Origin of the sequence: Bacillus sp. JS (assembly GCF_000259365.1) — a bacterium.
Lineage (GTDB): Bacteria > Bacillota > Bacilli > Bacillales > Bacillaceae > Bacillus > Bacillus stercoris.
The window spans coordinates 2610079-2667749 of record NC_017743.1; the positions used below are offsets into that span (position 1 = coordinate 2610079).

At 42.6% G+C, this 57671-nt stretch carries 60 protein-coding genes and 2 pseudogenes (2 of these 62 only partly in view); 17 read left to right on the forward strand and 45 right to left on the reverse strand.

Going from position 1 to position 57671, the window contains the following annotated elements; translation table 11 throughout:
* The 8 genes and pseudogenes from MY9_RS13270 to csn form a co-directional block, all read right to left on the reverse strand.
* Positions 1 to 627: the 5' portion of an SDR family NAD(P)-dependent oxidoreductase gene (locus MY9_RS13270; RefSeq protein WP_014664743.1), read on the reverse strand. The gene continues 132 nt to the left of window position 1, outside the view; 627 of the gene's 759 nt are visible here — the first part of the coding sequence; it begins with the start codon at positions 625 to 627; the stop codon falls past the left edge of the window.
* Between the two features lie 22 nt (positions 628 to 649).
* Positions 650 to 1603: a transketolase family protein gene (locus MY9_RS13275; protein ID WP_014664744.1), complete on the reverse strand. Its 954-nt coding sequence runs from the start codon at positions 1601 to 1603 to the stop codon at positions 650 to 652.
* A complete protein-coding gene (locus MY9_RS13280) occupies positions 1600 to 2436 on the reverse strand; it encodes a transketolase (RefSeq protein ID WP_014664745.1) in 837 nt (278 codons plus the stop codon). The genes MY9_RS13275 and MY9_RS13280 overlap by 4 nt, the downstream gene beginning before the upstream one ends.
* Before the next feature lie 520 nt (positions 2437 to 2956).
* The gene (locus MY9_RS13285; protein ID WP_014664746.1) at positions 2957 to 4366 is read right to left on the reverse strand and encodes an MDR family MFS transporter; all 1410 of its coding nucleotides are present in this window, start codon (positions 4364 to 4366) and stop codon (positions 2957 to 2959) included.
* A 151-nt stretch (positions 4367 to 4517) separates the two neighbouring features.
* Positions 4518 to 4985, reverse strand: coding sequence for a MarR family winged helix-turn-helix transcriptional regulator (locus tag MY9_RS13290; protein ID WP_038829673.1), 468 nt, complete (start codon positions 4983 to 4985; stop codon positions 4518 to 4520).
* Between the two features lie 316 nt (positions 4986 to 5301).
* A complete protein-coding gene (locus MY9_RS13295; RefSeq protein ID WP_014664748.1) occupies positions 5302 to 6054 on the reverse strand; it encodes a metal-binding protein ZinT in 753 nt (250 codons plus the stop codon).
* A gap of 152 nt (positions 6055 to 6206) precedes the next feature.
* Positions 6207 to 6449, reverse strand: a pseudogene (locus MY9_RS13300) (sigma factor-like helix-turn-helix DNA-binding protein); the annotation flags it as partial.
* A gap of 195 nt (positions 6450 to 6644) precedes the next feature.
* Positions 6645 to 7481: a chitosanase gene (gene csn, locus MY9_RS13305; protein WP_014664750.1), complete on the reverse strand. Its 837-nt coding sequence runs from the start codon at positions 7479 to 7481 to the stop codon at positions 6645 to 6647.
* 445 nt (positions 7482 to 7926) lie between these two features.
* Between csn and MY9_RS13310 the strand changes: the two genes are divergently transcribed.
* Together MY9_RS13310 and MY9_RS13315 are read left to right on the forward strand one after the other, a co-directional pair.
* On the forward strand, positions 7927 to 8190 hold the full coding sequence (locus MY9_RS13310; RefSeq protein WP_014664752.1) for a CD3324 family protein: 264 nt from the start codon (positions 7927 to 7929) through the stop codon (positions 8188 to 8190).
* Between the two features lie 136 nt (positions 8191 to 8326).
* Positions 8327 to 9139: an alpha/beta hydrolase gene (locus MY9_RS13315; protein ID WP_014664753.1), complete on the forward strand. Its 813-nt coding sequence runs from the start codon at positions 8327 to 8329 to the stop codon at positions 9137 to 9139.
* Between the two features lie 287 nt (positions 9140 to 9426).
* On the opposite strand, the gene MY9_RS13320 is transcribed toward MY9_RS13315, so the two are convergent.
* From MY9_RS13320 to MY9_RS13330, 4 genes are all read right to left on the reverse strand, one after another.
* Positions 9427 to 9783, reverse strand: coding sequence for an SH3 domain-containing protein (locus MY9_RS13320; RefSeq protein ID WP_014664754.1), 357 nt, complete (start codon positions 9781 to 9783; stop codon positions 9427 to 9429).
* A 51-nt stretch (positions 9784 to 9834) separates the two neighbouring features.
* Positions 9835 to 10194 (reverse strand): SH3 domain-containing protein, encoded by a 360-nt coding sequence (locus MY9_RS13325; protein ID WP_040082353.1) that lies wholly within the window; start codon positions 10192 to 10194, stop codon positions 9835 to 9837.
* 187 nt (positions 10195 to 10381) lie between these two features.
* Positions 10382 to 10513: a hypothetical protein gene (locus MY9_RS21940; RefSeq protein ID WP_014664756.1), complete on the reverse strand. Its 132-nt coding sequence runs from the start codon at positions 10511 to 10513 to the stop codon at positions 10382 to 10384.
* A gap of 127 nt (positions 10514 to 10640) precedes the next feature.
* Positions 10641 to 11027: a VOC family protein gene (locus MY9_RS13330; RefSeq protein ID WP_014664757.1), complete on the reverse strand. Its 387-nt coding sequence runs from the start codon at positions 11025 to 11027 to the stop codon at positions 10641 to 10643.
* Between the two features lie 287 nt (positions 11028 to 11314).
* On the opposite strand from MY9_RS13330, the gene MY9_RS13335 reads away from it, so the two are divergent.
* From MY9_RS13335 to MY9_RS13355, 5 genes are read left to right on the forward strand one after another with little or no spacing between them, the layout of a single operon-like run.
* Entirely contained in the window at positions 11315 to 11560 is a 246-nt protein-coding gene (locus MY9_RS13335; protein WP_014664758.1) for a hypothetical protein, read from the forward strand.
* A 17-nt stretch (positions 11561 to 11577) separates the two neighbouring features.
* Entirely contained in the window at positions 11578 to 11946 is a 369-nt protein-coding gene (locus MY9_RS13340; protein WP_009967868.1) for a spore coat protein, read from the forward strand.
* 18 nt (positions 11947 to 11964) lie between these two features.
* Positions 11965 to 13101, forward strand: coding sequence for a zinc-dependent alcohol dehydrogenase (locus tag MY9_RS13345; protein ID WP_014664759.1), 1137 nt, complete (start codon positions 11965 to 11967; stop codon positions 13099 to 13101).
* A gap of 18 nt (positions 13102 to 13119) precedes the next feature.
* Positions 13120 to 13335, forward strand: coding sequence for a hypothetical protein (locus tag MY9_RS13350; RefSeq protein ID WP_014664760.1), 216 nt, complete (start codon positions 13120 to 13122; stop codon positions 13333 to 13335).
* Complete coding sequence (locus tag MY9_RS13355; protein WP_014664761.1) at positions 13332 to 13631, forward strand: spore coat protein; 300 nt, start codon at positions 13332 to 13334, stop codon at positions 13629 to 13631. Before MY9_RS13350 ends, MY9_RS13355 begins: the two co-directional genes overlap by 4 nt.
* A gap of 233 nt (positions 13632 to 13864) precedes the next feature.
* Here the strand turns inward: MY9_RS13355 and sacC are convergent, their stop codons facing one another.
* The 7 genes from sacC to levR all read right to left on the reverse strand — a co-directional run bounded on the left by sacC (position 13865) and on the right by levR (position 21655).
* Positions 13865 to 15868: a levanase gene (sacC, locus tag MY9_RS13360; RefSeq protein ID WP_237711723.1), complete on the reverse strand. Its 2004-nt coding sequence runs from the start codon at positions 15866 to 15868 to the stop codon at positions 13865 to 13867.
* On the reverse strand, positions 15807 to 15938 hold the full coding sequence (locus tag MY9_RS21945) for a hypothetical protein (RefSeq protein ID WP_231560761.1): 132 nt from the start codon (positions 15936 to 15938) through the stop codon (positions 15807 to 15809). The genes sacC and MY9_RS21945 overlap by 62 nt, the downstream gene beginning before the upstream one ends.
* A gap of 116 nt (positions 15939 to 16054) precedes the next feature.
* Positions 16055 to 16882 carry a PTS fructose transporter subunit IID gene (gene levG / locus MY9_RS13365; RefSeq protein ID WP_014664763.1) on the reverse strand — a complete coding sequence of 276 codons (828 nt, stop codon included), beginning with the start codon at positions 16880 to 16882 and terminating at the stop codon, positions 16055 to 16057.
* 21 nt (positions 16883 to 16903) lie between these two features.
* Positions 16904 to 17713, reverse strand: coding sequence for a PTS fructose transporter subunit IIC (gene levF, locus MY9_RS13370; protein WP_014664764.1), 810 nt, complete (start codon positions 17711 to 17713; stop codon positions 16904 to 16906).
* 16 nt (positions 17714 to 17729) lie between these two features.
* Complete coding sequence (gene levE / locus MY9_RS13375) at positions 17730 to 18218, reverse strand: PTS fructose transporter subunit IIB (RefSeq protein WP_040082340.1); 489 nt, start codon at positions 18216 to 18218, stop codon at positions 17730 to 17732.
* On the reverse strand, positions 18218 to 18658 hold the full coding sequence (gene levD / locus MY9_RS13380; protein WP_014664766.1) for a PTS fructose transporter subunit IIA: 441 nt from the start codon (positions 18656 to 18658) through the stop codon (positions 18218 to 18220). The genes levE and levD overlap by 1 nt, the downstream gene beginning before the upstream one ends.
* Before the next feature lie 189 nt (positions 18659 to 18847).
* Entirely contained in the window at positions 18848 to 21655 is a 2808-nt protein-coding gene (gene levR / locus MY9_RS13385; protein ID WP_014664767.1) for a transcriptional regulator LevR, read from the reverse strand.
* A gap of 624 nt (positions 21656 to 22279) precedes the next feature.
* On the opposite strand from levR, the pseudogene MY9_RS21950 reads away from it, so the two are divergent.
* Positions 22280 to 22348: pseudogene (locus MY9_RS21950) on the forward strand (hypothetical protein); the annotation flags it as partial.
* Positions 22349 to 22386: 38 nt separating this feature from the next.
* Complete coding sequence (locus MY9_RS13390; RefSeq protein WP_014664768.1) at positions 22387 to 23775, forward strand: amino acid permease; 1389 nt, start codon at positions 22387 to 22389, stop codon at positions 23773 to 23775.
* A gap of 81 nt (positions 23776 to 23856) precedes the next feature.
* On the opposite strand, the gene MY9_RS13395 is transcribed toward MY9_RS13390, so the two are convergent.
* On the reverse strand, positions 23857 to 24489 hold the full coding sequence (locus MY9_RS13395) for a LysE family transporter (RefSeq protein ID WP_014664769.1): 633 nt from the start codon (positions 24487 to 24489) through the stop codon (positions 23857 to 23859).
* Between the two features lie 153 nt (positions 24490 to 24642).
* On the opposite strand from MY9_RS13395, the gene MY9_RS13400 reads away from it, so the two are divergent.
* From MY9_RS13400 to MY9_RS13420, 5 genes are all read left to right on the forward strand, one after another.
* The gene (locus MY9_RS13400; protein WP_014664770.1) at positions 24643 to 25470 is read left to right on the forward strand and encodes a TrmB family transcriptional regulator; all 828 of its coding nucleotides are present in this window, start codon (positions 24643 to 24645) and stop codon (positions 25468 to 25470) included.
* A gap of 194 nt (positions 25471 to 25664) precedes the next feature.
* Positions 25665 to 26165 carry an RNA polymerase sigma factor SigV gene (gene sigV, locus MY9_RS13405; RefSeq protein WP_014664771.1) on the forward strand — a complete coding sequence of 167 codons (501 nt, stop codon included), beginning with the start codon at positions 25665 to 25667 and terminating at the stop codon, positions 26163 to 26165.
* Positions 26165 to 27022, forward strand: coding sequence for an anti-sigma-V factor RsiV (gene rsiV / locus MY9_RS13410; RefSeq protein ID WP_014664772.1), 858 nt, complete (start codon positions 26165 to 26167; stop codon positions 27020 to 27022). Before sigV ends, rsiV begins: the two co-directional genes overlap by 1 nt.
* Positions 27023 to 27135: 113 nt before the next feature.
* The gene (oatA, locus tag MY9_RS13415; RefSeq protein WP_014664773.1) at positions 27136 to 29040 is read left to right on the forward strand and encodes a peptidoglycan O-acetyltransferase OatA; all 1905 of its coding nucleotides are present in this window, start codon (positions 27136 to 27138) and stop codon (positions 29038 to 29040) included.
* Positions 29041 to 29173: 133 nt separating this feature from the next.
* Positions 29174 to 29470 (forward strand): YrhK family protein, encoded by a 297-nt coding sequence (locus MY9_RS13420; protein ID WP_014664774.1) that lies wholly within the window; start codon positions 29174 to 29176, stop codon positions 29468 to 29470.
* A 240-nt stretch (positions 29471 to 29710) separates the two neighbouring features.
* Here the strand turns inward: MY9_RS13420 and cypB are convergent, their stop codons facing one another.
* The 7 genes from cypB to MY9_RS13455 all read right to left on the reverse strand — a co-directional run bounded on the left by cypB (position 29711) and on the right by MY9_RS13455 (position 36710).
* On the reverse strand, positions 29711 to 32875 hold the full coding sequence (cypB, locus tag MY9_RS13425) for a bifunctional cytochrome P450/NADPH--P450 reductase CypB (RefSeq protein ID WP_014664775.1): 3165 nt from the start codon (positions 32873 to 32875) through the stop codon (positions 29711 to 29713).
* Positions 32876 to 32890: 15 nt separating this feature from the next.
* Complete coding sequence (fatR, locus tag MY9_RS13430) at positions 32891 to 33475, reverse strand: transcriptional regulator FatR (RefSeq protein WP_014664776.1); 585 nt, start codon at positions 33473 to 33475, stop codon at positions 32891 to 32893.
* A 219-nt stretch (positions 33476 to 33694) separates the two neighbouring features.
* Positions 33695 to 34237, reverse strand: a complete 543-nt coding sequence (locus tag MY9_RS13435; RefSeq protein ID WP_014664777.1) for a class I SAM-dependent methyltransferase — start codon at positions 34235 to 34237, stop codon at positions 33695 to 33697.
* 187 nt (positions 34238 to 34424) lie between these two features.
* Positions 34425 to 34583 (reverse strand): hypothetical protein, encoded by a 159-nt coding sequence (locus tag MY9_RS21620; RefSeq protein WP_134975278.1) that lies wholly within the window; start codon positions 34581 to 34583, stop codon positions 34425 to 34427.
* Positions 34584 to 34738: 155 nt separating this feature from the next.
* Complete coding sequence (locus tag MY9_RS13445; protein WP_004399102.1) at positions 34739 to 34888, reverse strand: YrzI family small protein; 150 nt, start codon at positions 34886 to 34888, stop codon at positions 34739 to 34741.
* A gap of 391 nt (positions 34889 to 35279) precedes the next feature.
* Positions 35280 to 36080, reverse strand: coding sequence for a formate/nitrite transporter family protein (locus MY9_RS13450; RefSeq protein ID WP_014664780.1), 801 nt, complete (start codon positions 36078 to 36080; stop codon positions 35280 to 35282).
* A gap of 261 nt (positions 36081 to 36341) precedes the next feature.
* Positions 36342 to 36710, reverse strand: coding sequence for a DUF2294 domain-containing protein (locus tag MY9_RS13455; RefSeq protein WP_014664781.1), 369 nt, complete (start codon positions 36708 to 36710; stop codon positions 36342 to 36344).
* Positions 36711 to 37025: 315 nt separating this feature from the next.
* Here MY9_RS13455 and fdhF point away from each other — a divergent pair, with 315 nt between their 5' ends.
* Complete coding sequence (fdhF, locus tag MY9_RS13460; protein ID WP_081483682.1) at positions 37026 to 39968, forward strand: formate dehydrogenase subunit alpha; 2943 nt, start codon at positions 37026 to 37028, stop codon at positions 39966 to 39968.
* A gap of 18 nt (positions 39969 to 39986) precedes the next feature.
* Entirely contained in the window at positions 39987 to 40469 is a 483-nt protein-coding gene (locus MY9_RS13465) for a DUF1641 domain-containing protein (protein WP_014664782.1), read from the forward strand.
* 33 nt (positions 40470 to 40502) lie between these two features.
* On the opposite strand, the gene MY9_RS13470 is transcribed toward MY9_RS13465, so the two are convergent.
* From MY9_RS13470 to MY9_RS13490, 5 genes are all read right to left on the reverse strand, one after another.
* Positions 40503 to 40733, reverse strand: a complete 231-nt coding sequence (locus MY9_RS13470) for a YrhC family protein (protein ID WP_003237358.1) — start codon at positions 40731 to 40733, stop codon at positions 40503 to 40505.
* 82 nt (positions 40734 to 40815) lie between these two features.
* Positions 40816 to 41955 carry a bifunctional cystathionine gamma-lyase/homocysteine desulfhydrase gene (locus MY9_RS13475; RefSeq protein WP_014664783.1) on the reverse strand — a complete coding sequence of 380 codons (1140 nt, stop codon included), beginning with the start codon at positions 41953 to 41955 and terminating at the stop codon, positions 40816 to 40818.
* A gap of 1 nt (position 41956) precedes the next feature.
* Complete coding sequence (locus tag MY9_RS13480; RefSeq protein WP_014664784.1) at positions 41957 to 42880, reverse strand: O-acetylserine dependent cystathionine beta-synthase; 924 nt, start codon at positions 42878 to 42880, stop codon at positions 41957 to 41959.
* Positions 42881 to 42941: 61 nt separating this feature from the next.
* The gene (gene mtnN / locus MY9_RS13485) at positions 42942 to 43637 is read right to left on the reverse strand and encodes a 5'-methylthioadenosine/S-adenosylhomocysteine nucleosidase (RefSeq protein WP_014664785.1); all 696 of its coding nucleotides are present in this window, start codon (positions 43635 to 43637) and stop codon (positions 42942 to 42944) included.
* A gap of 20 nt (positions 43638 to 43657) precedes the next feature.
* Positions 43658 to 44299: a class I SAM-dependent DNA methyltransferase gene (locus tag MY9_RS13490; protein ID WP_014664786.1), complete on the reverse strand. Its 642-nt coding sequence runs from the start codon at positions 44297 to 44299 to the stop codon at positions 43658 to 43660.
* Between the two features lie 192 nt (positions 44300 to 44491).
* Between MY9_RS13490 and MY9_RS13495 the strand changes: the two genes are divergently transcribed.
* Positions 44492 to 44695 carry a YrzA family protein gene (locus MY9_RS13495; RefSeq protein ID WP_014477495.1) on the forward strand — a complete coding sequence of 68 codons (204 nt, stop codon included), beginning with the start codon at positions 44492 to 44494 and terminating at the stop codon, positions 44693 to 44695.
* A 36-nt stretch (positions 44696 to 44731) separates the two neighbouring features.
* Here MY9_RS13495 and MY9_RS13500 read toward each other — a convergent pair whose 3' ends face one another.
* The 13 genes from MY9_RS13500 to MY9_RS13560 form a co-directional block, all read right to left on the reverse strand.
* Complete coding sequence (locus MY9_RS13500; RefSeq protein WP_014664787.1) at positions 44732 to 45427, reverse strand: YrrS family protein; 696 nt, start codon at positions 45425 to 45427, stop codon at positions 44732 to 44734.
* Between the two features lie 64 nt (positions 45428 to 45491).
* The gene (locus MY9_RS13505) at positions 45492 to 47246 is read right to left on the reverse strand and encodes a peptidoglycan D,D-transpeptidase FtsI family protein (RefSeq protein WP_014664788.1); all 1755 of its coding nucleotides are present in this window, start codon (positions 47244 to 47246) and stop codon (positions 45492 to 45494) included.
* 53 nt (positions 47247 to 47299) lie between these two features.
* Complete coding sequence (greA, locus tag MY9_RS13510) at positions 47300 to 47773, reverse strand: transcription elongation factor GreA (RefSeq protein ID WP_004399078.1); 474 nt, start codon at positions 47771 to 47773, stop codon at positions 47300 to 47302.
* Positions 47774 to 48023: 250 nt separating this feature from the next.
* A complete protein-coding gene (gene udk / locus MY9_RS13515; RefSeq protein ID WP_003225916.1) occupies positions 48024 to 48659 on the reverse strand; it encodes a uridine kinase in 636 nt (211 codons plus the stop codon).
* 6 nt (positions 48660 to 48665) lie between these two features.
* Positions 48666 to 49934, reverse strand: a complete 1269-nt coding sequence (locus MY9_RS13520; protein WP_003229802.1) for a peptidase U32 family protein — start codon at positions 49932 to 49934, stop codon at positions 48666 to 48668.
* A gap of 18 nt (positions 49935 to 49952) precedes the next feature.
* Complete coding sequence (locus tag MY9_RS13525; protein WP_014664789.1) at positions 49953 to 50882, reverse strand: peptidase U32 family protein; 930 nt, start codon at positions 50880 to 50882, stop codon at positions 49953 to 49955.
* Between the two features lie 5 nt (positions 50883 to 50887).
* Positions 50888 to 51541 (reverse strand): O-methyltransferase, encoded by a 654-nt coding sequence (locus MY9_RS13530; RefSeq protein WP_014664790.1) that lies wholly within the window; start codon positions 51539 to 51541, stop codon positions 50888 to 50890.
* A 151-nt stretch (positions 51542 to 51692) separates the two neighbouring features.
* Positions 51693 to 52775 (reverse strand): endolytic transglycosylase MltG, encoded by a 1083-nt coding sequence (mltG, locus tag MY9_RS13535; protein ID WP_014664791.1) that lies wholly within the window; start codon positions 52773 to 52775, stop codon positions 51693 to 51695.
* Between the two features lie 130 nt (positions 52776 to 52905).
* Positions 52906 to 53187 (reverse strand): DUF1292 domain-containing protein, encoded by a 282-nt coding sequence (locus MY9_RS13540; RefSeq protein WP_014664792.1) that lies wholly within the window; start codon positions 53185 to 53187, stop codon positions 52906 to 52908.
* Positions 53188 to 53204: 17 nt separating this feature from the next.
* Positions 53205 to 53621 carry a Holliday junction resolvase RuvX gene (gene ruvX, locus MY9_RS13545; RefSeq protein ID WP_003229795.1) on the reverse strand — a complete coding sequence of 139 codons (417 nt, stop codon included), beginning with the start codon at positions 53619 to 53621 and terminating at the stop codon, positions 53205 to 53207.
* Between the two features lie 7 nt (positions 53622 to 53628).
* Positions 53629 to 53895 (reverse strand): IreB family regulatory phosphoprotein, encoded by a 267-nt coding sequence (locus MY9_RS13550; protein ID WP_003225903.1) that lies wholly within the window; start codon positions 53893 to 53895, stop codon positions 53629 to 53631.
* 84 nt (positions 53896 to 53979) lie between these two features.
* Positions 53980 to 56616 carry an alanine--tRNA ligase gene (gene alaS, locus MY9_RS13555; RefSeq protein WP_014664794.1) on the reverse strand — a complete coding sequence of 879 codons (2637 nt, stop codon included), beginning with the start codon at positions 56614 to 56616 and terminating at the stop codon, positions 53980 to 53982.
* 329 nt (positions 56617 to 56945) lie between these two features.
* A protein-coding gene (locus tag MY9_RS13560) for an AI-2E family transporter (RefSeq protein WP_014664795.1) crosses the window boundary here: on the reverse strand, positions 56946 to 57671 show its 3' portion. It continues 336 nt past the right edge of the window; only the last 726 of its 1062 coding nucleotides appear in the window; its start codon lies beyond the right edge, outside the window — the gene reads right to left on this strand; it ends in the stop codon at positions 56946 to 56948.

Sequence of the window (57671 nt, forward strand, 5' to 3'; positions counted from 1 at the left end):
AATGACTTTTTTCGCATCTTCTTCAGAAAGTGATTTCCAAATGTCGGTATTGATAAGGCCAGGCGCTACGCAATTCACAGTTATACCATCCTTCCCTACTTCACGGGCAAGGTTTTTAGAAAAGCCTAATACGGCTGCTTTGGAAGCGGAGTAATGAGCACCGCCAAAAACGCCGCCGCCCCTTTTTGCAGATACAGAAGAAAGATTGATAATACGGCCATATTGCTGCTTTTTCATTGTTTCTAAAACGGCTTGTGTGCACAAGAACAGCCCAAACATATTGACGTTGAATACTCTTGTCATATCTTCCAATGTCATATCCTGTACCGTTACTTTTTGAGAAATTCCTGCGTTATTCACTAAAATATCAATGCGCCCGAACTCTTCAAGTGTTTTGGCTATCATATGGTCAACTGATTCTTTATTCGTTACATTAACTTCTACACCAACCGCTCTCCCTCCGCTTTCTGTGATAGCTTCTACTGTTTTTAGAATACCTGTCTGATTCATATCTGCTACTACAATTGAAGCTCCCTGTTTGGCAAGAGTTAATGCAATGGTTCTGCCGATTCCTTTTTCAGACCCACTTCCTGTCACGATAGCTACCTGATCATTTAATGTAAACATGGCGTTCTCCCACTTTCATATTTTATCTTCTAAGCATATCCTTGGCCGTTTTTATAATATTTTCAATGGTAATGCCGTTGATTTCCAGCAGCTTCTCATAAGGAGCTGATTCTCCAAACCGGTCCTGAACTCCGATTCGTTTGACTCGGCCCCTCCCTTCTTCCGCTGCTACTTCACATATAGCACTTCCCAGTCCATTCAGGATGTTGTGATCCTCTACAGTCACGATATTGCCGATATCCAGACACTCTACCACGGCTTCTCTATCCAAAGGCTTGATTGTATGCATGTCTAAAAGTGTTGCATAAATCCCTTGCTCTTCCAGCTGTTTGACCGCTTCTAAGGCAAGATATACTGTATCGCCATTCGCAATGATTGCGATATCTTTTCCGTGCTTTAATCGTTTGGCTTTTCCAATGATAAATTCTTCATTTTCGTCGTAAATAACCGGCACTGCGTCTCGAGTAAAACGCAGATACATTGGGCCGTACGTATTCGCTGCCCGCCTGATCAGTTTTCTAGTTGAGTGGTAGTCAGCACCCATGATCACAGTCATATTTGGGAATGATCTTAAGACGCCCATATCCTCAATCGCCTGGTGGCTCCCGCCATCGTTTCCCGGCGTTAGTCCGCCGTGTGAGCAGGCGATTTTCACATTCAAATTTGGATAGCAAACTTCTTGGCGAATTTGTTCCGCCATGCGCAGCGAACCGAAGACGGCATAAGTGCTTACAAATGGGATTTTACCTGTTGTCGCCAAACCTGCTGCCAGGCCGGCGCCGTTCTGTTCCGCAATCCCGACGTTCACATGCTGATGGGGGAGCTGTTTTATGAATTCTCCTGTTTTGCATGACTTGCCGATATCGATATCGATTACGTAAATATTTTTATTTTCTTTTCCCAATTGAACGATTTCATCACCGAAAGCTTCCCGCGTCGCTTTTTTCGTGATTAATGCTTTTTCGGTTTGGCTCATGATCTTAAACCTCCTGCCAGTTCCTCTAATGCTTGTTCGTATTCTTTCTCCTTTGGCGCTACTCCGTGCCATGAGCAGATATTTTCCATGTAAGACACGCCTTTGCCTTTAATCGTGTCTGCTACAATGCATTTCGGCTTTCCATTTTTCGTTTTTGTTACGATGTCTAATGTCTCTACAATCTCTTCCATCGAGTGTCCATCAATTCGCTTTGTTTCAAAACCAAATACTTCGAACTTTTTCTCGATATCTTGAAGTGGCATTACTTCATCACAGAATCCATCAATTTGCAGACGGTTATTGTCGACAAAAACAATTAAGTTATCAAGGCTGTATTTCACTGCTGTTTGAACCGCTTCCCAAATTTGTCCTTCTTGGCATTCTCCGTCACCTACCATAGCGAACACCCGGTAATCTTTGTCGTCCCGTTTTCCTGCAAGCGCCATACCGACACCGCAGGAAAGCCCTTGGCCTAGTGAACCAGTTGAAATATCGATCCCTGGACATTTCTTCATATCAGGATGCCCTTGAAAAGGCGAGCCGTACTGCCTTAATTTGTATACGCTTTCATAAGGGACAAAGCCTCGCAGCGCTAAAGCAGCGTATTGAATAGGCGCCACATGGCCTTTCGATAAGACAAAACGGTCCCGGTCTTCCCACTTGGGATTTTTGGGATCTATTTTCATTTCTTTAAAATAAAGGGCTGTGATGATATCAGCAGCAGATAATGAACCTCCTGGATGCCCGGACTGCGCTTCGTAAATCATTGTTACCGCTGTTTTCCTAAGCTCAATGGCTTTCTCTTGGAGTTCCGCAATACTTATTTCTTTCACTCCGATCACCTCAGTCATTATTAAGATAGAAACACGAATACTCAGTTACTTGTTCACTTGTATTACAAGTAACTTATGAGAACACTATACAACTCCTGAAAGCGTTTGTCTACCGTTTTTTGAAAATTTAAAATTGAATGGATTAAAGCTCAAATACTTAACATCTAGCTTGGTTCCATTTCAGATTGTCATAAGCACACTACGCCAGTGTCAACTGGTTATTACCCTTAAGATCTTTTTTGAGCAAATACACTCAATTATTAGAAAGGACGACACCTTCATATCAAAATAGCTAGATCAATGTACTAAATCGGAAAAGATGAGATGTTACATGTGAAGGGAGTAAAAGTATGAAGAGGCTTGGAATGTCTATAACCAGGCCTCTTTTTTCTTTGTATCTTGGGCTGGGTAACGGCGCTGCTTCTGCTAACCTCTTACCGCGAAAGATTATTCAGTCTCATAAACGCTTCCAGCACATTAAATATGATACAAACACACCAATCCAACAATTTCTATTTCTCTATTTAGCTTTTTTATGTGTGAGGAATAGACTTGGGATGAAGATTACAGCAAGGACAATGGTGGATACTAAGAACCCAGCATGGTAACCTTTTAAGCCATTCGCAATCGTTGGTTGTAATCCTTGCATGACAGTTGCGACCACAGTGGCGATAACAGCCGTACCAAAGCTCGAACCAAGATTTTCAATAATATGAATACCGACACCTGCTTCTGGAAGTTGTTTGCTGCCAAGTCCTGTATAAGCATCACTCGTCAATGGAAGCATAATTCCTCCAAAACTGGTCCCACGGATGAATAATATGATGGAAATCCAAATCATACTCGTTTTATCGGTGATAAAGATAAGTGGAATAGACCCGATAAGCGAAAGAACAAGACTGGCCATAACGACGTATTTCGCACCGATCCGATCAATCATTTTTCCAATCATTGGCCGAGTAACAAGCATCCCGACTCCTTGAGGGATTAATGCTAGCGCAGCTTCGATTGCCGTGAAATGACGGAAGTTTTGAAAGAACAATGGAAGTATTAACATGGGTCCCATGACGGCAATATTCGCTAATAATAACCCGACGCTGGATGCTAAGAAGTTTTTGTGCGCAAACAAATTTATGGGGAGTACGGTTTGATATTTTCTGATTCGGTTATATACGATGTAAATTACAGCTAATGCGAGGCCGATGCCCGTCCATAGGATTGTTTCGCTATTGTTAAATGATGCATGGTCCGCTGCTTTCGTAATTCCGTATATCATTGCTGCACTCATTAAGGATAAATTGATAATTCCAAAAATATCAAGTTTGCTATTTTTGTTGAATGGCTCAAAGTCTGGAAGAGTTTTCATCATCAGTGGTGCAGCAATCAAAACGATGAACACGTTGATGAAGAAAATCCAATGCCATGAAGTAGCTTGGACGATGAAGCCCCCGATTACAGGTCCTAAGATTGGGCCCAAAATCATTGGTGTGCTGACAATAGCCATCACTTTCCCTATATGCTCTCGGCCTGCTGTTTTAACCAATAGCGTTGACATAAGCGGGGTAATAATCCCAGCGCTAAACCCTTGAAGCAAACGGAATAAGATAAAGCTAGAAATATTCCAACTAACACCAGCGAAAACAGAAGTTACACCAAAGGCGATGACTGCACCGATTAAGATTTTCTTTCCGTTAAATTTGTTCATAAGCCATCCGGATACAGGAACTGCAATAGCAAGGGCTAAAACATAACCTGTAATGGACCATTGAATGGTATCCAACGTCGTGCTGAAATCTTTATTTAATTTGTCAATGGAAATGTTTACCATAGTTGAATCAAGCATTGGAGCAATTGCTCCAAGTGCAATTGCCCAGGCAGCCGAGAGAATTTCTTTCGATAAGCCTGATTTCTTTATTTGATCTTTTGACATATTATTCTCCTCTCAGAAACCATTTTGTTTCCCTGTCAACAAAAAGATATCACCATATTGTTTCCTTGTCAACAAAATTAAGAATAAAAAAAGACAGCCCATTCACAATAGAGTTGGGCTGACTTTGGTTTCTTTATTCTATTTATCCGATTTAATTAACAGCTATTCCCTGTTTCTTTATTTCAGTATCCAAATGCCTACTGTACTTTTCCACGAAGCTAAGCATACTGTCAAATTGTTCTTCGGTAACTTGTTCAAAAACGACTTTGTCCCGTTCTCGAAACTCTTTATGGAGTTCCTCATGGATGTTATAAATTACTTTGCCTTGCGCAGTAAGCCTAAAATAAATTTCTTTTTTATTATCCGGCTTCTGGTAGCTTTCAATAAGGTCTTTTTTTATCAGTTTCTTAGTTAATTTACTTATGGCACCTCTCGTCATATAAAGGGACTCCGCAAGTTTTCTCACATTGCTATCAGCATTTTTCCCAATGGATTCAATACAATGTACTTCAGAAGGCTTGTACCCCTTCAAACTGTCTTCCATCTTAGACTTATTAAGCAACACCATCTTGTTAAATAAGTCTCTGAAATTCAATATGAGCTGTTCTTCTTTATTCATGGCCTGCCCTCCCACCAGTTGGTGCACTAGCCATATTATATTCATTTATTGTTTCTATTTCAACAAAATTAGAAAATGATAACTAGTAAGATCAGGGCAGCACACTATTTTCCCTTGACTTTTAATTGGATGCTGTCAGGCTTATAGACCACCTTTATTTTGTTAGAACTCACCGTCAGCGGAGAGAAGAAACGCCAAAAACTAAAGAGGACAAAAAGCTGCTGGCGAAGGGTCAGCAGCTAATACAGGGGCGCATAAACATTTCATTCCATACTTTATGATAAAAAAGCACCATACTTCATAGAATAATCCTCATTTAATGAGCCATCATCTCATGGGCAATATCGTGCCCATCCATTTTTGATGGGTAGTAGGTAGGCCAGTTTTTGACTTCATCAAGTAAAGCTTCACGGTCGTCACCCCAATAGAGATGGTAATGACTAGCTTTAGTGGGATAAATACTATGATCGCTAAACTGGATATACTGAGGAAGCCCTTCCGCTTTTTTAGCTAGTTTGAATATGTATCTTACCCCCCTATTGCCCGCATCATATGTTAGAATTTCGTACCCGTCATACGTATACTTACCAGAATATTCTTTTCCATTTTTAAAGAAGGTTACAGTTTCTTTGTGGATTACAATACGGTCAACATCTGTTTGATAGCCTTTTTTATAATACTCTTTATATTCTTTAGCTGTCTTGTCGCCTTCGTGTTCTGATTTATAAGAAAACACTTCGTCAAGAGTACCATCTTGCAGGTATGGAAATACAGATTGCCAATCTCCTTCCCAATCAGAAAGTGGGCGATCCTTTACTTGGCTGTTTTTAAAATAGCCTTCATACATTTTTTCTGTTTCTTTATCATGCGCATGACTATGATCGTGAGAATGTTCATGTGTGTGACTTTCAGATGTGTGCTCTTGCGCTTTGGAAGAGTTTTCTTCAGCTGCTGAGGATGATGTTGTTTGATTAGACTCTTTAGATGAATCGGAAGTCTGACATCCTGCCAATACGAGTAATGAACCTATAGTTAATATACCTAGCCTCTTTGCAAATAAAATCTTCATTCCAACACTCCTTTTTATTAAATCGAAAACGTTACGATTTATATTATACATCTATCTCTTTCCTACATCAACGGGAACTTCATCTACCTATTTCAGAATCGTATCTGGCAGCGGATGGCCATTTAAATTAGAAAACTGACTTTGTTCATCAGTTATTCCTTTACAATACGAAAGTCTACGATATTTCCATATCGATCCGCTTCAATATGACAGCATCCCTCAAGCAGCTGTTTTCATTTTCCCCTTCCGCGTTGTACCCTTGATTTTGCTCCCGAGTAAGAAATGCCGAGCTTTTCACTCAGCTCTTTTTGTGATAACCCCTGATATTCAGTTAACTCGAGCGCCTCTCGATACTTTTCAGGCAACCGTTTGATGGTCGATCGAATACACACAGTATCTTTAACGGACCTGGAGGAGAGACACCTGAAGCATACGCCTGGTGATACATTCATTACTTGATACTGACATTTTTCTAAAATATTTATGCTGAACGATCATATATAGGAAAGACAAGAGCTTGTTTGTCTCTTGTCTTTTTCACATCATGGGGAGAATGCAGCGGCAAGAAACGATGCCGCTTTATTCAATGCTTATTTGATTACGAAATGACCGTACTCGTTTGAACGGACATGAATCGGCCCATTTAAATTGTAGTTGTTCTCCTTAGCGATAGAGCGAAGCACGTCCACACGGGCAACCGACTCTCTCCACTCGTCACGGGTTTCATGATTTGCCGGATTCATCAGATCGTCATAGCGTACGTCCAAGAATTTATTTAACCACTTCTTCTCGTCTATTCCGTCTTTTGGTGACCCGCCCGCTTTTTTGTTCGTACGTTTAATTAAGGCATAAAAGGAGTCAGGGTCATCACCATCGCCATGCTGAATAACCGTATCGTACATTACAGCTCTTGCCAATGCTGTTTTTAGTCCGGCATTATCCGATCGTTTCATGGCAGGCTGATAATACAAACGGTCATTTACTTTGTCTTGGGCAGCGCGAAATTCCTTATCATTTGCAAGCGACTTCCAGGCAGAAGCGAAGCCCTTAAGATTGCTTATGTCATCGCTTTCTTCCTTGGCCAGACGGCGCAATTCAGGCAGGTACTTTTTCAGTTTGTTATTCGGAACTGCCTTTGTGTATTCTTCCACTACTTCCAATGCATCCCCTGTAGCCGTTGTAAAACCTGCCCGTCCGCATGTATAGCCTCGCCCGTCACCCAATGGCTCGACATATCCATATTGGATCTCCGTCGTGCCGTTTTCGAAGATACTTGTCAGCTGTTCCGCCCGGCGTTTTTGATCTTTATTCAGTCCCGCCGCAAAAACCGTTTCGCTCATCATCAAGGTAAAAAACATGGTGAAAACAAGTAATGAGATTGCTGCCTTTTTCCAGAAGTCCGCTTTTTTCTTCAAACTGATATTCATTTTATTGCCTCCTTCTAAATATTGTAAATCCAGACTTAGTATACATGAAGAGACTGTCCTATTGTTGAAAATACATTGTTTTGTCAATATTTTGAATCCAAAGTAATATAACTTGCATCTTACTCTTTTCTTTGCCAATCAGCCTCAGCCCTTCTTACTTGGAAGGTCCCCCTTTGAATTTCATACTGCTTCAACTTTCATTAACAAGATGCCATAAAGCTTTACTCTAATTTATAATAGAAATGATCATCGAAAATAGGTATGGAGGTGATGTAAATGGCAAGCAAGATGAGAATGCCAGATTCCGCAACGTCCCATGCAAAGCCTATTATTGGGAAGGCGATACTTTGCATGGGGTAGACTTTCTAAAAGATCGCCCAAGTAAGCTTTTCTGATATAGTGGCTTTGCACCTTATTTAACATAAAAAATAAGGAGCTGGCAGAAATGGCATATGTAAAAGCAACCGCTATTTTACCTGAAAAGCTGATATCGGAAATTCAAAAGTATGTTCAAGGAGAAACAATATATATCCCTAAACCTGAAACCTCTCATCAAAAATGGGGCGCGTGTTCAGGAACAAGAAAGCTGATCGATGACAGAAACGCTTCTATTAAAAAAGCATTTAAAAACGGCAAAACCATTCATCAATTATGTGAGGAATATCACCTCTCTGATGAAACAATAAAAAAAATTGTCTACTCTAAATAAACCAAACGGAAGCACTGATGAAATATAATCAGTGCTTTTTATATGGCGAGTTTGTTTCTTAGTTATTTCCTGCATATGATCCCATAGGCTCATTGTGTAAAGTTAAGGGAGAAGAGAAGAAAGGAAGGTTTTACAAATGACGATAAACAATGGAACGTTGCAAGTACCCGGCGCCAACATCCACTATCAGGTGCGGGGCACAGGTCCAATCATTCTTTTGGTCCACGGCGGAGGCGGTGATGCCGACAAGTTCCATCATGTTGCCAATCATCTGGCTAACTGGTACACGGTTGTTACTTACGATCGCCGCGGCCATTCCCGCAGCAATCTCGCCCATCAGGTTGAGAATTACCGTGTGGAAACACACAGCGACGATGCTCACCGTCTTCTAGCTAAAATCACCAATAAGCCGGCCTATGTATTTGGAAGCAGCTCCGGTGCTGTTATAGGGCTTGATCTGTGCATACGACACCCTGAACAAGTACGTGTCATGATCCCGCACGAACCAATCCTATTGCAGCTTCTGCATGGAAATGAGCTGAAACAAGCCGAGCAATTCATGGAGGACCTTAAGATAAATCATCGAGGTGAAGTCACGAAGTTAATAGCAAGATTAGAGATTGACGAACAATCAAAGAATGTCCTGACAAAACGGCTCCTCAGCAATTCAACGTATTTCACTGATTATGAAATTCAAGGAATTCTCAACTATACATTAGATATCGAAGCATTAAAAACTGTGTTTACATCTGCATCGGTGAAGATAATCCCAGCTGGCGGAAGTGCTTCACGGGAGCTTTTTCCTTATCGCTGCGCGAACGCCCTAGCAGAACAATTGGAAACAGAATTGGTTGAATTCCCCGGAAATCATACGGGGTACACCATGCATCATAAAGAATTTTCTGAGAGGTTACACGACATGTTAGAAAAAAATAAACATACGGGTTAAGGATTGATTAAAATTTTCATAAAAGGACCAAGAGAACTTTTCAATAACGAGAACGGCAATGTGAGATGTTCCCTATCTTCATTTCGTATTTTAGAGCATTAGATACAACCCTAATGCGGCTGGTTATTTTGTCCTCACCAACAACCAGTGTCTAACATCATGAAGCTACTTTGAAAATCACCACAAATGCAGGAATAGAAGACGCAAGCATAGCAAAAACCATACCAACTATTGTGATTGGTATGGTTTCTCTCTGATAGACCCTTAAAAGGGAGATCCGTATATCGCTAGTTGCATTTGTAACCGACTGGGCCATCTGAGCCTGTGTACACATACGTGTCAGACACATATCCAATATTCACGATCCCCCGGGAATCTTTCCATTGGATTTGGTCCCAAATATTACTCGTTCCATACTTCCCAGTCACTGTTGTTCCATAAGCATAACAATAATAAGGAACACGGGAGCCGCTCGGAATGGAAAGCATAATAGGATAATTTGTACCTGGACCGCTGCGCATATTTACAGGCGCACCGCTGCTTGTTGAGACAGTAAAGTACTGAACGGCAAGCGCTTGACTGGAAAAAATGAATAATGATGCAATCATAACGGTTAACATACTGAGCATTTTCAGTTTAGTCAATGTCATCCCTCTTTCTTCAATTTCTTCATTTTGAGAATCGATAGAACAATGCTACCAGCTGCATTTAGGAACAACCGGACCGTCTGAGCCTGTATACATATAAGTATCAGAGACAAAACCAGGAACGATCTCGCCGCTTGCAAGCGTCCGCTCTGTGTAATTCCAAATATTACTCGTCCCATACTTTCCAGTTACAGTTGTACCGGTTTTGTAGCAATAGATCGGGATGCGGGTTCCGCTCGGAATGGTCGTTACAATTCCCCAACTTGTACCTGGGCCGCTGCGCATATTTACAGGCGCACCGCTGCTTGTTGAAACCGTATAATACTGAGCCGCAAGTGCATGACTAGAAAAAACGAACAATGATGCGATCATTACCATTAGCATACCTAGTCTCTTTAGCTTATTCACCTTATACCCTCCCCTTATAAATGCCGTACGTTTAACTTACTTCCATCCAGTTAAGGATCTACTTTTAGAACACAGGCCCCCTCCCATATATGTACCAATGTACCATAAACTAGATCTTTCAAAAGTGGAATTATTCCTATGTTTTCGACAATTAAAAATACAAAATAAATAGCAGTCAGGCTTAATATTAAGGACTTGGATCATGCGGTTCATTTCCACCAATTAACTCTATCCGTGTACTGCTGCCTTGTATCCGCGCTTCTCCTCGATTCGTGGATACTTCTCCTTTTTCATCTAACCAAAAACGAACACCAAACATACCAGCGTAAATGCTGTAAGTTCAGTGTCCAAAGGGTGTGATGGCTTTGTTTTCTTTTCTAGAACGTATATAAAAAGGACAAGGTACGTTATCAAAGGCTGATTCTATCATTTTGCAAGTCGAAAAATCATAGCATTTTATATATTTCAATCAGGTTATGATCTGGATCTCTGAAGTGAGCGACTCGGGCACTCCATTCCTTGCGATCATGAGGTTTATTCACACATTTCGCTCCTTTTTTGTGTAAATCGTCATACGTTTTATCAACATCTTCTACCTGAAACTGAAGCAAAAATTTTGATTGAGTTTCTCCTTCCAAAGATTGTTTTTCCTCTCCAATGATTTCAGCCATCGTTTCTCGAGATAATATCTCTATTTTCGTCTCCCCATTATCAAAGAGTGCATATTCCATTTCATTCTCTAACCAACTTATCGGAAGTCCTAATGAATCTTTATAAAAATCGACGCTTTTCTTAAAATCGTTCACCAAAAGTCTAATTTGCAGCAGCTTCATATTGTGTGCCTCCCATAAAACATACTTTTTACTGGTCATACATTTTAATGATACAAAAAGAAACCTGACAGCATGATGTCAAGTTTCCATAAAAAAACTTCACTCGTCTTTTAGGTTCAAAATATACTTACCATTTAAGGTGCAGTTTATTATATGTCATGAGAAATTACGCTAACGAGCAAAAACAGCGCTTCTACATCAACAAAAAATGATACCAAGGTGTTCTTTCTGTATGCTTCAACTTCATTTCGGGAAATGTAACGTTGATAAAAGGAGGTTGCATCAATATGGATCAGCAAACATTAGCAGCTCACGAGGCTGTAGACCTACATGAAATCGTGAACTTTAAAACACTTTGTATAGCGAAATCAAAGTTAATGCAAGGACTTGTGTTTGACCAAGAACTGAAGGACTTGATGCAAAAAGATGTGCAGCAATCCATTCAAGACCTTACTGAATTACAAGCGGTTTATGAGCGTGCCTCATTTCAGGCCCCTGTCCCTCAAAGCCGCCCAACGCCAATCATCAATTGAAAGGAAGGTAGGCCTCTTTGAATAATGATCATTTAGACCCTATTAATTCGCTGAATGTGCCTGAACTTGCAGATACTACATTCGCGATGGATTTTCTCATACGAGCTAAGGAAGGCGTACGGAATACTGCTGTAGCTTTGACAGAAACCGCGTCACCAGATGTAAGAGCCCTGCTGCGGAAACAGCTGATGCAAGGAATTGCGATGCACCAAGAGATTACAGAACTGATGATCAGCAAAAAATGGTTCCATCCATATGAGCTGAGCGAACAGTATAAGCTGGATCAGCTCTCTGCAAAAAACACGATCATGGTCGGCAATATGAACCTCTTTCCTGATGAAACAAATCGAAAAGGGATGTTTGACCGGACACCTGATGAACACTAATACTGGAGGTTTGACAGCATGAAGGCAGTAACGTATCAAGGCATCAAGAATGTTGTGGTCAAAGATGTCCCCGATCCAAAGATTGAAAAATCCGATGACATGATTATAAAGGTCACCAGTACAGCCATTTGCGGATCAGATTTACATTTAATCCATGGATTCATTCCTAATCTGCAAGAAGACTATGTCATCGGCCATGAACCGATGGGAATCGTTGAAGAAGTTGGGCCAGGGGTTACAAAGGTCAAAAAAGGTGACCGCGTCATTATCCCTTTTACAATCGCCTGCGGGGAATGTTTTTTTTGTAAAAACCAGCTAGAAAGCCAATGTGATCAGTCTAATGAAAATGGGGAAATGGGTGCTTATTTCGGATATTCAGGGCAAACTGGCGGTTATCCGGGCGGCCAAGCCGAATATTTAAGAGTGCCCTTTGCGAATTTTACCCATTTTAAAATTCCTGAATCTTGTGAGGAGCCTGATGAGAAATTAAGCGTGATAGCCGATGCCATGACCACTGGCTTTTGGAGTGTTGACAATGCCGGCGTGAAAGAAGGCGATACAGTTATCGTTCTCGGCTGCGGACCAGTCGGCCTGTTTGCTCAAAAGTTTTGTTGGCTAAAAGGCGCTAAACGCGTCATAGCAGTTGACTATGTAAACTATCGCTTACAGCATGCGAAACGTACAAACAAAGTAGAAATCGTTAATTTTGAAGACCATGAGAATACAGGGAATTATTTAAAGGAAATTACGAAAGGCGGGGCGGATGTAGTCATTGACGCTGTTGGGATGGATGGGAAAATGAGCGATCTCGAGTTCCTAGCCAGCGGATTAAAGCTTCATGGCGGAACGATGAGTGCATTGGTCATTGCTTCCCAAGCTGTTCGCAAAGGAGGAACCATCCAAATTACAGGTGTGTACGGGGGCAGATATAACGGTTTTCCGTTAGGAGATATCATGCAGCGAAACATCAATATACGCTCTGGACAGGCTCCTGTAATCCACTATATGCCGTACATGTTTGAACTCGTATCAACGGGCAAAATTGATCCGGGAGATGTTGTCAGCCATGTTCTGCCGCTTAGTGAAGCCAAGCATGGCTATGACATTTTTGATGCAAAAATGGATGATTGTATAAAAGTTGTGTTAAAGCCTTAAAAAACGGAGGTGACAGAAATGGAATACGCCTTACATGAACTGCTTGAGGTCCAGGAAATGACTGCTTTCAAGACCCTCTGTTTGACGAAATCTAAAACAATGAAAGCATTGGTATCTGATCCGAAGCTTAAAGAAATCATGCAGCAAGACGTTGACATCACAACCCGACAGCTGCAGGAATTTGCCTCTATTTTATCTAATGCAAAGCAAGTTGAGGAGATGAGTGAAAAATGAATCCTATCATTGAATATCTAACAGGCATGAACGTTCTGACAGACCAAATCATTGCTATGGACTTATTAATTTCAGCAAAAAACGGAGTCAGAAATTATGCGATGGCAGCCACTGAAGCCGGAACGCCTGAAGTAAAAGAGGTCCTTATCCGCCATTTGGAAGAAGCACTCGATATGCATGAACAACTCTCAAGCTATATGATGGAAAAATGCTGGTACCATCCTTGGAATACTGACGAACAAGTCAAGCTACATTTGAAAAATATTGATACAGCGATTCAATTGCCAACCCTTTAACATACAATGACTGATTTGCTGAGGAACAGTATTGATAGACCAAAACTGCTCCTCAGCTTCTGTTGTTCAAGTCGCTATGAACAGTGTTTTTCATCTTTCGGGCCTCATGAGTGTAAACAGATTAACGTTGATACGGATTTTCTAAGATGATTTGGAAGCATGTAACCGCGAATCATTATTTTGTTGAAATAACGAGAAGGCACAGATTGTTCAGGTCTGTGCCTTCTTAAAAATTAAGACTTCTTGTTTACATTCTGAAAGACAGCAGTCGCGTCCCACACATTCAAACCAAATTGGCCTTCTGAAAATGTGGAATCATTGGTATCAATCACAAGACGATCATCTAAATAAATTGTAAAACGATTACCGTTGGCCTCTGTTTTTAGATGATACTTTTTATTAACATCTATCGGCGTTTTGTATTCAGCAATGACAGAAGCAACACCGTTCTCAAATTTAAAGAATTTCACCAGGTCATGCTTCGCATCCACGTTGGCAAGATAACCGTTTTTGGCATCTTTGTCAGAGCGAAACATGAGTGCTCCCGCCCCTCTTCCGTTTCCATCCTTTATGGTGATATCAGATTCATAAGTGAAGTCTGACCCGGATGCTGAAGACAAGATAAAGGAATCGCCATCCGACCGCCCTTGTTTTCCCTCAATTGTGTCGGCCCACGTGCCATTTACCGTTGTCCAGCCGGTTACATTGGACATAAAAGGTGACGTGCCCCATACCTTTTTTAAAGGGTGAATCCTTAAAGATTTTATCTTTACATCTCCATTTGCAGCATATAATTCAAGCCCTTTGCTTGATCGATCTGGGAGAATGACATCTGTTATGACCTGCTGTCCGTCATTCCCAAATACTTCAACCGAGGAGCGGTCAACAAAAATGCGCATCTTAACCTTTCCATTTACCGGCTTCAGCGGTGCTGTTTCTTTTCCGGTGTCAAAGGCCGGATTAAAGGTGACGTTGCCCGACTTGCTCCGGTCAACGAACAGTTTGCCGTTCCTTCGGTCATAGCCGACTTTCGTAAATTGCTTTTCTCCTGTTCGGACCTTAAAACCAAATTCAGCAGCTGAACCAGGGCTTACTTTAAATTCTGCATTTATTTCATAGGCATCTCCAGATAGCCCCGATAACACATTATGACTTGCAGGCGATATGGTCAGATTCTTCCACTTCTTAGAGGTCCCGCGAATGGCTTCCAGCTCTTTTACTGGTGTTTGGATTACTCTAACCCCTTCAGTAAGCGCTTTCAATTTTAACTCTCTTGGAATAGACGTTGCACTTCTCCATGGAGATGTCGGAACATCATTCGCATATTGCCAATTGCTCATCCAACCTAACCAAAGCCTCCGGCCGTCTCTGGATGGAATATCGGACCAGGATACAGCTGCGTAAAAGTCTCTGCCATAATCCGTCCAGAGAACTTTGTCTGATGGGTTTTCATTTTTAAAATGAGTCCCATCAAAGTCCCCTACGAAATATTGCATGCCTGATCCTCCCGAAACCGCTCCGTTTCCGACACTGACTTGCAAGACCCATTTTTTTTGATTCGGTTTGCCATCTACCGGTAACTCAAATAAATCCGGACATTCCCATACCCCCCCGTGGCTTCCTTGTCCCTGTCCAAATTCACTTGCATACGCCCACTGCTTCAGATTTTTTGATGTATACATGAGAATTCGGTCACCAGCTGCCAGTACCATCACCCACTTTTTCTCTTTCTCATACCAAAAGACTTTTGGATCGCGAAAATCTTTTTTACCCGGGTTTGGAATGGCAGGGTTGCCTGCGTATTTCGTCCATGTTCTGCCTTTGTCATTGCTATAGGCAATACTTTGCACTTGATGGCCTTCCCGATCCTGTGTATAAATGGCCACAAGCGGCTTCTCTTTGCCTGTTTGAAAACCGCTTGTGTTATTTTTATCGACAACTGCGCTTCCAGAAAAGATCGTGCCTTTTTCATCCGGATACAGCGCAACAGGAAGGTGCTCCCATGTAACCAAATCTTTGCTGACGGCATGCCCCCAATGCATTGGCCCCCACTGAAGCCCGTAAGGATGGTATTGATAGAACAAGTGATATTCCCCCGCATAATATACCATTCCGTTTGGGTCATTCATCCAGTTTGCTTCCGGTGTGAAGTGATATTGAGGACGGTATTCCTCATCATAGTAGCTTGAATCGGCTGCATCCGCCGAAAATGCCATAGTCAACAGCAGGGTGAACATGATCATGACTTGAATAAGTCTCTTTTTCATTTGTTCCTTCGCTCCTCTCTTCATGTTTAAACACTTTCAAGAGAGACTGCTGCGCAAGCTGGTCCGTTTCTGGAAATTCTCTTCTGTTTCGCTGTTATCCGAATCATTTATATCTTAAAAGACTGCTGCAGTTTCTCTCTTCTTCCTTCACACAGCTTATACTAAGAATCCAGCCCAAAACCCGAGAATCCCGATGATAAAGATGCCGCAAATAATGAGAAGAGGGTTCACTCCTTTGCGCAGCATCCAAGCCACCAATAACGTTAATCCGAGCGGCAGCGCACCCGGCATAATGCTGTCTAACACATTTTGTACCGTTTGAACATCTACTTTGCCGCTTTCATCCTTAATCCTGGATACAACGATTGGAATGTTGATGGTGGTCCATTTGGACACGAGGGCCCCCATAACAAATAACCCGAGAATCGAAGCACCCTCTGTAAGCTTTTGAATGCGATTCCCCGCTAAATCCTGAAGGATCTCCATTCCTTTCACATAGCCATACTTTAATCCGTAATATTTTGTGCTTAATCTTATAGCATTCAGCAAGAAAAAGAATAGCAAAGGGCCGGCAATGTTTCCTCCTAAAGCAAGAGAGGCTCCTAAGGCAGCTAAGACCGGGCGAATCGTTCCCCAGAAAATGGGGTCGCCTACGCCCGCTATTGGTCCCATCAAACCGATTTTCATTCCGCTTATCGCTTTTCCATCAATTCCTTTATTGTTCGCCATTTCTTCTTCCATGGCTGCCGTCACGCCAAATATAGGCGCTGTCAGCCACGGGTGTGTATTAAACCATTCCAAATGGCGCTGCAGGGCTTCGTTTCTTTTCGCTCCGGGAGCGTACAATTTTTTGATCGCCGGTATCATGACATAACAATATCCCATTGCCTGCACACGTTCGAAGTTAAAGGAACCGAGCAAAAAATTTGAACGAATAAACATGCTGAAAATTTCTTTTTTCGTTAATCGTTTTTCTTTCTCCATTTTTTCATCCCCCCTCATTGTTTAGGCATCAAGATCGTCATCATCGTCATCATAAACAGCAACACTGCCACTGTCTGATGCGGCCGCGACTGCTCCGTGAGCGCTTTGTTTTTGTATCACCTGCTGATATAAAAGCGCCAGACAAAGACCAAGGGCTCCGAATCCCACTAAGTTAAAATCGGTAAACGCCGCTAATAAGAAACCGATATAGAAAAATGGCTTTAAATAAGGAATATTCATCATATTGATCACCATGGCATACCCGACAACCACAATAATGCCTCCGCCTATTTGCAGTCCTTTTGTAATGACATCAGGAATATTTCCCAGGAATGCCTGAACAGCGCTGACACTAATTAAAGCAACAATCAATGTAGGAATCATGACGCGCAAAGCTTGAAACACCATCGCGGTAATATGCATAATTTCAATTCCTTTTATATTTCCTTCTTTTGCATATTTGTCAGCGCGGTGAATGAAAAAGACAGTGATCGTCCGAACAAAAATCGTCAGCGCCTGACCCGCAGCTGCCAAAGCAACAGCGACAGCAATCCCTTCGCCAATTCCCTGATCAGCTGTAATAACTAAAATGGTTGAGATGACAGAAGCGATCGCCGTATCAGGCGCCATGGCAAGCCCGACGTTCATCCAGCCGAGCGCCATCAGCTCCAGTGTGCCTCCAAGGATAATCCCCGTTTTTAAATCCCCCAGCACCAGGCCAACTAGCGTACAGGCCACAAGCGGCCGGTGTGTCTGCCCTTCATCCAATACACTTGCGATTCCGGTAATTGCTGCAATGACTAACAACAAAATAATTTGTAATGAAGACATATTCTCATCCCCTTGATTATTTTGTTACGTTCCGTAATATCTGTACAAAATCTTCACTGGCATCTGAAGGCAGCTGCCTTAATTCCAGTTTCACGCCCTTGTCACTTAATGTTTCAAATGCCTTTATATCTTGCTCTGTGACACTGACTGATTTTGTGATTTGCCTGCGTTGATTTTCAAAACGCATTCCCCCGACGTTTACGGTTTTGATCGGTACGCCTGCTTCTATGAGGGATACGATATCGGACGGATTTTCAAACAAGAGCATTGCTGTTACTCCTTCATAGCGCGGACTATGAAAGGCTTTTGCCATTTTAGAAACAGAGACGGCACTCGCCTTAACATTTGAAGGCGCAACAGATAGGATCAGCGTTTTTCTCATTTCATCCTGAGCAATATCATCGGAGACAACGATGATTCGGTCGGCCGCATGTACTTTAATCCACCTTGTCAGGATTTGGCCGTGAATAAAGCGGTCATCAATTCTTGTTAACACAATGTTCATCATAGTTCATCCTCTCTTGTATCTTGATTGGCTGTTTTTACTTTTTCTAAATGTTCACTGCACACCTGAAAGCTTTGCTGACTCATCGCTTTTAAGTTGTTCAGCAAAGCTTTGAGAGCCAGATGTTCTCTCAAGCTTAATACCTCCAGCAAAATCGGCAGGTTTACGCCGGCTGCCATATCCATTCTTTGATCCTCAGCAATGATGGAAGCTGCCGCGTTATATGGCGTCCCTCCAAAAATATCGACTAAAAAAAGCACTTCATGTTCTTCCGGAATGTCCTTGAGCGCCTGATGATATTTTTCCTGCAGCGTTTGAATCCCTTCCCCTTTAAAAAACGGCACTGCAATCAGGTTGTTTTCTTCACCGAATATCATCCCTGAAGACTCTTTTAATGCTATGGGAAAATCTCCATGACCACTGATAATAACTGAAATCATATCTATTGCTCCTTTCCTGTTTTGTACACCCATATATAATGCAAGGATCGTGCCAACACATTTGTGTTAAGCGTTTTCATTGATATTTCAGCCAATCGCAGTTTGTTGTTGAAACACTTAAAACGAAAAAAATAAACCTGTATTAAAATGGTGTTCCATTTAATACAGGTTCATATGAAAAAACTGGTTTTAAAACAGATGGCCATGCACTTCTTCAGCAAATATGGCGGCTATAAATAATTTTTCATCATCACTTATGCGAAGTCCGAGCTTTTCTTCATAAGGGGCTAGTGTCCGCTCTGTGACGTTCACCATTTCCTTCAGCTGATCATTAATTTCTTCTTCCTCCGAGAAAGCGATCGGATTCTGCTTAATTACCCTTTCAAAGGCGAAAGCTGTATGCATAATGACTTTGATCAAAACGGCATTATTGAAAATGACACCCAGCTCATCTTGAACGGTTTGCAGCCACTCTACTAACATTTCGGTTACATGATGGGGATTTAAGAAGACAAGATACTTTTTCAAGCTATCCTCGCAAAGCTCCCTGACAATAATATTTGCTTCATTTAATCCATTGCTCAAGGGAATGCTTCCTTTTGTAATCGCCTGTTGAATCAGCTTCTCTCCCTCCCCTTCAATTAACACTTCTAAGGATACATGCGGAGCATTCATTTTAGGGTCTTTCGTTCCGACTGTGGCAAGGATTTCATACTCTTTTTCGATTTCTTTTATGCTGTTGGCCAGTTTAATCGATGATACGGTCAATATGTGAATCGGGGTATCGGAGGCCTTGTTTACGATCGTGGTTAAAATGTCTTCCAGCTTTTTGGCCGTTCCGCTGCCTGTCGTGCAGATGGATACCAAAGCCTTCTTTTTGCCGGCTGCCGCTGGCTGGCGCTCCCATAACTCGATAAAATCCTTCGTAACCGATTGATAGATCGCATGCAAATTCAAATTCAAATAGTTGACCTTTCTGACAGCATCCAGCACCATTGAGGTTGTAACATTGCTGATCGTTTTGATGGCAATGCCTGTCTTTTCCTCCAGCCTGCTTTCCAGCATCGCAAGCGAGCCCATATCTACCAGCATTAACACACCTTCGCCTTCATCAACCTGTTTCATTTTTTCTGCTACGCATTCAAGAATGTCCGAAGGTGAAACAGAAAGCGGCATATCAACTGCTGCAATCGGCGTGCTCCCTAACAGTTCTGTCGCAACTTCAACCATTGAACTCGCCGTGCTGTTTCCATGAGCAGCAACGATAATACCGACTCTTTTGTTCTCTTTTAACGATTTGATCGAATGAATTAACATCGTTAAGTAGATGACTTCTATTTCAGGAATAGCCACTTTAAAATATTCCTGCATTTTATCTTTAAAAATCATCGCCACCCGATATTCTTTCACGTGCGTATCACGAATTTCATCCGTCTCCTGTGTATTTAAGACATCAATTTGCTTTCCGCGCTTTAAAAATGCGTCAATATGCATACTCAAGAAATAAATAAATTTACGGTCAAATGTGCAATCCAGCTCATGTTCAGCTATTTCTTTTAACTGTTTTGTCATTTGAATCACGTCATCTTCAACGAATGTCAGCAGGCTGTCCTTTTGAAAGGCTTGATGATGAAAAAAACTTCTGACATGCAAATGGACATCAGTCAAGATGTATTGGTTAATATCCTTTTTGGATAAACCTTCTTTCATAAGCGTTTTTACTTTTTCCTCGATCAAATGATATAAGTTAAAGGAGAGGTCTTCGTCAATTTTTGTTGTTTCATCTTCTACAATCGGAGAGATAATCGTTGTAATATTGACGTATTCTGAAATGGCTTTGCTTCTTTGCATGTTTTTGCTGCTGGACATCCATTCTTGCTTGATTTCATCAGGCAGATCCCGAACCGTCAGTTCAATAACCTCATTTCTGTCAAGGTTATGCAAAAAACCGTGTGCGCAAACTAACTGGACATTTGATTTCAGCTGTCCGACATTCCCAAATTTCGCGGAATGAATAAGCGCATTATAGACATCGATGTGCACACTGAGATTCTTCTTAATCCGCTCTGCTTCTTTCCCTAATAAAAACGTTGTCAGATCCACTCTTTCTTTAAGCGATCGTTCTTCAAGCGAAGGAATATGAATGGTCATTGGGATTCTTCGCAAAAATGTTTTCAATAGGGCAGAACTCGGATTTTCTGTAGTCGCACAAATAAACAATACGTTCGATGTTCGTTTATGTTCAGATTCTCCAAGCCTGTTATAAGAACCGCTGTCAATAAAATAAAACAGCATCTCCTGTCCCTCAGGAGGGAGACGGTGGATTTCATCCATAAACAGAATGCCCCCATTGGCCTGTTCGACTAAACCTGCCTTATCCTCGGCGGCACCTGTAAATGAACCTTTTTTGTGTCCGAATAATTGAGAAAGCAATAATTGAGGGTTGTTGTAGTAATCTGCACAGTTAAATGTAATAAATGGTGCGCCGGCCTTCAAAATGTCAGAGTAAATGGCAAACTGGTAAATTCGGTTCGCAAAAAGGGATTTACCGGAACCAGTCGGCCCTAGGAGGAGCATATGCAGACCGTTAGGCGGATAAAAGACAGCTGCTTTTGCCTGGGAGATCGCTTTTTTCAAACTCCCTTTTGCCCCAATCATAAGCTCTAGAGGATTCGTGGAAATGTGTTGATGATTCTGTTTTATATCCCCAGAAAACACCTTAAGGTCTTTCACTTCCATCATCCCTGTATCCCATTTCTTGCTGAATACCTTTTCTGCTATCTCGACTGGGATGTAGCGCACAGGAAACGTTTTAATTTTGATGACCTTTTTGGTCCGGACAAGATTGTTCAGCTCAAAGCTGACATTGGACCGCTCCATTTTCAACTGCTCAGCAATTTCCTTTGCTGAATTCCCTTGTATTTTTAAAAGATGATCTAAGGTTGAATCATGAAAATTATGCATGAGCTGATGGTATATTTTATCTATTCTTTTCACATCTATCATCCTTTGTCCTTATTAGATAAGCCTTTAACAAGAATATTCCGAATTTTACAGTCCGCCTTGAGATGATCTGCTTCGTTCAAAAAGGTCTCTATAGCAGATTGACAAAGCTGATTTTTATGCGTATATGTTTACATTTTGAACCATTTGAATCTCATCTTAGTATGATAGATTCGCAGTTCTTGAGGGCAAGTCCCCTTCAAAAGTAATAATCAGTAAACAGTTTATCATTCTTGAGGAATGTAATGATGTCAAAATCATCAATGACAAAAAATGAACCTTATAGCTCAGGACAAATTTCCTAAATACCCCCGGGAGATTTATTCACAATTAAAAAGGGCGGTCACTCTATGTGTTCGCCACAGTAGCACGATATGCAAAAATTCTTCATTTTTACAATACATCTGGAAAGTTAATGATTCGGTAAACTTATCAGCAATGATGATGTCTTACAGCCATTCACCTAGGATAGAAAAATCTCCGATATCCCCTGCAGGCCACCATTATAGCGGGCATACAATGGTTCAAATCGATGCCTATTAAAAAATAGCCTATCAGATCGTCCAAATGACGTTCCTGTTTATTCTGTTATTCAATAGAACTGCAAGTTTTATTCATAAACTCAAAATAGTTTTAAAATTTAAAAATAAAAGCATCTCCTCTTTTAAATGTTATAATATCCGTTAAAACTTTACTCATCTTTTTATTATTGGAGGAAAATAAAATTGATAGGCAATTCTAGCAAAGACAATTTTGGCCAGCAACAGAAATTGTCTAGAGGCCTTAAAAACAGGCATATACAATTAATGGCGATTGGAGGTGCAATCGGTACAGGTTTATTTTTAGGGTCAGGTAAATCCATCCACTTTGCAGGGCCATCCATTTTATTTGCTTACTTGATCACCGGCGTATTTTGCTTTTTCATTATGCGTTCGCTCGGAGAACTGCTCTTATCAAATGCGGGATATCACTCTTTTGTGGATTTTGTAAGGGACTATTTAGGAAACATGGCAGCATTTATTACTGGGTGGACCTACTGGTTCTGCTGGATTTCCCTCGCGATGGCTGATTTAACGGCGGTCGGCATTTATACGCAATATTGGCTGCCCAATGTGCCTCAATGGCTGCCCGGCCTTCTTGCGCTTATTATCCTGCTGATCATGAATCTTGCCACCGTTAAACTTTTCGGAGAATTAGAATTTTGGTTTGCATTGATCAAAGTCATTGCCATACTGGCTCTGATCGTAACTGGTATTTTCCTGATTGTGAAAGGTTTTTCCGCAGCTTCCGGCCCTGCCAGCCTTACCAACCTTTGGAGCCATGGCGGCATGTTCCCAAATGGATGGCATGGGTTTATCCTATCGTTCCAAATGGTCGTCTTCGCTTTCGTGGGTATTGAACTTGTTGGACTGACAGCTGGTGAAACAGAAAATCCCCAAAAAGTGATCCCTAAAGCCATCAATCAAATCCCTGTCCGGATTTTACTTTTTTATGTAGGCGCACTTTTCGTGATTATGTGTATCTATCCTTGGAATGTGTTGAATCCAAACGAAAGCCCATTTGTTCAGGTCTTCTCTGCTGTGGGCATCGTTGTGGCCGCCAGTTTGATCAATTTTGTTGTATTAACATCAGCCGCATCAGCTGCCAATAGCGCTTTATTCAGCACAAGCCGAATGGTCTATTCACTTGCAAAGGATCATCACGCACCTGGACTATTAAAGAAATTGACTTCTTCTAACGTTCCAAGCAATGCGCTGTTCTTTTCAACCATCGCCATTCTGATTGGCGTTAGTCTGAATTATTTAATGCCTGAGCAAGTCTTTACACTGATTACAAGTGTTTCTACAATATGCTTCATTTTTATTTGGGGCATCACGGTGATTTGCCATTTGAAATATCGAAAAACAAGGCAGCATGAAGCGAAGGCAAACAAATTTAAAATGCCTTTTTATCCATTATCCAACTATTTAACACTTGCATTTCTTGCATTCATTCTTGTCATATTGGCACTGGCGAATGATACACGTGTTGCTTTGTTTGTCACCCCGGTCTGGTTTGTTTTATTGATTATTTTGTATAAGGTGCAGACCCGCAGAGGACATCAGATGAAATAAAAAAAGACAAGGGATACTCACTCCCTTGTCTTTTTTATGGCCAAACACTAAGTTTTAAATTTCATTCACTTCATTTAAGTGTTAACTCAAACCAGTTTTGATGCCGAAACCTACTAATATCATTCCGGTTATTTTTTGAAACACTTTCTGGAACCTCGAGTTTTTCATCCATTTTTTCGCGTAATCAATAATATAAACAAGAAACAGAAACCACAACACCGCTAATAAGGTTAGGATTGAAGCTAAAATGATGAGCTGCTGGTTGATATTTCCGTTTAAATTGATAAATTGGGGCATGATTGTAACATACACCAAAACAGTTTTAGGATTGAGAATGTTACTGAGTGATCCCTGCATAAAGGAAGTTTTATAATAACGTTTCGGAGAACTTGCCATATTTTTTGTTCGGGACTGCATGTCATCTAACGAAAACATACTTTTTGCAAAAAAACTTTTTACGCCTAAATAAATTAAGTACGCCGCTCCCAAATATTTGATCGTTGTGAAAAGGATCACTGACTTTGCAATCACCACCGATAATCCTAAAATGGCAATCACCGTCCAAAAGGATAGTCCAGTTGCCAATCCGAGAATGTTATAACGTCCGGCTTTCGGGCCATATCGAAGCGTATTTTTCATCACAAGCATCGTATCTGCACCCGGCATGATAACCATCATGGCAGCGATCGGTATGTATGCGAGTAAGCTGTGCATTGTTCTCTCCCCCTTTAAAAATCCCCTTAATCATATAGTGACTACAAAAGTAACTACTTATAAAAATTGTATCAATGCGTTTGGAATAAATCAATATGGTTTGTTAAAATAGCGATTACAAAGGCAGTAATTGCTCTTTATATTGGAGGATATATGAAGGAAAATATGTTAGACATTTTGAAAAACCTCAATTTTACAGAATATGAGTCGAAAGCTTATTTGGCGTTATTGCAAGAATCACCTTTAACAGGCTACGCCGTTGCCAAAAAATCCGGAGTGCCCCGTTCTAAAATTTATGAAGTCCTGGAAAGTCTTGTGATCAGAGGAGATGTTTTTGTCAGTCATGGAAATACGCCTCAGTATGTTCCTGTCCCCGCGAAAGAACTGATTAAAAACCGCCGGCTCAAAGCGGAAGAACATTTTGATCAGGCTGAAAAATATTTTGAAAAGTTCGAGCAGACCGCAAATGACCGGGAAAACATCTGGAATATCACCGGCCGCAGTGAAATTCTTGAAAAAGTGAAGGCCTGTATCTTATCCGCCAAAAAAAGAATCCTCTTAGAAATATGGAAAGAGGATTTTGAAGAGATAGAATCAGAGCTCAAACAGGCGGCAGATCAAGGCGTTATTGTCACCATTATTGCTTACGGAGACATCGTATCTGATTTCGCTAATATTTACCTGCATGATATGAGCAGTGAAATTACAGAAGAGTATGACGGACGGTGGCTTGTCTATAGCGGAGATGATTCAGAAGTAGTTGCGGGCATTGTCTCGCTTGGCAACGACAGCCGTGCCGCATGGACGATGCATGTAGGTTTAGTCATGCCTATTACTGAAGTGATCATTCATGATCTGTATCTTATGGAAATTCTGAAAAAGCATAGAGAGCTTTTGGAAGAAAGCTTTGGGAAAAACCTCATCCAATTGCGCCGTAAATTTTCTATCCACTCAGATTTCAAAAAACATTACTTGGAATAGCGTTTGGCATCGTTTACCCCAAAAACAAGGCTTGTACGAAATAAGCCTTGTTTTTTTATGCATAAAAACTTCCCCATGCTGATTTACTTCTTTAAAAAAATGTGATTCTGCGCAAACTATTTTTCAGCCTGCCGCGTCTATCCTAGGTAACAGCCTAAGATATACGTATATTCAAAAAGGAGCCCTTTATTGCAATGAAGAAAAAACAAACAACAAAAGCGTTGCTTGTCACATGCATAACTGATCATAAGCAAGATTTCTACCGGTTGGCTTTCAGTTATGTGAAAAATCAAGATGACGCATTAGATATTGTTCAAGAATCGATAAAAAAAGCGCTGAGCTCAGTTGAAACGATCAGAAACCCCGAGACGATAAAAAGCTGGTTTTATAAAATTTTGGTGCGGACAGCTATTGATTTTTTGCGCAAACAAAAAAAGATAAGAGTGATGGACGACGAAACGATAGAATTTTTAAGCAAGGGAAAAGAAGACCATTACAAGGATACTGATCTCCATGAAGCGCTTGACGAATTGCCTTACCGCTATAAAACCATTATTATTTTACGTTTTTTTGAAGACCTCAAATTAGAAGAAATTGCGGAAATTACAGGAGAAAACACGAATACCGTCAAAACGCGCCTATACAGAGCATTGAAGCTGATGCGCATTCAGTTGACGAAGGAGGATCTTTCTTAATGGATAAGAGATTACAGCAATTAAAAGAAGAATATAAAAATGTTCCGATTCCTAAAGAATTGGATGTCATTGTTGAAAAAGCCCTTCAGCAAGAACCAAAAAAGAAAAGAATCGTCATGTGGCCGACATCAGCAGCAATCGCTGCAGCTATTTTATTCACTGCGCTTGTGAATATCAACCCTGACGCCGCTCACGCTATGTCTAAGATCCCTGTCATCGGCAAAATCGTCAAAGCGATCACCTTTATTGAAATCAAAGAGGAAAAAGACCAATCAAGCATTGATGTCAAAACACCTGCTTTGTCCGGACTTTCTAATAAAGAGCTTGAAAACAGCATTAACGAGAAATACTTGAAAGAAAGCCAGCAGCTGTATAAAGAGTTTATACAATCCACATCCAAAAACAAAAAAGGGCATCTCAGCATCTACAGTGATTACGAGACGGTCACAGACACGCCAGATTTGCTCTCGATCCGGCGCAATATTGAAACAACACAAGCATCTTCCTACACACAAAGCCGTTATATTACGATTGACAAAAAGAATGATATTTTACTTACATTAAAAAGCTTATTCAAAGATGAGCGCTATATCAAAGTCATCAGTCAAAACATCAAAGAGCAAATGAAACAGCAAATGAAGGAAGATCCTAATAAAATATATTGGCTCACTGATGAAGATGCTGAACCGTTCAAAACGATTCTTCCTGATCAAACGTTTTACATTACTGAGGACCATAAACTTATGATCTCATTTGACGAATATGAAGTCGCCCCCGGCTATATGGGCGTTACCGAGTTTAAAATTCCAACCAGCGTCATTTCAAACTTGCTCGTGGGAGAACGTTATATTCGATAAAATAAAAAAACATCCATTTTAGATTATGGATGTTTTCTCTCTTTTCTATTTGAGGTCGTAACCTCGCTATCAAAAACAAACGAGAATATTTGCATACTATTGGAGGAATACCCATGTATCACAAGACACAGCATCATCGATACATCCCTGGACTTGATGGCCTTCGGGCTTTTGCCGTCCTGTCCGTTATCGCTTATCACCTAAATTTCAATTGGGCTAACGGAGGCTTTATCGGAGTTGATATCTTTTTTGTTTTATCCGGATATTTGATTACCTCCATTCTATTGCCGGCATATGGAAATGATATTAATCTTGATTTTCGGGACTTTTGGGTGCGCCGCATTCGGCGGCTTTTGCCAGCGGCTTACCTTATGATCTTTTCCACTGTTGTTTGGGTCGTATTGTTTGACCGGGAACTATTGCACACCGTACGCGGGGATGCGATCTCTTCTCTCTTTTATATGAGCAATTGGTGGTTTATTTTTCACAAGCTATCATATTTTGATAGTTTCGGTTCCCCATCACCTCTAAAAAACCTTTGGTCGCTGGCGATTGAAGAACAATTTTATATCATATGGCCAATGTTTTTCGTTTTTGGAATGTACATATTGAAAAGCCGTGCCAGATTGGCTGCGGTAATATCGTTGCTTGCGCTTTGTTCAGCCATGATGATGAGCATACTGTATGAACCTGGCGGAGATCCGAGCCGCGTCTACTATGGCACAGACACTCGTTCGTTTGACCTTCTCATCGGATGCGCCTTGGCTTTGGTATGGCCGATGAAAAGGCTGTCTTCCAACAGGCTGCCAAGCAAACTGAAGCACACTTTGCACGCGACTGAATTTTCGGCATTTTGTATTTTAGTGTTATGTGTCTATTTCACAGATGAATACGAACCTTTTCTTTACAGAGGCGGAATGCTATTCATTAGCATCACTGCCGCAATCCTTATCGCATGTGTTTGCCATCCGAGCAGCTTTTTAGGCAAGCTCCTTTCATGGAGGCTGCTTCGGTGGCTTGGAACAAGGTCTTACGGTATTTATCTTTGGCACTACCCTGTTATTGTGTTGAGCACACCAGTTCAAGAAATCGGAAACCCTGTGTTTTGGCATATCGTGCTGAAGATTATTGTGACATGTATACTTGCCGAGCTTTCCTATCATTTTATTGAGAAGCCGATACGGACACAGGGATTTAGAACATTTTTCAGCGGTATTTTGATACATAGAATCAAGGAATGGAAAACGACATCTGTTATTAGCAAAATGTCAATTGGTTTCGTCATTTTCGCTATACTTATTTTTGCAGGAGGGCTGTCTGGGCTAGCCGGAGAGCAAAAGCACCCTACCAAATGGACCTATAGCTCACAAGAAACAAATGCTGACACCAGCCAAGCTTCTGGGGATGAAAAGGATGCTGCAGCAGATAAAAAACACAATCCTGAACAAAAAACACCAGGCTCCAAGCAAGGACAAAAGGAAAATAAAAATAATGGGCAAGAGACTCATAAAAAGAAAGACACGCAATCTCAACAGTCGAAAGAACTCGCAGACACTGCGAAAGAAGTGTTAGCTATAGGCGATTCCGTCATGCTTGATATTTCTTCACACCTGCATCAGTCACTTTCAAATGTGACGATTGATGGAAAGGTGGGAAGACAAATGTCTCAAGCTTTGGAACTCGCAAAGGAATACAAGTCTTTTAATCAGCCCAACAAGACTGTCATCATTGAGCTTGGAACCAATGGCTACTTTACAAACAGCCAAATCGAACAACTGCTTCAATCTTTCTCAAAAGCCCATATCTATCTTGTCAATACACGTGTTCCCCGCCAATGGGAAAGCAAGGTTAATGAATCTTTACAGCACCAGGCAAGCGCACATCAAAATGTTACGTTAGTTGACTGGCATACAGAAGCCCTTCAGCATCCGGAATATTTTACCCCTGATGGTGTTCACTTGGTTCCTAAAGGGGCAAAAGCTTTGACTGCTCTTATTGTTCAGGCGATGAAATCGTAAAAAAGAGATCCTATACGAATCACTTTTTTACTTTAGTTTCTGATCGTTGATTATGTCTCCTTTCAGCAAGGCAGCCCTTATGTTTACATGCCGTTTACGTAAGGGTAAGCCAAAATTGAATGGAGGGATGATAATGAAAGGAAATGAAGAATATGACATCCAAAAAGAGCTGAAACGATATGAGCTTTTTTTCAAAAAACGATATAAGATTCTTTATACAGTAAACGATTTTATCATCGGTGCTTTGTTTCTCGTTGGAAGCTTTTTCTTTTTCTATGACCGTTTAAAGTCTGCAGGGATATGGCTGTTTGCGGTCGGAAGCTTGCTGCTGTTAATCAGGCCGACCATTCGGCTGATTCATGACCTTCATTACCGTAAACATGTGGAACGGCAATTCAAGCATCAATCTTCAACAGATGACCGATCTTAAGGAATAAGAAAGAACAAAATGCCAAAAGCCTGAGTCGAAAATCAAAAACAAGACTTTTAGACTATTTATTTTTAAAAATAAGGTAAAAAGAACTAAACTTTTGTCTCTATATGACGATATGAATAATAAGGCCGGCGCGATACTCCCTATAACATCCTTTTCAGTAGATTTCATTATCGTGCCGGTTTTCTCACATGCAAAGCAATCCCGCCAATCAGATTGGCGGGATTTTATTTTTTATTAATTTCCTGTCCAAACGTCTTTTACATAACGTTTTTGGTCTTGCAGCTTTTGCAGCCAATCGGCGGATTCTTCCTGACTTGCCCCTTTTTCAATTTCATATGCCCATCGCAAAGTTTTCTCTACGTCAGGAGCCATTTGCGATCCATCACCGCATACGTAAATATGGGCTCCTTTTTCAATGAGTGTCATCAATTTCTGTGAATCTTGCTTGAGCAAGTGCTGGACATATCCTTTTGATTCGTTTTCGACGCGTGAGTAGCATCGGCGGATTGTGACCAAACCTTCCTGTTCCGCTTGATCCAGCTCTTCTCTGTAAAGATCGTCATGATCCGGGCGCCGGCAGCCGAAGTATAAAAGTGCTTCACCAAGCGTGCTTCCTTCCTTATTCAAAACAGATCTTGCCTGAATAAAGCCCCTGAATGGCGCAATTCCTGTACCCGGACCAACCATAATCATAGGCGTGTCAGGGTCATCCGGCATCTGGAATCCGGACTGCGGCGTACGAATGAAGCAGGCTGCTGCATCACCTGTATTCAATTCTGCTAAATAAGTAGAGGCGACACCCCGGTATTCACCTCGGCCGCTCCAGGCTGAGGCTTTCACAACTCCTACCGTCATGCTCACGATATTTGCATGGGCTTTCGGTGAACTTGAAATGGAATAGTATCTCGGTTTTAGTGATGGCAAAAGTGCTAAAAACCGTTCAAACGGCATTTCGCAGGCAGGATAATCTTCTAAAAGATCAAGCATGGTAAGACGTTTTGCAAGCACCTGCTCTTTGTAAGTGCCATCATCTGAAACGAGCTGTTCCAGCTCTTTTTGATGCGGCGGGCAGACTGTATAAGAAGCCAGCTCGCGAAGCTGAAGCCTTGAAGCCGGTTCCTGCAGCTCTACATAGGACGACAGTAAATCCGCTACTTTAATCGGCCGGTCCATCGGCAGGTGAGCCATATGAGCACTTCCGCTTATTTGTATTACATGATTGGACTGCAAACCGAATCGGCTGAGAACCCGCTGAACAAGCTCTCTGCTGTTCTTCGGAAGGATTCCGATATGATCGCCTTCTTTATATGTTTTCCCCTCCGGAATTTCCAATTCAATATGGCGGGTCGAACGCGTACTGTCAGCTGACTGGAGCTCTCGATTCTCTAATACAATCCCTTCAAACGCGCCATATGCTTTGGCAACCGGCGTTTCCGTCGCTTCACTGAGAAAAGTAATCGACAATGAAGGCCTGTCTTCTTTCTGGGCGATTTCGTTAATATCAAATGCGTCCAGCGTTTCCTTCCAGAAGCGGTTTTCCCAAGACTCGCGATGGCTTTCAAAATCATCGGCCGCATCACCTTCCCCAATCGCTGTTAAACGCGTTGCCCCCTTTGCTTTCATCATGTCATCAATCAGGCGGGGAATCCGCTGATACGTGCTGGCCCAGCTCCGGTTTCCGCAGCCGAAAACCGCATAGGAAACGCCTTTCAATCGGCCTTCCTCAAGCTCTTTCAGCCACTCTACAAAGCCGGCAGCATTATCAGGCGGCGCCCCATTATAAGAAGCCGTAACAATGACGACTGCCCCTTCTTCAGGAAGCTTGCCGATGTAATCATCAAGCGGAGCCGTTTCAGCTGTAAAGCCCATCTGGCGGCCTTGAGCGGCCAGTTCACCGGCTATTCCCTCAGCTGTCCCAAGGTTTGAACCGTAAAGAACGAGTAAAGGTGTGCCGTGTTTAGGTTGGGTTTCTTTTGGCTTAGTTTCTGTTTTGATGTCTGCCTGTTCTCTTCGCTGTACATTGATTGCCGCTGTTTTCCGCGGTTTCACAGTAATTTTAAAATCATCCGGCTTGATTGTTAATGCTTCTTTGATTTTTAGTTTATAGCCAGTATGGTTGAGCATATCAAAATGCTTTAATACAAGACCAAGAACCATTGTCGCTTCTTGAAGAGCAAACTGCATGCCGATACAAGCGCGCTGCCCGTTTCCAAACGGCTTATACGCATGATGAGGGATACTTGAAGGATCTTCAAACCGTTCCGGACGGAAATCTTCCGCATCCGCTCCCCAAGCGTTTTGGTCCCGATGCAGCTTCGGAATTAAAATGGTGACAGGCTGCCCTTTGCTGATCGGATATTCCCCGCCTAGAACAGTGTCCTCCTTCGCATATAGAGAAAAAGCCGGAGCTGTTGGATACAGTCTCAGGGTTTCGTTTAACACCATCCGAATGTATTTGAGCTGCTGGATTTGTTTATATTCAGGCGTGTCATCCGTTAGCACGCGATCCGCTTCCTCCTGAGCTTTTTTCAGTTTTTCCGGATGTGTAAGCAGACAATAAATCGCAAAGGAAAGCAAACCGCTTGTTGTCTCATGTCCAGCTATTAAAAATGTGATGATTTGATACCTTATGTTTTCGTCATCCAGCGTTTCACCCGTTACTGGATCTTTGGCATAAAGCATGAGAGACAAGAGATCCTTAATGTTTTCATCCGGATTCGCCTTTCGCTCCGCTATCATTCTATCGACAAGGGAGTTCATGACTTCTATATCTTTTTGGAACTGCAGTTTCGTTTTCACCATCATTTTATCTTGCAGGCCCAGTCTTTTTGATTGATTCATCGCCTCTTTTAAGGCACGGAGCATGCTGGTGATAAACGGATGCTGCGAATCACGGTAAAAGCTGTTGAACCGATAGTTAAACCCGCATAACCCAATCGTATCAAGCGTCAGACGCGTCATATCGTCCGCTACGTCAATTTCTTCATTGGGGTTAAGGCGGCTCCATTTTTGTATAAGCTGGGTTGCGATATCCAGCATCATAGAATGATAGCCTTTCATCGCTTTTTGGCTAAAACTCGGCAGCAAAATGCGGTGGGCTTTTTGCCAGTTCGGTTCGTGCGTCCAGCTTGTAAATAAGCCATCTCCGCCGAACTCGCGCACCTTTAGCAAACCTTTGCCAAGGTTCTTGTCAAAGCGGCTTTCATCACACACTTCAGTCACAAGATTGTGGCCTGAGACAAAAACACTGGATACTCCCGGAAAATCAAAACGGAAAATCGGCCCCAATTCATCAGCTAACCGCCATAAAGATTGAGAAAGCTGTTCTTTTTCCAGATGCGGAAGATTTTTTAAAGGTCCGTATGTTTTGGGCTGAGGTATTGCGCTTGCCTGTTTCATTGACATCTCCCTTTCCTATTTTTGTGATGATTGAAGCTTAATGGCATCCCAGCAGCACTGTTCCAATTCAGTAATTAAACCAGTGTCCATCTCTATATCACCTGTTTGGACGAGCTGATATAACTTGAGAAACGCCCCTAATACAATCGCAATTAACACATTAGAGGGCAGGCTGCGAATCACGCCTTCCGCTTTTCCCTTATTAAAATAGTCATCAAGCATTTGAGTCAGATTTTCTATCATTTTTTTGCTTGTATGATTTAAGTAATGAGCGTCTTTTTTGGTTTCAAGAAAAAAAAGCGCATAGTCGCTCTCTTTCGTAAACTGAACGAGACAGCTAAATACGTGATGGAAGCCTTCTCTGACAGGCAGTTCCGAAATGTCTCCCTTCAGCTTTTCTGTAAATCGCTGAATGCTTTCTTGAAACAGTACGTTGACGAGTGTTTCTTTGCTGTCAAAATAACGATAGATCGTCCCTGTCCCCACATGAGCACGTTCAGCTATCATAGGAATAGTGGTAGCGTCAAAACCCCTTTCTGTAAAAAGCGAGACCGACGCTTTCATAATCATGTCGTATTTACTGCTGGATTCGGATAACATGTAATGCAACCTCCGATTCGTTTGCGGAATGAATATTCATTCCTTTTGTTCATAAATAATATCTGCCCTATCTGATATCACCTCTTTGTTCTTTCTTCTGTTATAAGTTTATATGAAAAAAACTTTTTTTAATATAAAGTATATGCAAAAAATAAAAAATTAAGAAAATATACCCAATCCCTAATGTAAGGACCTTGGATATATTTCCCGAGAAATTTTTTATTTAACAGCCACAATACATAGACAGGAATCACGCCTGATGACAGAAAGTTCCCTGAAATGCTGGTCTTTCAACAGTTGAATATACGTTTTTTCTTTTTCACCGGTATTTGCATCAATACTGATGTAACACCGGCCGTCAATTTGAAGCACCCTGTAAATTTCTCTTAATGCAAGCCTAATATCGGTGCAGCTCTGAACCGTATGTAAAGAAAACACTTTATTAAAGATACGGTCATCAAAGGGAAGGTTCTCTGGAAAGCCATGAAAAACCTCCCCTTTCCCCATGTTTTTTCGATTCGCACGGGATATCTGCCTTACCTTTCGCTTTGAAGGATCAATGCTTTTTAAGCTCCCCTTGTCTAGTTTCTTGGCTATGCTTTTAAAAACAGTGCCATTTCCGATTCCAATTTCTAAAATTCTGTCATTTCCTTGTATATCTATAGAGTCAATCATCATATGCTCAATGGTTTTAATTTGCTTATATTTCCGAGAAAATAATTTCCAAAGATTCGATCGTTTATAGAGTCTATTTTCTAGCATTTTAAACACCTGCTTTTGGTTTCCTATGTTTATTTATTATATTCGAAAAATAAACATCATCTTCTTTTCTAAAAGGGAAGGAAGGTACCAACTAGACGGCAATGTGTCTAAAAACGTTTCGATAGAACTAAACTTTTTCATTTTTCCCGCAAAAAAAGCAGAAAACAAAATGTTTTCTGCCCTCTTTCTAATGCCAATGATAAGGGAATACATACAGCCTTTGCTGCTGCATTGCCATCAGCCTCTGCTGTCGGAACGGATTTCCATAGCCATGTTTGAAGGAATGCGGCATGGACGCATAACCATGGCCAATCGACGGCAGCCTTTTTTGATCATCGTTCATGATGCCATCACCTGCCTCACAATAACGTTGATTTACTATATGCAGGCGCGCATTTTCTTGACAGCTGTTTCGCTAAACTTGGTCCTTCTCCATTGTATAATGCATCAATAATTCCATTCTAAGCATATGCCATTCCCCCTTCAGTTTTTTTATTGCTTTTAGCGCCAGTTTGTTAAATAAAGATGCTTTAACTGAGACTCCTTCATTTCATCATAAATCTGCTCAATCTGCTGTTCTCGTTCGAATTCTTCCAGGCTCTTAAACCGTTTTTTTATCGTTAACGTTAAAAAGAATAGGTTAATCGTCATATGCTCACCCCCTTTCAAAGTCCGCACCAAGCGAAATAGCCCGCAGCATCAATCCTTCTGCCGCGGGCAAATAAAAACCGCAGACAAAAGAAGACACCAATGCCTCTACTGCCTGCGGGGAGTTGCGTATGTCCGACTATTCCGAATTTAATGCGTGCGATAAGCATCGGTTAAGGAAGGACACGAACTCTTCCACAGGCTGAATAAACCATGAACTTTTCCTTGTGTATCACGTACAGGTTGACGTCGTTGTCTCATTGTCATTTTGGTTCAGCCTCCTTTGCTCTTTTTTCTTACTTTGTAAGTATATCCACCAAATTCCATTTTGTAAACATCTTTTTCTAAAAATGGACTGAAATTGTGCAAATCATCGAATGGTTTTGCCCGTTGCTCATGATACCTGCTTCATTTCTTTTCTGGAGCGGTCTTTCTTATGATATGCAATAAAATAAATGAGTCCGACAAATACAGCTCCGCCGATGACATTGCCGATAAAAGCAGGAATGATGTTTCCGATAAACTGCCCCCACGTGAACGAGCCTGCAAAAATGGCAGCAGGGATCACAAACATGTTGGCGACAACGTGCTGAAATCCGATAGCCACAAAAGCCATAATTGGGAACCAGATGCCAAGGATTTTACCTGCTGCGTCTTGGGCGCCGAAAGAAAGCCACACTGCAAGACATACAAGCCAGTTACAGCCGATGCCGGAAACGAGAACCTTTCCAAAGCTCATATCGAGTTTTCCTTGGGCAACGGCAACCGTTTTTTCTAAATAAGGACCTGTTTCAGTCAATCCAACCAAATGCCCGAAAAAGTACGCAACAAACAATGCGCCGATTAAGTTCATAACTGTGACGATTCCCCAGTTAATCGCCAACTCTTTTACTGATATTTTTCTCGAAAATAACGCCATCGCAACTGACATCATATTTCCTGTGATCAGTTCAGCGCCAGCGAGAACGACAAGGATCAGACCGACTGGAAATACTGCTGCACCGATCAAACTGGACAGGCTCCCCCATTCTTTCGGAAGATCACCGATCACCCTGATATCAAGCAAATACCCAAGTGCGATAAATGCACCGCCTAAAAACCCCAGCACAAGCAGTGACGGCAGCGGGAGCTTTATTTTTTTCATCCCTGCTTCTATTGCTGCTTCCGCTATTTCATCCGGTTTTCGAAAAGCCATAATAAAACGCCTCCATACTTCTTCTTTTCTAACAGTTATGCAAGAAAGGCAATAAAAAAGACAGCACTCAAATAACCTGTGTCAAACCAGGCGTTTGAATGCTGCCTAACTTGTATGCATACCCATACAACAATATCAAGCAGTATGTAAGATATTGAAAGAGAATATATACAGTTCGTGCATACATTCCATTGCTTTAGCCTTCTATAACTGTAGCAACATCATATCAAATGTGACAAATTTGTGTCAATGGCAAATATGCTAGCTTTGCACAGCTTCTTTTTGATCATCTATTTTTCGGTCAAAAACAAATACAGATACAGCGATGTTTTCCTCAATTTTAATATCAGAAAACAAATGGACTAGCTTAGCTCCCATAAGTTCCTCCATCCCTTCTGGCGTTTGTTTGGAATAAAGGTCTTGAATCAGGCTTGTCCGAGCCGCATGCACCATCTCTCTTCCTTCAGGCGTACGGGCGATAAACTGCTCGCTTGCACTCAGATTTCCGTATAGCGTTGAAACTGCCATGTTTTCTACAAATACAGTATGAATTCGCTCAGGCCCTTTTCCGAACAATTCTTTGCGAAGCTTTCGAATGATATCATTGAATTCGTGAATTTTTTTAGACATGCTGATTACCCCTTCCGATATTGCCTTATAAAGGCTTTTCCCGGTTCCCCTTAGGACATTTCACTTGGTTAAAATTTTCCTACCATATTGTATTATAATAAATATCACTTTATAATAAAAGCAGTGTTGATGGATTTGTAATAGGATCTTGTTATGAGTCTATCGTTTTATAAAAATCAAGGATTGGTCTGTTAGTAAGACTTGCTAGTGAACTATTCCGCCATGTGTGTTTACACCTTCTTAGAATTAAGGACAGGTGTATCTATACATGGCTTTTTTTGACTTCGTGAAAGAAAGATGGAGGGGAATATGAATATGATGGACGGTAAGTCGATCAGTATCCGTGTAGACGGAACAGAAATTCAAGCACGAGCAGGGGCCACAATTTTAGATATTTTAAATGAAAACGGAATTGAATACCCGCAGATTTGCCACGTACCTGAGGTTGATCCGATTCAAACTTGTGATACTTGCATTGTAGAAGCAAATGGCAAGCTGGTTCGTTCATGCGCGACGGTCGCAGAAAACGGAATGTCAATTGATCTTTCGGGAAATCGAGTGAAAGAAGCGCAAACCGAGGCGATGGACCGCCTTCTTGAAAACCATTTGCTGTATTGTACGGTTTGCGATAACAACAATGGGAACTGTACGCTGCACAATACAGCGGAAATGATGGGGATTGAGCATCAAAAATACCCATATACGCCAAAAGAAGATCCTTCTTGCGCGGTTGATATGTCTCATCCTTTTTACCGCTATGATCCAAACCAATGTATTGCCTGCGGCCAGTGTGTTGAAGTCTGTCAAAACCTTCAGGTAAATGAAACACTCTCAATCGATTGGGAACGCGAACGCCCTCGCGTTATTTGGGATGAGGGAGTTCCGATCAATGAATCTTCTTGTGTCAGCTGCGGTCAGTGTGTCACAGTATGTCCATGTAATGCACTGATGGAAAAATCAATGCTCGGTCAGGCTGGCTTTATGACAGGCATTAAAGAGGACGTTATGGAGCCGATGATTGACCTCGTGAAAAACGTTGAACCGGGATATGGCAGCATTTTTGCCATTTCGGAAGTTGAAGCGGCAATGCGAGAAACGAGAACGAAAAAAACAAAAACTGTATGTACGTTCTGCGGTGTCGGATGTTCTTTTGAAGTATGGACAAAAGGCCGGGATATTCTAAAGATCCAGCCTGTTTCTGATGCTCCGGTTAACGCGATTTCCACATGTGTCAAAGGGAAATTCGGCTGGGATTTCGTCAATTCTGAAGAGCGGATCACAAAGCCTTTAATCCGTAAAAACGGAGCTTTTGTGGAATCTTCTTGGGAAGAGGCCCTCGATCTTGTCGCAAGCAGACTAGGATCAATTAAAGAGCAGTACGGTAAAGGCTCTGTCGGGTTTATCTCTTCATCTAAAATTACGAATGAAGAAAACTACGTCATTCAAAAGCTAGCGCGTCAGGTATTTGAAACAAACAACGTCGATAACTGTTCACGCTACTGTCAGTCTCCTGCCACAGACGGATTGTTCCGCACTGTCGGCATGGGCGGTGACGCCGGCACGATTAAAGATATCGCCAAAGCCGGTCTCGTCATCATCGTCGGCGCCAATCCGGCGGAAGGACATCCAGTGCTCGCAACACGCGTCAAACGGGCACACAAGCTCCACGGTCAAAAACTGATTGTTGCCGACCTGCGTAAAAATGAGATGGCTGAGCGATCTGATCTGTTCATCAGCCCTAAACAAGGCACAGACCAAGTTTGGCTGATGGCTGTTACGAAATATATGATCGACCAAGGCTGGCACGATCAGACGTTTATTGATGAGAACGTCAATTACTTTGAAGATTATAAAGAAACCCTTAAAACGTATACGCTTGATTATGCAGAACGCATCACAGGCCTTTCAAAAGAAAACATCATCCAAATCGCTGAAATGATCCGTGATGCTGACGGCACTTGTGTCCTTTGGGGAATGGGTGTCACACAAAATACAGGCGGTTCTGATACATCAGCAGCCATATCAAACCTGCTTCTCGCTACGGGCAACTATCGCCGTCCGGGTGCAGGCGCTTATCCTCTGCGCGGACACAATAACGTGCAAGGCGCTTGTGATATGGGAACGTTGCCTGGCTGGCTGCCGGGATATCAGCATATTACAGATGACAAAGCCCGCGCTAAATTTGAAGAGGCATACGGTGTCGAGATTGAAGGAAAGCCTGGTTTAGATAATATTCAAATGCTTCATGCCATTGAAGAAGGCAAAATGAAGGCCATGTATCTTGTCGGTGAGGATATGGCACTGGTCGATTCAAACGCGAACCATGTGCATGATATTTTATCAAGCCTTGATTTCTTCGTGGTACAGGACATCTTCCTGTCAAGAACAGCTCAATATGCCGATGTCGTCTTGCCGGCCACTCCTTCACTTGAAAAAGACGGAACATTTACCAACACAGAACGCCGTGTGCAGCGATTGTATCAGGCGCTTCCGACGCTTGGTGACGCAAAGCCGGACTGGTGGATTATTCAAGAGGTGGCAAACCGTTTAGGAGCGAATTGGAATTACAGCCATCCAAGTGACATTTTCTCTGAAATGGCGAGCCTTTCTCCTCTGTTTGCCAAAGCAAGCTATGAGGTGCTAGAAGGCTGGAACAGCTTCCTATGGGGCAGCTTCACAGGTGAAAGCACACCGCTTCTGTATGAAGACGGATTTAATTTCCCTGACAAAAAAGCCCGCTTTGCCCTTTCTGATTGGACTGAGCCAGCGGCATTTCCGGAGGAATATGATCTTCATATCAATAACGGCCGGATGCTGGAGCATTTCCACGAAGGAAACATGACAAATAAATCGAAAGGCATCCAAGCTAAAGTGCCGAATGTATTCGTTGAAATCTCACCTGAGCTTGCACAAGAGCGAGGTGTTTGTGACGGTTCGCTTGTACGCCTCGTTTCTCCGTTCGGAGCAGTCAAATTGAACGCGCTGATCACAGATCGGGTACGGAAAAATGAACTCTATCTGCCAATGAACTCGACAGACAAGGAGTCAGCGATTAACTTCTTGACGGGACCTGCAGCTGATAAACGGACGAACACGCCTGCTTATAAACAGACAAAGGTCCGCATGGAAGTGCTTGGCGGCTGTGAAACAGCGCCGCTTCCAAAAACAAATCCGCGCAACAAAAAACGGCACCCGCAAAACGGAGTCGAAGCAGAAAGAAAATGGAACCGCCCGGGCTATGTCCATCTGACTGATTAACCGATAGGAGGAAAACGAATGGCCACTCCCATTACGACGATCAAAAAAGAAACAAAAACAGCCGAGCAAATGAAGCTTGAAAAAATAGAAGAACTGAAAGAGCTGCTGGCGGAAAACGAGGACGCCGTCTCTAAAACGATGACTTTAATGAATGAACTCAATGATCTAGGAATTTTTGACGCGGCAACAAGCATGCTCAGAGCGAAGGAAGACATTGCCAAGATTGCGCTTGGCCAGGTTTCCCGTGAGCCTGTCACCAACCTCATCAACACGATGATGGCCGCCGGAGGCGCATTGACAAAAGCCGACCCTGAGTTTACAGCAAAGCTTTTAGAAAGCGTAATGGCTGGGACTGAACAGGCACAAAGCTTTTTAAAAGAAGACAAGAAAGTCGGGATTCTCGACCTGTTAAAAGCAATGAACGATCCTGACATCAACAGAGCCGTCGGCTTCGGCCTTCAGTTTTTAAAAGGCATGGGAAAAGAACTTCGAGAAAAATAACAGAAAAACAGCCATCGCGATGATGGCTGTTTTTTATTCGTCGGCTTCTTCCAAACGCTTCTTGTAAATAAGTGAACGGTCAGCGCAAAAGAAGGCACCGGCTAAAAATACGCAATCCGCTAAAAACATAGTCGATTTCTGGCCTAATGTTAAGCCTTGATCAGGGAGAACTGCGCCTATATATAAAAAAGTACTGACTGCAAGCAATGTAAAAGCAAAATGCTTGTAGTCTTCTTTTAAAGATTTCATTCTATTTTTATTCAAAAGAATCACCTGCCAGATTCATAGTATACGACTATTATAATATAATCCGGCGACTTACAGAGAAAGTAATTCTATCCATTTGTTATATATTTTCAAGCGCTTGGCCGATATCTTCCAGCAAATCTTCCGCATCTTCAATTCCCACAGAAATTCTGATCAAGCCGTCCGTAATGCCGAGCTCAAGCCGGCGTTCTCTCGGAATAGAGGCGTGTGTCATTCTAGCCGGAACAGAAATTAAGCTTTCAACCGCCCCCAAGCTTTCAGCAATGGTAAACAGTTTCAGATTTCCTAAAAACGCATCTACCCGTTCTTCACTGCCGATATCAAAGGAGATCATGCCGCCGAAGCCAGATCCTTGCGTTTTTGCAAGCTCATGTCCGGGATGATTTGAAGAACCGGGATAATATAACGTTTGGACAGCAGGGTGATTCTCAAGAAAGCTTGCGATTTTCCGCGCATTTTGATCGATCGCTTCCATTCTGAGTCCCAACGTTTTGATTCCTCTCATCAAAAGCCAGGAATCTTGAGGGCCGAGCACACCGCCTGTGGAGTTTTGCACAAAATGCAGCTCTTCTCCAAGCTCTTTCGAGGCTGTTACAACTAAACCTCCGACGACATCACTGTGTCCGCCAAGATATTTTGTCGCACTATGAAGCACGATATCAGCGCCTAAAGTAAGCGGCTGCTGAAAATAAGGCGTGTTAAAGGTATTGTCTACGATAAGCAGTACTCCTGATTTTTTTGCGATATCCGCCATGAGCGTCAAGTCGGTGATTTTGAGCAACGGGTTTGTCGGTGTCTCAATATAAATGGCTCTTGTGTTAGGACGAATTGCTTTTTCAACTTCTTCTCTGCTGCTCGTATCGACAAATGTTGATTCAATGCCAAGACGGTTAAGCACCTTTGTCATCACGCGGTATGTTCCGCCGTACACATCATCAGTCAACACGACATGATCTCCGCTGTTAAACAGCATCATAACTGCTGTAATGGCAGCCATTCCTGAGCTGAACGCATAGCCTGCTTCCCCGTCTTCCAGCTCTGTCACAAGTGCTTCGAGAGCGGTTCGAGTCGGATTGGCCGTTCTTGAATACTCGTAGCCTGTATGCTGCCCTGCTTTCGGCTGCTTGTACGTGCTTACTTGATAAATGGGCACGGAAACTGCGCCTGTTTTCTCATCACCTGTGATTCCGCCATGTATCATCATTGTTTTTTTCTTCATATCAGATGCCTCCTTCGTATATTTGTTTGCTGATATATCGATCGCTGCTGTCAGGAAATACAGTAACAATGTTAGTTCCCGCGGATGCTTTTTTCGCTTCCTCCAATGCTGCATAAAGCGCTGCACCTGAAGAGCTTCCGATCAGCAGGCCTTCTTTTTCTGCCGCTTCTTTCACAAGTCTAAACGCATTCTCATCTGTTACGGTGTAGATCTCGTCAAAGTGATTCTTATTCATATAATCGGGGATGAACTCCATGCCGATGCCCTCAGTTTTATGAGCATGAGGCTCTCCTCCGTTTAAAATCGAACCCTCCGGTTCAACAATCACCGTTTTGACTGCTGGATTTTTTTCTTTCAAGTAGGAAGCTGTTCCTGCAAACGTGCCCCCTGATCCTGCCCCGGCGACAAACGTATGAATATTCCCGTCAAGCGCTTCCCATATTTCAGGTCCAAGCGTCTTATAGTAAGTCGATGGATTTACTCGGTTTTTAAATTGCAAAACACAATAAGAATTTTCAATCTCAGTCTCCAGCTGCATGGCTTTTTGAATGGCGCCCTGCATTCCGTCCTCACGCGGGGTATGAATGATTGATGCTCCAAGCGCCTGCATAATTTGCTGCTTCTCTGTGCTGAAATGTTCCGGGACACAGAAAATCGCTTTGAGCCCATATTTTCTGGCACTTAGCGCAAGGCCGATCCCTGTATTGCCTGCCGTCGCTTCTATAATCACTCCGCCGGGCTTCACCTTGCCTGAATCGAGCGCGTCACGAATCAGCATATCTCCCAGTCTGTCTTTGATGCTTCCGCCGGGATTCATCATTTCAAGCTTGGCATACACCGCGACTCCTTCTGGAACATCAAAGTTCTTTAAGCGGAGAAGCGGTGTATTCCCAATCAGCTCGGTAATGTCCGTAATCACTGTCATGTATGTCCTCCTCCTTATTAGAGGTTGTTTTTAGAAAAACGGAGGAGAACATGCCTCCGTTTTAATGAATTCGTTTGATCACCTTTAACACAAGCTCTGTTGAATTGACAGCCGCCTGCTCTAAAAATTGGTCAAATGAAACATGTGATTCTTTTCCTGCGATATCTGATAACGCTCTGATGACGACAAACGGCGTTTTAAATTGATGGCACACCTGAGCCACTGCCGCAGCCTCCATTTCAACCGCGTATAGATCAGAAAATCTCGCACGCACCTCTTCAACCCGCTTCGGATCGTTCATAAAAGAATCGCCTGTTGCAATCGTTCCTTTTGCAACCTGAATGCCGTCAAGTTCGGAAACCGCTTCTTCCGTGATGCTGATCAGCTTTTCATCCGCCGGATAAGCAGCCGGAAGACCTGGCACTTGCCCGTATTCATAGTCAAAAGCCGTTACGTCTACATCGTGGTGGCGAACGTCAGTGGAAATGACGACATCTCCTACATTCAATGTATGATGAAATCCGCCCGCTGAGCCTGTGTTAATCACATAATCAGGCTTGTAACGGTCAAGCAAAAGCGTCGTGCTGATAGCAGCATTCACTTTTCCAATTCCTGATTTTAGAAGAATCACTTCAGTTCCTTCATATTCGCCAGTTGTAAATTCACAGTGTGCGATTGTTTCTGTTTTTGCATTTTCAAGTTTGTTTCTTAGGATGGTAACTTCCTCTTCCATTGCTCCGATGACTGCTAGTTTCATCTATTCACATTCCCTTCATTTTACCGTTTGATCGCCTCCATTATCCACACGAAGTCGTTTTGCTGAGTGAATTGGACTGCAAAACTTTCAGCTGTAAACATCTCTTTCAACGCATCCAATGTAGGATAATGTTCTGTCTCTAAATCATTTGCAAGCTGATAGAAGCCTTGAGAACGGGCTTTATCGATAGCCTGTTGATACGCTTGCGCATCTTCAAAGACGGTATCGGCAAACACTATTTTATCATGCAAATGAAGGTATTTGCCATATTGCTTTATGGCGGCCCGCTTTTCTTCGTCGGTTAAATGATGAAAAGCGTATGAACTGACAATGGTATCAGCCTGAAATGGCGGCTTAGGGAATGTCAAGAAGTCTCCGTCTACGATTTCCGTTCTGCCTGAAAGCTTGTCAGAAGCCAGTTTACGCATTGCTGGAGAAGGTTCGATTCCAAATACAGTTTTGCCCGCATCAAGCAGCTTTGCTGTTAAATTCCCGGTCCCCGGGCCAAATTCTAACACGTGCATTCCAGATTTGCTGACGATGGCATCAAGGATATGATCGTAGCCTCTGAACGCTTCTTTATACTGAATATCAAAGCCTTGTACTGTTTGATCATAAGTTGCTGCCCAATCTTCAAAGAGAGGGATAAATTCACGTCCCATATTTGTCACACTCCATATTTAATAATTCCTATAAGTATACTATGAATTAACGATGGAACAGTTCCTATCATACCACATCTTCTGAAAAGCAGGTACTAAAACACTTTGTGTATTTTATGCCATCTCATATTGCGCAAAGACTGCAAAAAAGCTTATACTTCATATGACTTGTGAAAGCTGGAGGGTCAAGACATGAATTTTCAATTAGATCTGATTAAAGACAAAGTGGAATTTTTTGAAGCGGCTTCATTGCAGGAGCTTGAAAAGAAAATTAATACACAAATTGAAAACAATAAAGCCATCATGCTCCGGGTGAAATCTGTTTCACACCAAACTGCTGTGGCAGAAGGAAGAATATTGTATAGCGCGGTGGTTCATTTCGCAGCAGAAGCCTAAAACAAAAGCAGCCGGTTATAGCCCGGCTGCTTTTGTTTATTTTAGCTTTTCTACTTTTGTCGGCTTCCAGCCTTTTTTATCAACCCATGTAATCGTGACTTGATATTTATTCCCAGTCGCCTTGTCTAAAATCTTGCCTTTGGCGTCCTGAGGGCTGCCGTTATTTCCGAGCCAGAGCACCGTCATGTTATCTGTTGAGACACCTGTTGCATATGAAATGGCTTTTAGCATCTCAGCCCAGTCTTGTGAGCTTGAATCATAAGTAGCGGCATGCTCGCCTGTCTGCTCAGTTCCGACTGCTTTCCAGTCAGAATTTTCATACGTTTTTTCCACATCGCTTGATGAGCCGCCTTCTGTAACTTTTGCATCTTTAAGCCCGTCACCTGCTGTATCTGAGTCAGAGTCATCTTTTTTAGAAGAAGAATCATCTTTTTTTGAATCTGAATCAGCATCTGAAGACTTCTCAGAATCCTTTTCGCTGTCAGAAGTATCTTTCTTGCTGTCTTTTATATCCTCATCCGATTTCTTTTCCGTCTTTCCTGAAGCCGGAGATTCTTGTTTTTGTGTCGTTTCAGAATCCTTGCTGACATCTTTGCTAGAAGGACTGTTAATGAAGAGATTCGCTGCTACTACGACAATTAGTATGGATACGATTGCGATTAAAATGTTAAGCACTAAATTGGCTTTTCTGCGCTTATCACGGTTTTCATAACGAGATTGATTATTGCTCAATAATTCTGCACTCCTTTATCCCTCTTGGCTCAGCATATATTTTAACATGTGCTGAGAAGTTGTTCTATTTCTGATTGATTTCAATTTCGTGTACTTTTTTAACAATATCATAAAACACTGAATTTGTCAGAGCCTTATCTCCCGGTGTATCCATGTGTAAAACAACAAGAGCGTATTTCGGCTTATCCGCGGGAAAGTATCCGGCAAACCATTTTTCATAAAGCGTTTCTTTCTCTTTTGAAAGCTTGCCTGTCTGGGCTGTGCCCGACTTCCCTGCTACAGTATACGGAAGATCTTGAAACCTTCTGCCCGTTCCGGAAGGAGATTCTACCACCCGCCGCAGCATTTTTTGAAGCTGCTGTGACGTATATTTGTCTATCGTTTCTCCTTTAAGCTTCTGATCTTTAAACGTAACGAGCGTTGTGCCATTCTTATACTCAATTTGTTCGGCAATTTTCACCTGCCGTTTTTCTCCGCCGCGGGCGATTGTCGCCATCATATTGGCTACCTCGAGCGGCGTTACCTTTACATTTTTCTGCCCGATCGCTGTTTGCGCAATGGCTTTTTTGACTGATTTGTCTTTTTCATCCCCCCATATCACGCCGCTTTTTTCGTTATACAGCTGACGGAAATCGGTTTCGTGGTACAGCTTTCCCTCCCAGCCTGCCCGATCAGTGAGAGCCAGCTTCTCAGACATATATTCAATAACCGAGCTGTCTTTTTTCATTAATTGTTCTGCAAGACTCGTAAATGTGTAATTGCAGCTTTGGGCAAAACTTTCATCAAAAGACAAGGTTCCTTTGTCGTCCCCCGGTTCCCCGTACAGGTTTAAATTGCAATTAAAGGTTTGGCTCGGCTTCACCGTATTATTTTCGATTGCTGCCGCTGCAATAACTGTTTTAAAAACTGATCCGGGATAGATTGGCGTCAGCATATAATTTTGAAGTGTGTTTTGCCGGGACACATCCGCATTAGGTTTGCTTACAATACCCAAAACGCTGCTATTTTCGATGTCCAGCAGCACAGCTCCTCCTTTTTTCAGCCCCTGTTCATCCAATACCTCCTCCATCGCTTTTTGAATGCTTTGATCGATCGTTGTTTTGACCTGGAGCGGATAAAATGTATTGGCTTCAGCTGTATATTTGACGTCCATGCCAAACAAAGGGTTTCCCTTTCCGTCCACATGATATAAAAGCTTTGTGTCTTGTTCCGGAAGCAAAAATTCATCAAATGTCCGTTCTAAACCGGTTGTTCCGATTTCTGTCGTAATCGGAAGGTTCTCCTTGTCAGGATATTTCTTTCGGAGCAGCGCCGGATCTTGATTCGTGCTCCCTATTGTATGTGAAGCAAGGCTTGGCTTGTCTTCATTCTCCATATATACGCCGTAAATGCCGGGATATTTCAAAGAATTGATTTTTGTGATAGATTGTTTTGAAAGTGTTTTGATTTTCTTTTGCTGCAAAATGACCGGTTTTTTTGCCTTACCTAGTGTCTGGCGCAAATCGTCTTCAGACATGCCGAGGATGTCCGCAACTTTTTTGATCGGCCAATCCTGTGTCAGCAGAAAAGGGAACAAAACAACCGCAGGCTCGCTTTGGCCTGTCAGCGCCCGCCCGTTCCGATCTAAAAAAGAGCCTCTTCCATCAGAAATGAGCACTTCCTCCGTTCGCTGTTTCACACTTTCTTGGATCAAATTGATTTTCTTTTTAGAAAATGATTCTGTGAAGAACAGCTGGATTTCCGCAAGCCTCAGCAGAAGCAGAAAAAATACAATCAAAAAAGCGATGACTGCCAGCTTCATTCGTTTCGATATCATCATAAAAAAACACCTCACCCACATTGTGGACGAGGTGTTTCGCTGCTAAACAGATATTATGAAATTTTCACAATTTTCACGAGCATTTCTCCGCCCGGTGTTTGAACTGTGACTTCTTCGTCTACTTTTTTGCCTAAAAGGCTTTTTGCGATCGGTGAATCGTTTGAGATTTTCCCTTCAAACGGATCAGCTTCAGCGCTTCCGACGATCGTATATGATTCTTCGTCGCCGTCAGGCAGTTCGACGAAAGTGACGGTTTTACCCAAGCCGACTACGTTAGATCCGCCGTCATCTTCAATGATTTTCGCATTGCGAATCATATTTTCAAGAGTCGTCACGCGGCCCTCTACAAATGCCTGCTCTTCTTTCGCTGAATCGTATTCAGAGTTCTCGGAAAGGTCTCCGAAGCTTCTCGCAATTTTGATGCGCTCTACTACTTCTTTTCGTTTAACCGTTTTCAAATATTCTAATTCTTGTTCAAGTTTCTGTTTTCCTTCTGCAGTCATAGGAAAAACTTTCTCTTGTGCCATGTCCCTTCACTCCTTCTGGTTGTCCCTCAACATCTTCGATTATGTATGAGAGCATAAACTAAAAAATACAAGAATGAGAACACAGGGCAGTCCTCGTTCTTCTCTCCCATATAGGTACTGTTTATCTTAAACTGAATCTTGTCGTTCTGCAAATATTTCGCGTTTATAAACAGGGAAAGAAGGGAATTCGCACATTCCCTTCCTGCCTATACATAATATGGTCAGAGTTATTTATGTCTATGCTATGGTATTACAAAATCGCGTTTTGTTCAAGAATGGTTTGAATTTTTGTGACCATCAGATCAATTGCGACGTGATTCTGTCCGCCTTCCGGGATAATAATATCAGCGTATCGTTTGGTCGGCTCGACGAATTGATTATGCATCGGGCGGACCACTGACACATATTGTTCAATGACAGAATCAATAGAGCGTCCGCGCTCATTAATATCCCTCATAATCCGTCTGATGATACGCAAGTCAGCGTCCGTATCAACGTAAAGCTTGATATCCATCAGATCACGAAGCCTTTTGTCTTCAAGCACAAGAATGCCTTCAAGGATAATAACATCCTTTGGCTCTACGTGAACCGTTTCTTCTGAACGTGTGTGCAGCTTATAATCATAGATCGGCTTTTCAATCGGGCGATAATTCAATAGATCCTGAATATGCTCGATTAAATAGTCATTATCAAACGCAAGCGGATGATCATAGTTTGTGTTCAGCCTTTCTTCAAACGGAAGATGGCTTTGGTCTTTATAATAAAGGTCCTGCTGGATCATTAAAATCGAGTGTCCTTTAAATTGTTCATAAATGGACCGTGTGACACTCGTTTTTCCTGAACCGGAACCTCCTGCGATTCCAATGACTACTGGATTCTTACCCATGGGCTGTTACTTCCCCTTTCTCATCATGTTGCTCGGATAAATCTTTTTGTCTAGTTTGAATTTGACAATTTGCAGGGGATGGCGGGCAGCATCTAGCTCATTTCCGTCTTCGTCCCAAATGGTTTCAATCGTATGTGTAAAGTTTTCGATTTCCGGACCGAAAAATTCCACTTCGTCGCCTTTTTTGAAGAAATTGCGCTGCTGAAGCGTGACCATTTGTGTGTCTTCATCATAATTCAGCACTAAGCCGACAAAATCATATGTCGTTTTTTTGGCGTGCTCGCCGAACATTTGCTCTTCATAGCCTGGCGTTCCTTCAAAGAAAGCTGTCGCAGTGTCCCGGTTGGCGCACTTATCAAGCTCTTCAAGCCATTCTTTTTGAATCACAAAGTTTTCTGGATCAGCGCAATAAGCATCGATTACTTTGCGGTATACGCTGACAACAGTTGCTACATAGTGAATGGATTTCATGCGGCCTTCAATCTTTAAGCTGTCTATTCCCATTTCGATCATTTTCGGAATGGATTCAATCAGCTTCAAATCTTTCGGGCTCATCGCAAATGGTGCATCTTCTTCACCATACAAAGCAACGGCGTTGGCACCGTCTGTTTGGTAGAGATCATAATCCCAGCGGCATGACTGGCAGCAGCCTCCGCGGTTGGAATCCCGCGCTGTCATGTGATTGCTCAGCACGCAGCGGCCGGAATATGCAATACACATTGCGCCGTGAATGAAGGATTCGATTTCGATATCTACCTTTTCTTTCATTTCTCTGATTTCAAGAGCGCTTGTTTCACGTGCCAGCACGACGCGATCAAGACCTTCTTCCTTCCAGAACTGGACAGCCTTCCAGTTTGAAAGAGACTGCTGTGTGCTCAAGTGAACCTCAACATTCGGCGCCACTCTGCGGCATGTTTCGATAATAAGCGGATCCGCCACAATGATGCCGGCAACGTTGGCATCTCCAAGCGCTTTTAGATAGTCTTCAAGCCCGTCCATGTTTTCATTATGAGCGAAAATATTCGTTGTTACATAAATCTTCGCGCCATATTTCTTCGCGAATTCAACGCCTTCTGCGATTTCTTCGATCGTAAAGTTATCGGCATTCGAGCGCAGCCCGTATTCCTGTCCTCCGATAAAGACCGCGTCCGCTCCGTAATGAACAGCGATTTTCAGCTTTTCAAGATTACCCGCAGGTGCGAGAAGCTCCGGCTTTTTCGTAATCACACGCTTACCATTGACGATTGTGGATATTTTATCATTTACGGCAGTCATAGCTTAACCTCCTTTTGATTAATAAACCGTTTCCTTGAAGAAGAATCCGGTATCGATTTTTCTGTTCACTGGCTGGATGCTTTCAATGCGTTCAATCCAGTCTTCTTTTTTCGCTTCGTATTCGTCACGGTCTTCCACGCACAAATCAATTGCTTCTCTGTACATTTTGGTGACTTCTATTAAGTATTCAGGCGTTTTCAGGACACCGTCAATTTTGAAGGAATCAATTCCGGCATCTATCAATTCCTCGAGCTCATCAATGATGCACACATCGTTCGGGCTCATAATATGAGTGCCGTTTTCATCTTCGAAAATCGGATATTTATTATCACGTTCTTTATCGTGCAAAAACATGCCAGATTCTTTTTTCTTTCTTTCAATGTCCATGACTTTGCCTTGATATTCAAAATAGTTTCCAATCAGAGAACGCTTCGATTGGAACATGCACGTCATTCCATGCACCTGGATTTCAATTTCGACTTCAGCATTTTCTTTCATTTCGACAATGCTATCCATGTTTAATTCTCTGGCAAGCACAGAACGCGCCGCGCCCTTGCGCCCCCAGTAGTTGCATGTATAGTAGTTGGTGCCTGTTGTTTCTGTACTCCAATGAAGCTTCAGATCAGGCGCAGATTCACGGGCAGCCATCAGCACGGCAGGATCGCCGAATACCGCTGCATCGACACCGGCTTCCGCTAAGAAAGCCAGATATTCGCCAAGCTCACCCACTTTATCGTTATGGAAAATTGCATTTACAGCAACATATACTTTTGCCCCTTCTTTGTGGGCAATCTCTACGGCTTTCGTTACATCTTCACAAGAAAACTCTCCGGCCAATCTCAAGCCGTATCTCTGTTCCCCAACTAAAAACGCAGTTGCTCCCGCCTGTATGAGCGGCAAAATGTCAGCCGTACTTGTCGGCGTCACTAAGAGCTCTGGTTTTTTCATGACGTTCACCTCTTCTTTTTACTAATCGCAAGTCCGTCCCCGACAGGAACAATCGCAGTTTGGTAATCCGGATGATTCATCAGCCAATGATTATATTCATCAATTTTTGTTATAAGCCTGCGCCTTCTCTTCGGTTCTATTTTGCTGTAATCCTCTGCCACCAGACCTTTAAACAGCACGTTGTCCGTTAAAATCACCCCGTCCGGTGAAAGCATCGGTTCATATAAATGAAAAAAGTTTTGATACTGACCTTTTGCAGCGTCAATAAAAATGACATCGTAAGGCGCAGTTACATGAACGGCGTCAGCTAATTCAAGCGCATCTCCGTAAAAAACATGAATCCGGTCATCAAGCTGAAATTCCTTGATATTGTTTACCGCTTCTTCGTGCCGTTTCTCATTGCGTTCAATTGTATATATTTCAGCAGACGGCAGCTCCAGCGCCATTCGAATGGCAGAATAACCAATGGCCGTTCCGATTTCTAGTATTTTTTTCGGCTGTTTCAGAGACAAAATTTGAAGCAGCACCTCCATGCCCGCTTTTTCCATGATCGGGACATGATGTTCTTCTGCATATGCTTCAAGCTTCTTCACGTTATCCGGCCGAGGCTTTAATAATGCTTCTATATAGTCATTTATTTGTTCATACCGGTCAGTCACTACAAACAGCCTCCCGTTCTAAAAAGGAGTGCCCCAGTCTTATGCACAGGACACTCTCTGAATACATCATGATACATCGGTAAACAACCCGATATATTTTATCATAAAACCTTGCGGAAAGCGAACAAAAGGAGAGCTTTTTGCTCTCCTTTTATTTCGCATTTTTTGAGGAAATGTATTTTTCTTTTGCTTTATTATGCTCTTTTAGCGTTTTTGTGAATACGACCTCACCATTTGATTTGGCCAAGAAATACAGATAGTCCGTTTTATCCGGATGCAGCGCCGCTTCCCATGACGACATGCCGGCATTGGCGATCGGCCCTGGCGTCAGTCCTGTGTTTTTATACGTATTGTATGGTGAATCGATTTCCAGATCCTTATAAAGAACCCGATCTTTATGCTTGCCTGCCGCGTACAGGACGGTCGGATCTGTTTGGAGCGGCATTTTCTTTTTCAGGCGGTTATAAAAGACGCTCGCAATTTTATGGCGGTCGGCTTTTTCTGTCGCTTCTTCTTCAATTAAAGAAGCCATCGTCAGCAGCTTATGCACAGAAAGTTTGTTTTTCTTCATTTCTGATTTATATGTTTCCACATAAGAATTTGTCTGCTTGATCATTGCCTTGATAATGTCTTCAAGTGATGTGTTCGGATCGTTAAAAGGGTATGTAGCCGGGAATAGGTACCCTTCAAGCGGGTGCTTAATGTTTTGATTGAAAACATCGTTTGTCACAGTGTCCGGGAATTCTTTCTTCAGCTGATTGATAAATGTTTCATCGTCCAGCTTCGCTATGACTTGTTTTTTCGAGTATTTCGTTTCATCAGCAATAGCAGCTGCGATTTGGGTCAGCTGTGCTCCCTCAGTCACTGTGATTTGAAAAGCGTAGCCTGTAGCCCCGCTTGTCAGCTTCTGAATAATGGCATCTAAATCCATTCCTTTATTCAGATGATAGAATCCGGCCTGAAACCCGGAAGCACCTTTATATTTCACATAGTACTGAAATGCCTTCTCGCTTTTTATGACATCATTTTTCTTTAATATCGATGCGATGGCTGAAACAGACGAACCGCTCGGAATGTTAATATTCACTGCCGTTTTACTGTCATTTTCAACAGGTTCAAGCAATGATTTCCCATATAAAAATGCCCCGCCAATGATGAGAAACAGCACAACAATGGAAGACAGTATGATTCTTTTTTTATTAAAAAACGATTTTTTTTGCTGATTGATATACATTAGGTCTCCTCCCATCAGCTCTTATACTACATGATTCATTGTATTTCGGCAATTTATTACAAAAAGAGGCCTGCATCAAGCAGAAAAAAACCGGAGCAGTATAGCTCCGGCTTTGGTTTGGCACGATGACTTATTCTTCGTCTTCGTCCGCTAGGAATGTGTTTAGTGTTTCTTCGATCATATCCCATTCTTCGTCAGTTTCAATCGGGAATAGCTCACCGTTTTCACCGTCTTCGTTTGGCGTGAAGCTGGAAGCAAGAATTTCTACTTCTTCGTCATCTTTTGATTCGATTGGGTAGTACAATACATAAGACTTGCCAAACTCTTCGTTTTCAAATGTAAACAGCACTTCACAAAGCTGTTCATTTCCTTGCTCGTCAACAATTGTAATATTTTTTTCGCCGTGTTCCATTTTTTTCACCTCTGGCTTTAATTTAAGCTGTCGAGATATCCTTGTAAAATCATGACAGCCGCCATCTTATCAATGACTTTTTTTCGTTTTTGCCTGCTTACGTCAGCTGCAATCAGCATTTTTTCAGCCGCCATTGTGGTAAGACGCTCGTCCCACAGCACAACAGGAACATTGTACGTTGTTTCAAGCACTTTAGCAAATGTTTGGCTGGCTTCGCCTCTCGGGCCGACTGTTCCGTTCATGTTCTTAGGAAAGCCGAGCACGATTTTATCTATAGTATAGTCCTTTATCAGCTCAGATAAACGAGATAAACCATAATCGCCTTCCGCTTCATTTATCTTTATGGTCTCAATGCCTTGAGCAGTCCAGCCCATTTCATCGCTCAGAGCTACACCGAGTGTTTTGGTTCCTAAATCGAGTCCTAATATTCTCATTCTTTATTTACGCCTCTTTATGCTGTTCTAAATAAGACTTCACCAATTCCTCGATTAATTCGTCTCTTTCAAGTTTGCGAATTAAATTGCGAGCGTCACGATGCCTAGGAATATAAGCGGGATCACCTGACAGCAAGTATCCGACAATCTGGTTGATTGGATTGTAGCCCTTTTCCTGAAGCGCGTCATACACAGTAATCAGCACCTCATTTACGTTAGTCTCAGCAGAATCATCGGAGAAATTAAATTTCATCGTTTTATCAAACGAGCTCACCGTTTTGCACCTCTTTCCCAAATTCGCAGGCAAAGTTCAGCCTGGGGTCCTAATCTTACCATCATTCTACACTACATGGGCGAATTATAAAACGGATTTCACCCAATCTTCTACAGAAGCCAAAGCTTCTTCTAGTTTTTCCGGCTGTTTGCCGCCTGCCTGCGCCATGTCCGGACGGCCTCCGCCGCCTCCGCCGCAAACTTCCGCAGCTTGTTTAACCAGCTTGCCGGCATGAAGGCCTTTCTCAATAAGGTCCTTTGTGACTCCGGCAGAAATATTTACTTTATCGTTTTGTACCGCACCAAGCACAATCACCGCAGAGCCAATCTTTGCTTTGAGTTCATCAACCATTGTGCGGAGATGGTTCATGTCTTTTGCATTAACTTTTTCCGCAAGCACGTTTACGCCGCCAACTTCTTTTACTTTCGACAGGATCGCTCCTGCTTCCACATTGCCTAGTTTCGCAAGAAGAGATTCATTTTCTCTTTGTGCTTCCTTCAGCTCAGCCTGCAGAGCCGCGACCCGTTTCGGCACCTCTTTGATATTTGTTTTCAGCTCGTCAGCAGTCTGCTTCAATACAGAAATCTGGCTGTTCATTTCGACGTAAGCGCCTTGCCCCGTCACAGCTTCAATCCGTCTTGTGCCTGCCCCGATTCCAGATTCAGAAACGATTTTAAACAAGCCGATTTCTGCTGTATTTCTGACATGGCAGCCGCCGCACAGCTCTAAACTGTAATCCCCAACTTGAACGACACGGACAATATCGCCATATTTTTCGCCGAACAGAGCCATCGCACCCATTTCTTTTGCCTCAGCGATCGGTTTCAAATCAATATTGACCGGGATGCTCGCCCAAATTTTTTCGTTTACGATTCTTTCAATTTGGTCAAGCTCTTCTTTTGTCACTTGGCCAAAGTGTGAGAAGTCAAAACGAAGACGGTTTTCAGTTACAAGAGAGCCCGCCTGATTGACATGAGTTCCAAGAACATCTTTTAGAGCCTGATGCAATAAATGCGTTGCTGTGTGGTTTTTAATGACGCCGCTTCTCATATGGTCTTCAACTTCAGCAGTAACATGCAAGCCTTTTTGAACAGTACCGCTCTCCACAACACCTTCATGCACATGCTGGCCGTTCGGCGCTTTTTGGACATCTTTAATTCTCACAACTGCCTGCTCGCTGCGGAGATAGCCTTTGTCGCCGATTTGACCTCCGCTTTCTGCATAGAACGGTGTTTCATCAAGAATGAATTGAATGCTTTCGCCTTCATGAGCCTCTTCGATTAATTGGCCGTACTGAAGAAGCACAATGACATTGGCATCAGCTTTGGTTTGAGAATAGCCGACAAATGTACTTTCATCGGTCACGTCGCGCAATGCGCCGCCCTGCACCTGCATGCTGCCGACATCCTGGCGGGCGTTTCTTGCCCGTTCACGCTGCTGGTTCATTTCTTCCTCAAAGCCTTCATGGTCAACCGTCATGTTCTCGTCTTCTGCGTATTCTTCAGTCAGTTCAACAGGGAATCCATACGTATCATACAGTTTAAACACATCAGCACCTGAGATGACGCTGCTGCCCTTGTCTTTTTCTTTTTTGATCATTTCTGACAGGATCGCAAGCCCTTCATTAAGAGTCTCATGGAACCGTTCTTCCTCGGTTTTAATGACTTTTGCGATGAAATCCGCTTTTTCTTTCACTTCAGGATAGAAATCAGCCATGATTTCTGCGACAACCGGCACTAAATCAAACATGAACGGACGGTGGATGTTGATCGTTTTGGCATAACGGACGGCACGGCGCAATAAGCGTCTTAATACATAGCCGCGGCCTTCATTTGACGGCAGCGCCCCGTCACTGACAGCAAAGGCAACTGTTCTGATATGGTCGGCAATCACTTTAAACGCAGTGTCCTTCACATTGTCTTTGCCGTATGTTTCACCAGAAATCGATTCTGTTGCTTTGATGATCGGAACAAACAAATCAGTATCAAAGTTTGTCGGAACATTCTGGATGACAGATACCATTCTTTCAAGTCCCATGCCTGTATCAATGTTCTTTTTCGGAAGCGGTGTGTACGTGCCGTCAGGATTATGGTTGAACTCTGAGAATACAAGGTTCCATACTTCTAAGTAACGGTCGTTTTCTCCGCCTGGGTAAAGCTCCGGATCTTCTGGATCATTACCATATGCTTCACCGCGGTCGTAGAAAATCTCCGTGTTCGGTCCGCTCGGCCCTTCACCGATATCCCAGAAGTTCCCTTCCAGACGGATGATTCTTTCTTCAGGAATACCGATTTTTTTCGCCCAAAACTCATACGCTTCTTCATCCTCAGGATGAACCGTAACTGAGAGAAGTTCTTTGTCGAAGCCGATCCACTTATCGCTCGTTAAAAACTCCCAAGCCCATGTAATGGCTTCTTCTTTAAAATAATCGCCGATGGAAAAGTTTCCGAGCATTTCAAAGAAAGTATGATGGCGCGCAGTTTTACCTACGTTTTCTATATCGTTTGTTCTGATCGCTTTTTGAGCGTTTACGATTCTTGGATTTTCCGGAACAACACGGCCGTCAAAATATTTTTTCAGCGTCGCAACACCGCTGTTGATCCAAAGCAGTGAGGGATCCTCATGAGGCACTAATGACGCGCTTGGCTCTACCGCATGCCCTTTTTCTTTAAAGAAATCCAAAAACATTTGACGCACTTCCGCAGAAGTTAAGTGTTTCATTGTATTTCCTCCTCTATAAAAATCGAAATTCTCTTCAGTGACAGCAAAAAAGCCCTCCCCCTATGCAAACCAACGTTTACACAGGGACGAGAGCTGTCTCGCGGTACCACCCTGATTACGGGCTTCATTCGCCCGTCACCTTAAACCCTGTAACGCAGGATGTGCGGCAGTGATTAACTGCACTCAGGATTAGCTTCCTCCGATCTTCTGCTAAAGCTCCTTTCAGCTTATGGAGCTTCTCTCTTTAACAGGGCTTCGGCGTACTCAGATCCGTCACTCGAGATTCGTATGTATTCTACGAGAAATTATAGACAAGCGGCACGCCAATGTCAATGCTCTGTCCTCATCCGCAAAAAATGGATCATCATCACTTTTAAAACAGCCGTCGCAGGAACAGCCAGAATCATCCCGACGATTCCCGCAAGCTCCCCTCCGGCGAGGAGCGCAAGCATGATTACGACCGGATGCATTTTAAGGCTTCTGCCGACAATGAACGGACTAAGGATATTGCCTTCCATAAACTGCAGAATAAACACCGTAATCACCACAACAAGAACCGCCTTCACTGAGATTGTCATCGCAATTAACAATGCAGGAACAGCTCCAATGAAAGGGCCAAAATACGGAATGACATTCGTGATCCCAGAGATAAGGCCGAGTATCAGCGGATACGGAAGCCCAAATACCCAGAACGTAAAGCCGGCAATCACGCCGAGAATCAAGCAGACCAAAAGCTGCCCGCGGATGTAATCTCCAAGAGAGTCATCCACATCGCGCAAAAAGGCGCTGCCTCGCTTTCTCCACGACTTCGGAGTCAGGTACCATACCGTCTTTTTCATTAGCTCAATGTCCTTTACCATATAAAACACAAGAAAAGGGATCGTTGCCGCAATTAAGAAATAATCAAGCACGTTTCGGATTCCGCTGATCGCACCCTCGATCGTTCCAGCAAAAAACGCCTCCGCCTGGCTGATCATTTTATCTATACGGTGATGCATACCATCAGGCCAATCATCCGTATGATTATGCACATGAAGAAGGAGCCCGTTATACGT

What these genes read in the sequence shown, in the direction of transcription:
- MY9_RS13400 (WP_014664770.1), top strand. Translation starts at nt 24,643, where the DNA reads ATGAAGGAAAATATGTTAGACATTTTGAAAAACCTCAATTTTACAGAA.
- MY9_RS13495 (WP_014477495.1), top strand. Translation starts at nt 44,492, where the DNA reads ATGAATTTTCAATTAGATCTGATTAAAGACAAAGTGGAATTTTTTGAA.
- MY9_RS13475 (WP_014664783.1), bottom strand. Translation starts at nt 41,955, where the DNA reads ATGAAGAAAAAAACAATGATGATACATGGCGGAATCACAGGTGATGAG.
- MY9_RS13290 (WP_038829673.1), bottom strand. Translation starts at nt 4,985, where the DNA reads ATGAATAAAGAAGAACAGCTCATATTGAATTTCAGAGACTTATTTAAC.
- MY9_RS13435 (WP_014664777.1), bottom strand. Translation starts at nt 34,237, where the DNA reads ATGCTAGAAAATAGACTCTATAAACGATCGAATCTTTGGAAATTATTT.
- levD (WP_014664766.1), bottom strand. Translation starts at nt 18,658, where the DNA reads ATGATTTCAGTTATTATCAGTGGTCATGGAGATTTTCCCATAGCATTA.
- MY9_RS13285 (WP_014664746.1), bottom strand. Translation starts at nt 4,366, where the DNA reads ATGTCAAAAGATCAAATAAAGAAATCAGGCTTATCGAAAGAAATTCTC.
- MY9_RS13345 (WP_014664759.1), top strand. Translation starts at nt 11,965, where the DNA reads ATGAAGGCAGTAACGTATCAAGGCATCAAGAATGTTGTGGTCAAAGAT.
- MY9_RS13275 (WP_014664744.1), bottom strand. Translation starts at nt 1,603, where the DNA reads ATGAGCCAAACCGAAAAAGCATTAATCACGAAAAAAGCGACGCGGGAA.
- MY9_RS13540 (WP_014664792.1), bottom strand. Translation starts at nt 53,187, where the DNA reads ATGGAACACGGCGAAAAAAATATTACAATTGTTGACGAGCAAGGAAAT.
- greA (WP_004399078.1), bottom strand. Translation starts at nt 47,773, where the DNA reads ATGGCACAAGAGAAAGTTTTTCCTATGACTGCAGAAGGAAAACAGAAA.
- fdhF (WP_081483682.1), top strand. Translation starts at nt 37,026, where the DNA reads ATGATGGACGGTAAGTCGATCAGTATCCGTGTAGACGGAACAGAAATT.
- MY9_RS13445 (WP_004399102.1), bottom strand. Translation starts at nt 34,888, where the DNA reads ATGACGATTAACCTATTCTTTTTAACGTTAACGATAAAAAAACGGTTT.
- MY9_RS13355 (WP_014664761.1), top strand. Translation starts at nt 13,332, where the DNA reads ATGAATCCTATCATTGAATATCTAACAGGCATGAACGTTCTGACAGAC.
- rsiV (WP_014664772.1), top strand. Translation starts at nt 26,165, where the DNA reads ATGGATAAGAGATTACAGCAATTAAAAGAAGAATATAAAAATGTTCCG.
- MY9_RS13450 (WP_014664780.1), bottom strand. Translation starts at nt 36,080, where the DNA reads ATGGCTTTTCGAAAACCGGATGAAATAGCGGAAGCAGCAATAGAAGCA.
- sigV (WP_014664771.1), top strand. Translation starts at nt 25,665, where the DNA reads ATGAAGAAAAAACAAACAACAAAAGCGTTGCTTGTCACATGCATAACT.
- MY9_RS13330 (WP_014664757.1), bottom strand. Translation starts at nt 11,027, where the DNA reads ATGAAGCTGCTGCAAATTAGACTTTTGGTGAACGATTTTAAGAAAAGC.
- MY9_RS13465 (WP_014664782.1), top strand. Translation starts at nt 39,987, where the DNA reads ATGGCCACTCCCATTACGACGATCAAAAAAGAAACAAAAACAGCCGAG.
- MY9_RS13525 (WP_014664789.1), bottom strand. Translation starts at nt 50,882, where the DNA reads ATGAAAAAACCAGAGCTCTTAGTGACGCCGACAAGTACGGCTGACATT.
- cypB (WP_014664775.1), bottom strand. Translation starts at nt 32,875, where the DNA reads ATGAAACAGGCAAGCGCAATACCTCAGCCCAAAACATACGGACCTTTA.
- MY9_RS13505 (WP_014664788.1), bottom strand. Translation starts at nt 47,246, where the DNA reads ATGATGATATCGAAACGAATGAAGCTGGCAGTCATCGCTTTTTTGATT.
- MY9_RS13520 (WP_003229802.1), bottom strand. Translation starts at nt 49,934, where the DNA reads ATGACTGCCGTAAATGATAAAATATCCACAATCGTCAATGGTAAGCGT.
- levG (WP_014664763.1), bottom strand. Translation starts at nt 16,882, where the DNA reads ATGGAGAAAGAAAAACGATTAACGAAAAAAGAAATTTTCAGCATGTTT.
- MY9_RS13420 (WP_014664774.1), top strand. Translation starts at nt 29,174, where the DNA reads ATGAAAGGAAATGAAGAATATGACATCCAAAAAGAGCTGAAACGATAT.
- fatR (WP_014664776.1), bottom strand. Translation starts at nt 33,475, where the DNA reads ATGTTATCCGAATCCAGCAGTAAATACGACATGATTATGAAAGCGTCG.
- sacC (WP_237711723.1), bottom strand. Translation starts at nt 15,868, where the DNA reads ATGTTCACCCTGCTGTTGACTATGGCATTTTCGGCGGATGCAGCCGAT.
- alaS (WP_014664794.1), bottom strand. Translation starts at nt 56,616, where the DNA reads ATGAAACACTTAACTTCTGCGGAAGTGCGTCAAATGTTTTTGGATTTC.
- MY9_RS13315 (WP_014664753.1), top strand. Translation starts at nt 8,327, where the DNA reads ATGACGATAAACAATGGAACGTTGCAAGTACCCGGCGCCAACATCCAC.
- MY9_RS13455 (WP_014664781.1), bottom strand. Translation starts at nt 36,710, where the DNA reads ATGTCTAAAAAAATTCACGAATTCAATGATATCATTCGAAAGCTTCGC.
- mtnN (WP_014664785.1), bottom strand. Translation starts at nt 43,637, where the DNA reads ATGAAACTAGCAGTCATCGGAGCAATGGAAGAGGAAGTTACCATCCTA.
- levE (WP_040082340.1), bottom strand. Translation starts at nt 18,218, where the DNA reads ATGAACATTGTGTTAACAAGAATTGATGACCGCTTTATTCACGGCCAA.
- MY9_RS13350 (WP_014664760.1), top strand. Translation starts at nt 13,120, where the DNA reads ATGGAATACGCCTTACATGAACTGCTTGAGGTCCAGGAAATGACTGCT.
- MY9_RS13480 (WP_014664784.1), bottom strand. Translation starts at nt 42,880, where the DNA reads ATGACAGTGATTACGGACATTACCGAGCTGATTGGGAATACACCGCTT.
- MY9_RS13310 (WP_014664752.1), top strand. Translation starts at nt 7,927, where the DNA reads ATGGCATATGTAAAAGCAACCGCTATTTTACCTGAAAAGCTGATATCG.
- MY9_RS21940 (WP_014664756.1), bottom strand. Translation starts at nt 10,513, where the DNA reads ATGTTTGGTGTTCGTTTTTGGTTAGATGAAAAAGGAGAAGTATCCACG.
- levF (WP_014664764.1), bottom strand. Translation starts at nt 17,713, where the DNA reads ATGTCTTCATTACAAATTATTTTGTTGTTAGTCATTGCAGCAATTACC.
- MY9_RS13395 (WP_014664769.1), bottom strand. Translation starts at nt 24,489, where the DNA reads ATGCACAGCTTACTCGCATACATACCGATCGCTGCCATGATGGTTATC.
- MY9_RS13490 (WP_014664786.1), bottom strand. Translation starts at nt 44,299, where the DNA reads ATGGGACGTGAATTTATCCCTCTCTTTGAAGATTGGGCAGCAACTTAT.
- MY9_RS13335 (WP_014664758.1), top strand. Translation starts at nt 11,315, where the DNA reads ATGGATCAGCAAACATTAGCAGCTCACGAGGCTGTAGACCTACATGAA.
- MY9_RS13295 (WP_014664748.1), bottom strand. Translation starts at nt 6,054, where the DNA reads ATGAAGATTTTATTTGCAAAGAGGCTAGGTATATTAACTATAGGTTCA.
- oatA (WP_014664773.1), top strand. Translation starts at nt 27,136, where the DNA reads ATGTATCACAAGACACAGCATCATCGATACATCCCTGGACTTGATGGC.
- csn (WP_014664750.1), bottom strand. Translation starts at nt 7,481, where the DNA reads ATGAATATCAGTTTGAAGAAAAAAGCGGACTTCTGGAAAAAGGCAGCA.
- mltG (WP_014664791.1), bottom strand. Translation starts at nt 52,775, where the DNA reads ATGTATATCAATCAGCAAAAAAAATCGTTTTTTAATAAAAAAAGAATC.
- ruvX (WP_003229795.1), bottom strand. Translation starts at nt 53,621, where the DNA reads ATGAGAATATTAGGACTCGATTTAGGAACCAAAACACTCGGTGTAGCT.
- udk (WP_003225916.1), bottom strand. Translation starts at nt 48,659, where the DNA reads ATGGGTAAGAATCCAGTAGTCATTGGAATCGCAGGAGGTTCCGGTTCA.